Source organism: Streptosporangium sp. NPDC020145, assembly GCF_040631275.1.
Classification (GTDB): domain Bacteria; phylum Actinomycetota; class Actinomycetes; order Streptosporangiales; family Streptosporangiaceae; genus Streptosporangium.
On record NZ_JBEXZT010000026.1, the window covers coordinates 56,997 to 113,097 of the forward strand.

56 protein-coding genes, 3 tRNA genes and 4 pseudogenes (2 of these 63 only partly in view) are annotated in these 56,101 nt (G+C 67.2%); 24 read left to right on the plus strand and 39 right to left on the minus strand.

Features of this window, described 5'->3' with window-relative positions; translation table 11 throughout:
* Window positions 1-339, minus strand: the 5' portion of a protein-coding gene (locus ABZ463_RS33355; protein ID WP_362782257.1) for a TetR/AcrR family transcriptional regulator C-terminal domain-containing protein. 207 nt of this gene lie to the left of the window's left edge; the window shows 339 of its 546 coding nt (coding positions 1-339); it begins with the start codon at window positions 337-339; its stop codon lies off the left edge, out of view.
* Between the two features lie 107 nt (window positions 340-446).
* On the opposite strand from ABZ463_RS33355, the gene ABZ463_RS33360 reads away from it, so the two are divergent.
* Complete coding sequence (locus ABZ463_RS33360; protein WP_362782260.1) at window positions 447-1,580, plus strand: NAD(P)/FAD-dependent oxidoreductase; 1,134 nt, start codon at window positions 447-449, stop codon at window positions 1,578-1,580.
* A gap of 205 nt (window positions 1,581-1,785) precedes the next feature.
* Here ABZ463_RS33360 and ABZ463_RS33365 read toward each other — a convergent pair whose 3' ends face one another.
* From ABZ463_RS33365 to ABZ463_RS33375, 3 genes are all read right to left on the minus strand, one after another.
* Entirely contained in the window at window positions 1,786-2,436 is a 651-nt protein-coding gene (locus tag ABZ463_RS33365) for an ester cyclase (RefSeq protein ID WP_362782263.1), read from the minus strand.
* A 423-nt stretch (window positions 2,437-2,859) separates the two neighbouring features.
* Window positions 2,860-3,159 carry a hypothetical protein gene (locus tag ABZ463_RS33370; protein ID WP_362782266.1) on the minus strand — a complete coding sequence of 100 codons (300 nt, stop codon included), beginning with the start codon at window positions 3,157-3,159 and terminating at the stop codon, window positions 2,860-2,862.
* 247 nt (window positions 3,160-3,406) lie between these two features.
* A complete protein-coding gene (locus tag ABZ463_RS33375) occupies window positions 3,407-4,216 on the minus strand; it encodes an alpha/beta hydrolase (RefSeq protein WP_362782268.1) in 810 nt (269 codons plus the stop codon).
* A 73-nt stretch (window positions 4,217-4,289) separates the two neighbouring features.
* On the opposite strand from ABZ463_RS33375, the gene ABZ463_RS33380 reads away from it, so the two are divergent.
* From ABZ463_RS33380 to ABZ463_RS33390, 3 genes are all read left to right on the plus strand, one after another.
* Complete coding sequence (locus ABZ463_RS33380) at window positions 4,290-4,907, plus strand: TetR/AcrR family transcriptional regulator (protein WP_362782271.1); 618 nt, start codon at window positions 4,290-4,292, stop codon at window positions 4,905-4,907.
* 302 nt (window positions 4,908-5,209) lie between these two features.
* Window positions 5,210-5,836 (plus strand): ATP-dependent Clp protease proteolytic subunit, encoded by a 627-nt coding sequence (locus ABZ463_RS33385; protein WP_362782274.1) that lies wholly within the window; start codon window positions 5,210-5,212, stop codon window positions 5,834-5,836.
* Window positions 5,833-6,435, plus strand: a complete 603-nt coding sequence (locus ABZ463_RS33390) for an ATP-dependent Clp protease proteolytic subunit (RefSeq protein WP_352012793.1) — start codon at window positions 5,833-5,835, stop codon at window positions 6,433-6,435. Before ABZ463_RS33385 ends, ABZ463_RS33390 begins: the two co-directional genes overlap by 4 nt.
* An 8-nt stretch (window positions 6,436-6,443) precedes the next feature.
* Here ABZ463_RS33390 and ABZ463_RS33395 read toward each other — a convergent pair whose 3' ends face one another.
* Both ABZ463_RS33395 and ABZ463_RS33400 read right to left on the minus strand, forming a co-directional pair.
* Entirely contained in the window at window positions 6,444-6,800 is a 357-nt protein-coding gene (locus ABZ463_RS33395) for a helix-turn-helix transcriptional regulator (protein WP_362782278.1), read from the minus strand.
* Between the two features lie 234 nt (window positions 6,801-7,034).
* The gene (locus tag ABZ463_RS33400) at window positions 7,035-7,274 is read right to left on the minus strand and encodes a hypothetical protein (RefSeq protein WP_362782281.1); all 240 of its coding nucleotides are present in this window, start codon (window positions 7,272-7,274) and stop codon (window positions 7,035-7,037) included.
* A gap of 157 nt (window positions 7,275-7,431) precedes the next feature.
* Here ABZ463_RS33400 and ABZ463_RS33405 point away from each other — a divergent pair, with 157 nt between their 5' ends.
* The 5 genes and pseudogenes from ABZ463_RS33405 (at window position 7,432) to ABZ463_RS33425 (ending at window position 10,109) form a co-directional block, all read left to right on the plus strand.
* Window positions 7,432-7,791 carry a WYL domain-containing protein gene (locus ABZ463_RS33405; protein WP_362782391.1) on the plus strand — a complete coding sequence of 120 codons (360 nt, stop codon included), beginning with the start codon at window positions 7,432-7,434 and terminating at the stop codon, window positions 7,789-7,791.
* A 302-nt stretch (window positions 7,792-8,093) separates the two neighbouring features.
* A pseudogene (locus tag ABZ463_RS33410) lies at window positions 8,094-8,213 on the plus strand (FmdB family zinc ribbon protein); the annotation flags it as partial.
* A gap of 9 nt (window positions 8,214-8,222) precedes the next feature.
* Window positions 8,223-8,375, plus strand: a complete 153-nt coding sequence (locus tag ABZ463_RS33415) for a hypothetical protein (protein ID WP_362782399.1) — start codon at window positions 8,223-8,225, stop codon at window positions 8,373-8,375.
* A gap of 30 nt (window positions 8,376-8,405) precedes the next feature.
* The gene (fmdA, locus tag ABZ463_RS33420; RefSeq protein ID WP_362782283.1) at window positions 8,406-9,662 is read left to right on the plus strand and encodes a formamidase; all 1,257 of its coding nucleotides are present in this window, start codon (window positions 8,406-8,408) and stop codon (window positions 9,660-9,662) included.
* A gap of 225 nt (window positions 9,663-9,887) precedes the next feature.
* Window positions 9,888-10,109, plus strand: coding sequence for a hypothetical protein (locus ABZ463_RS33425; RefSeq protein WP_362782285.1), 222 nt, complete (start codon window positions 9,888-9,890; stop codon window positions 10,107-10,109).
* Window positions 10,110-10,428: 319 nt separating this feature from the next.
* On the opposite strand, the gene ABZ463_RS33430 is transcribed toward ABZ463_RS33425, so the two are convergent.
* The 10 genes from ABZ463_RS33430 to ABZ463_RS33475 form a co-directional block, all read right to left on the minus strand.
* On the minus strand, window positions 10,429-10,896 hold the full coding sequence (locus ABZ463_RS33430; protein ID WP_362782288.1) for a hypothetical protein: 468 nt from the start codon (window positions 10,894-10,896) through the stop codon (window positions 10,429-10,431).
* Window positions 10,897-11,412: 516 nt separating this feature from the next.
* Window positions 11,413-12,861, minus strand: a complete 1,449-nt coding sequence (locus ABZ463_RS33435) for an alpha/beta hydrolase (protein ID WP_362782290.1) — start codon at window positions 12,859-12,861, stop codon at window positions 11,413-11,415.
* A gap of 220 nt (window positions 12,862-13,081) precedes the next feature.
* Window positions 13,082-13,158 (minus strand) — tRNA-Thr (locus ABZ463_RS33440).
* A 97-nt stretch (window positions 13,159-13,255) separates the two neighbouring features.
* Window positions 13,256-13,576: a hypothetical protein gene (locus ABZ463_RS33445; protein ID WP_362782293.1), complete on the minus strand. Its 321-nt coding sequence runs from the start codon at window positions 13,574-13,576 to the stop codon at window positions 13,256-13,258.
* 86 nt (window positions 13,577-13,662) lie between these two features.
* Window positions 13,663-14,313, minus strand: coding sequence for an HAD family hydrolase (locus ABZ463_RS33450; RefSeq protein WP_362782296.1), 651 nt, complete (start codon window positions 14,311-14,313; stop codon window positions 13,663-13,665).
* 201 nt (window positions 14,314-14,514) lie between these two features.
* On the minus strand, window positions 14,515-15,732 hold the full coding sequence (locus ABZ463_RS33455; protein ID WP_362782393.1) for a Shedu immune nuclease family protein: 1,218 nt from the start codon (window positions 15,730-15,732) through the stop codon (window positions 14,515-14,517).
* 110 nt (window positions 15,733-15,842) lie between these two features.
* Complete coding sequence (locus ABZ463_RS33460; protein WP_362782299.1) at window positions 15,843-16,082, minus strand: hypothetical protein; 240 nt, start codon at window positions 16,080-16,082, stop codon at window positions 15,843-15,845.
* 274 nt (window positions 16,083-16,356) lie between these two features.
* A complete protein-coding gene (locus ABZ463_RS33465; RefSeq protein WP_362782302.1) occupies window positions 16,357-17,505 on the minus strand; it encodes a hypothetical protein in 1,149 nt (382 codons plus the stop codon).
* Window positions 17,506-17,511: 6 nt separating this feature from the next.
* Entirely contained in the window at window positions 17,512-18,498 is a 987-nt protein-coding gene (locus ABZ463_RS33470; RefSeq protein ID WP_362782304.1) for a site-specific DNA-methyltransferase, read from the minus strand.
* Between the two features lie 258 nt (window positions 18,499-18,756).
* Entirely contained in the window at window positions 18,757-19,023 is a 267-nt protein-coding gene (locus ABZ463_RS33475; RefSeq protein WP_362782307.1) for a winged helix-turn-helix domain-containing protein, read from the minus strand.
* Window positions 19,024-19,249: 226 nt separating this feature from the next.
* Between ABZ463_RS33475 and ABZ463_RS33480 the strand changes: the two genes are divergently transcribed.
* Entirely contained in the window at window positions 19,250-19,564 is a 315-nt protein-coding gene (locus ABZ463_RS33480; RefSeq protein WP_362782310.1) for a hypothetical protein, read from the plus strand.
* Window positions 19,565-20,300: 736 nt separating this feature from the next.
* Here ABZ463_RS33480 and ABZ463_RS33485 read toward each other — a convergent pair.
* From ABZ463_RS33485 to ABZ463_RS33495, 3 genes are all read right to left on the minus strand, one after another.
* Window positions 20,301-20,894 (minus strand): guanylate kinase, encoded by a 594-nt coding sequence (locus ABZ463_RS33485; RefSeq protein WP_362782313.1) that lies wholly within the window; start codon window positions 20,892-20,894, stop codon window positions 20,301-20,303.
* Window positions 20,891-21,928, minus strand: a complete 1,038-nt coding sequence (locus ABZ463_RS33490) for an AAA family ATPase (RefSeq protein ID WP_362782316.1) — start codon at window positions 21,926-21,928, stop codon at window positions 20,891-20,893. Before ABZ463_RS33490 ends, ABZ463_RS33485 begins: the two co-directional genes overlap by 4 nt.
* Before the next feature lie 270 nt (window positions 21,929-22,198).
* Complete coding sequence (locus ABZ463_RS33495; RefSeq protein WP_362782319.1) at window positions 22,199-22,564, minus strand: winged helix-turn-helix domain-containing protein; 366 nt, start codon at window positions 22,562-22,564, stop codon at window positions 22,199-22,201.
* A gap of 137 nt (window positions 22,565-22,701) precedes the next feature.
* Here ABZ463_RS33495 and ABZ463_RS33500 point away from each other — a divergent pair, with 137 nt between their 5' ends.
* The 9 genes from ABZ463_RS33500 to ABZ463_RS33540 all read left to right on the plus strand — a co-directional run bounded on the left by ABZ463_RS33500 (window position 22,702) and on the right by ABZ463_RS33540 (window position 28,739).
* Window positions 22,702-23,040, plus strand: coding sequence for a hypothetical protein (locus ABZ463_RS33500; protein WP_362782322.1), 339 nt, complete (start codon window positions 22,702-22,704; stop codon window positions 23,038-23,040).
* Window positions 23,037-24,413 carry an FtsK/SpoIIIE domain-containing protein gene (locus tag ABZ463_RS33505; protein ID WP_362782325.1) on the plus strand — a complete coding sequence of 459 codons (1,377 nt, stop codon included), beginning with the start codon at window positions 23,037-23,039 and terminating at the stop codon, window positions 24,411-24,413. The genes ABZ463_RS33500 and ABZ463_RS33505 overlap by 4 nt, the downstream gene beginning before the upstream one ends.
* Before the next feature lie 30 nt (window positions 24,414-24,443).
* On the plus strand, window positions 24,444-25,169 hold the full coding sequence (locus ABZ463_RS33510; RefSeq protein WP_362782328.1) for a DUF2637 domain-containing protein: 726 nt from the start codon (window positions 24,444-24,446) through the stop codon (window positions 25,167-25,169).
* Between the two features lie 16 nt (window positions 25,170-25,185).
* The gene (locus ABZ463_RS33515; protein WP_362782331.1) at window positions 25,186-25,530 is read left to right on the plus strand and encodes a hypothetical protein; all 345 of its coding nucleotides are present in this window, start codon (window positions 25,186-25,188) and stop codon (window positions 25,528-25,530) included.
* Between the two features lie 13 nt (window positions 25,531-25,543).
* A complete protein-coding gene (locus tag ABZ463_RS33520; RefSeq protein ID WP_362782333.1) occupies window positions 25,544-25,720 on the plus strand; it encodes a hypothetical protein in 177 nt (58 codons plus the stop codon).
* Complete coding sequence (locus ABZ463_RS33525) at window positions 25,717-25,848, plus strand: hypothetical protein (protein WP_362782336.1); 132 nt, start codon at window positions 25,717-25,719, stop codon at window positions 25,846-25,848. The genes ABZ463_RS33520 and ABZ463_RS33525 overlap by 4 nt, the downstream gene beginning before the upstream one ends.
* A 103-nt stretch (window positions 25,849-25,951) precedes the next feature.
* Window positions 25,952-27,331: a replication initiator gene (locus tag ABZ463_RS33530; RefSeq protein ID WP_362782338.1), complete on the plus strand. Its 1,380-nt coding sequence runs from the start codon at window positions 25,952-25,954 to the stop codon at window positions 27,329-27,331.
* On the plus strand, window positions 27,328-27,513 hold the full coding sequence (locus ABZ463_RS33535) for an excisionase family DNA-binding protein (RefSeq protein WP_362782341.1): 186 nt from the start codon (window positions 27,328-27,330) through the stop codon (window positions 27,511-27,513). The genes ABZ463_RS33530 and ABZ463_RS33535 overlap by 4 nt, the downstream gene beginning before the upstream one ends.
* Window positions 27,510-28,739 carry a tyrosine-type recombinase/integrase gene (locus tag ABZ463_RS33540; RefSeq protein ID WP_362782343.1) on the plus strand — a complete coding sequence of 410 codons (1,230 nt, stop codon included), beginning with the start codon at window positions 27,510-27,512 and terminating at the stop codon, window positions 28,737-28,739. The genes ABZ463_RS33535 and ABZ463_RS33540 overlap by 4 nt, the downstream gene beginning before the upstream one ends.
* Window positions 28,740-28,828: 89 nt before the next feature.
* Here ABZ463_RS33540 and ABZ463_RS33545 read toward each other — a convergent pair whose 3' ends face one another.
* From ABZ463_RS33545 to topA, 12 genes are all read right to left on the minus strand, one after another.
* Window positions 28,829-30,028 (minus strand): hypothetical protein, encoded by a 1,200-nt coding sequence (locus ABZ463_RS33545; protein ID WP_362782346.1) that lies wholly within the window; start codon window positions 30,026-30,028, stop codon window positions 28,829-28,831.
* Between the two features lie 162 nt (window positions 30,029-30,190).
* Window positions 30,191-30,267: transfer RNA gene (locus ABZ463_RS33550), tRNA-Thr, on the minus strand.
* A gap of 68 nt (window positions 30,268-30,335) precedes the next feature.
* Window positions 30,336-31,859, minus strand: a complete 1,524-nt coding sequence (locus tag ABZ463_RS33555) for an alpha/beta hydrolase (protein WP_362782349.1) — start codon at window positions 31,857-31,859, stop codon at window positions 30,336-30,338.
* A 55-nt stretch (window positions 31,860-31,914) separates the two neighbouring features.
* Complete coding sequence (ricT, locus tag ABZ463_RS33560) at window positions 31,915-32,733, minus strand: regulatory iron-sulfur-containing complex subunit RicT (protein ID WP_352012972.1); 819 nt, start codon at window positions 32,731-32,733, stop codon at window positions 31,915-31,917.
* 100 nt (window positions 32,734-32,833) lie between these two features.
* Entirely contained in the window at window positions 32,834-33,508 is a 675-nt protein-coding gene (locus tag ABZ463_RS33565; protein WP_362782352.1) for a permease-like cell division protein FtsX, read from the minus strand.
* Window positions 33,505-34,104: a sigma-70 family RNA polymerase sigma factor gene (locus ABZ463_RS33570; RefSeq protein ID WP_362782355.1), complete on the minus strand. Its 600-nt coding sequence runs from the start codon at window positions 34,102-34,104 to the stop codon at window positions 33,505-33,507. The genes ABZ463_RS33565 and ABZ463_RS33570 overlap by 4 nt, the downstream gene beginning before the upstream one ends.
* Before the next feature lie 124 nt (window positions 34,105-34,228).
* A complete protein-coding gene (locus ABZ463_RS33575) occupies window positions 34,229-35,383 on the minus strand; it encodes a glycosyltransferase family 4 protein (RefSeq protein WP_352012749.1) in 1,155 nt (384 codons plus the stop codon).
* Window positions 35,380-36,081, minus strand: coding sequence for a hypothetical protein (locus tag ABZ463_RS33580; RefSeq protein WP_362782359.1), 702 nt, complete (start codon window positions 36,079-36,081; stop codon window positions 35,380-35,382). Before ABZ463_RS33580 ends, ABZ463_RS33575 begins: the two co-directional genes overlap by 4 nt.
* 416 nt (window positions 36,082-36,497) lie before the next feature.
* On the minus strand, window positions 36,498-37,679 hold the full coding sequence (locus ABZ463_RS33585; RefSeq protein WP_362782362.1) for a DNA polymerase III subunit delta': 1,182 nt from the start codon (window positions 37,677-37,679) through the stop codon (window positions 36,498-36,500).
* 21 nt (window positions 37,680-37,700) lie between these two features.
* On the minus strand, window positions 37,701-39,764 hold the full coding sequence (gene tmk, locus ABZ463_RS33590; protein ID WP_352012746.1) for a dTMP kinase: 2,064 nt from the start codon (window positions 39,762-39,764) through the stop codon (window positions 37,701-37,703).
* Window positions 39,765-39,897: 133 nt separating this feature from the next.
* Window positions 39,898-41,130, minus strand: a complete 1,233-nt coding sequence (locus ABZ463_RS33595; RefSeq protein ID WP_362782396.1) for a metallophosphoesterase — start codon at window positions 41,128-41,130, stop codon at window positions 39,898-39,900.
* 144 nt (window positions 41,131-41,274) lie between these two features.
* Window positions 41,275-43,932, minus strand: a complete 2,658-nt coding sequence (topA, locus tag ABZ463_RS33600; RefSeq protein ID WP_352012745.1) for a type I DNA topoisomerase — start codon at window positions 43,930-43,932, stop codon at window positions 41,275-41,277.
* Between the two features lie 155 nt (window positions 43,933-44,087).
* On the opposite strand from topA, the gene ABZ463_RS33605 reads away from it, so the two are divergent.
* Window positions 44,088-44,273, plus strand: coding sequence for a DUF5703 family protein (locus ABZ463_RS33605; RefSeq protein ID WP_312863762.1), 186 nt, complete (start codon window positions 44,088-44,090; stop codon window positions 44,271-44,273).
* A gap of 199 nt (window positions 44,274-44,472) precedes the next feature.
* Here ABZ463_RS33605 and ABZ463_RS33610 read toward each other — a convergent pair whose 3' ends face one another.
* The 3 genes from ABZ463_RS33610 to ABZ463_RS33620 all read right to left on the minus strand — a co-directional run bounded on the left by ABZ463_RS33610 (window position 44,473) and on the right by ABZ463_RS33620 (window position 48,543).
* The gene (locus tag ABZ463_RS33610) at window positions 44,473-46,290 is read right to left on the minus strand and encodes a chaplin family protein (RefSeq protein ID WP_362782367.1); all 1,818 of its coding nucleotides are present in this window, start codon (window positions 46,288-46,290) and stop codon (window positions 44,473-44,475) included.
* 215 nt (window positions 46,291-46,505) lie between these two features.
* Complete coding sequence (locus tag ABZ463_RS33615; RefSeq protein WP_352012743.1) at window positions 46,506-47,021, minus strand: hypothetical protein; 516 nt, start codon at window positions 47,019-47,021, stop codon at window positions 46,506-46,508.
* 214 nt (window positions 47,022-47,235) lie between these two features.
* On the minus strand, window positions 47,236-48,543 hold the full coding sequence (locus ABZ463_RS33620) for a M20/M25/M40 family metallo-hydrolase (RefSeq protein ID WP_352012742.1): 1,308 nt from the start codon (window positions 48,541-48,543) through the stop codon (window positions 47,236-47,238).
* Between the two features lie 165 nt (window positions 48,544-48,708).
* On the opposite strand from ABZ463_RS33620, the gene ABZ463_RS33625 reads away from it, so the two are divergent.
* A tRNA-Leu gene (locus ABZ463_RS33625) sits at window positions 48,709-48,794 on the plus strand.
* Window positions 48,795-49,118: 324 nt separating this feature from the next.
* Window positions 49,119-50,314: pseudogene (locus ABZ463_RS33630) on the plus strand (IS256 family transposase).
* Window positions 50,315-50,619: 305 nt separating this feature from the next.
* On the opposite strand, the gene ABZ463_RS33635 reads toward ABZ463_RS33630, so the two are convergent.
* Entirely contained in the window at window positions 50,620-51,303 is a 684-nt protein-coding gene (locus ABZ463_RS33635; protein WP_362782371.1) for a hypothetical protein, read from the minus strand.
* 911 nt (window positions 51,304-52,214) lie between these two features.
* Between ABZ463_RS33635 and ABZ463_RS33640 the strand changes: the two are divergent.
* A pseudogene (locus ABZ463_RS33640) lies at window positions 52,215-52,382 on the plus strand (transposase); the annotation flags it as partial.
* Between the two features lie 30 nt (window positions 52,383-52,412).
* On the opposite strand, the pseudogene ABZ463_RS33645 reads toward ABZ463_RS33640, so the two are convergent.
* The 4 genes and pseudogenes from ABZ463_RS33645 to ABZ463_RS33660 form a co-directional block, all read right to left on the minus strand.
* Window positions 52,413-52,541 (minus strand): annotated as a pseudogene (locus ABZ463_RS33645) (IS3 family transposase); the annotation flags it as partial.
* A 30-nt stretch (window positions 52,542-52,571) separates the two neighbouring features.
* Window positions 52,572-53,777: a chromate efflux transporter gene (gene chrA / locus ABZ463_RS33650; RefSeq protein ID WP_352016564.1), complete on the minus strand. Its 1,206-nt coding sequence runs from the start codon at window positions 53,775-53,777 to the stop codon at window positions 52,572-52,574.
* 58 nt (window positions 53,778-53,835) lie between these two features.
* Entirely contained in the window at window positions 53,836-54,297 is a 462-nt protein-coding gene (locus ABZ463_RS33655; protein ID WP_352016565.1) for a hypothetical protein, read from the minus strand.
* Between the two features lie 138 nt (window positions 54,298-54,435).
* Window positions 54,436-55,128, minus strand: a complete 693-nt coding sequence (locus ABZ463_RS33660) for a helix-turn-helix domain-containing protein (protein ID WP_352016566.1) — start codon at window positions 55,126-55,128, stop codon at window positions 54,436-54,438.
* 483 nt (window positions 55,129-55,611) lie between these two features.
* Between ABZ463_RS33660 and ABZ463_RS33665 the strand changes: the two genes are divergently transcribed.
* Window positions 55,612-56,101, plus strand: the 5' portion of a protein-coding gene (locus ABZ463_RS33665; protein WP_352016567.1) for a hypothetical protein. 410 nt of this gene lie beyond the right edge of the window; 490 of the gene's 900 nt are visible here — the first part of the coding sequence; it begins with the start codon at window positions 55,612-55,614; its stop codon lies off the right edge, out of view.

Below are 56,101 nucleotides of genomic sequence, written 5' to 3' on the forward strand. Positions count from 1 at the left end.
CGCCTGGAAGTAGGCCACGGCCGAGGCCGGCAGCACGCTGAAGGAGGCCACCAGCCGGGCGCCGTCCCGGTGCGCCAGCATGGTCGAGCGAGCCCGTACGGCCAGCTCCCGCAGCCGGCCCGCCCAGTCCTGCTCCGCGATGGGCTCGGCGAGCATCTCGTCGACGATCCGCTCGACCAGGGCGTCCAGCAGGGCGGTCTTGCTCGGGTAGTGCCAGTACAGGGCGCCCACCCGGACGCCGAGCCGGTCCGCCAGCCTGCGGGTGGTCAGTTCGTCGAGACCCACCTCGTCGAGCAGTTCCATCGCGCCGCGGAGCACATCGGCCTGCCGGAGCGGCATCCGCTTCCTCCTTCTCCTCGTCCTCCACGGAGAGCTTGCCACTTGAACACCGACCAAGTAACTTGAACACCGCTCAATTGAGCAATGTTCAAGTCAAGGGAGCCACCATGCGGGTTCTGGTGATCGGGGCGGGCATCGGCGGACTGTGCCTGGCACAGGGCCTGGTCCAGGCCGGGATCGACGTGCGGATCCACGAGCGGGAGGCGGGCGCCCACAGCCGCTACCAGGGTTTCCGGATCGGCATCGGCGGCGCGGGCCTCGCCGCGCTACGCGAATGCCTGCCGCGGCGGCTGCACGGCCTGCTGGAGGCCACCACAGGAGAGCTGTCCGGGGAACGGCCGATCGTCGACCAGCACCTCAACGTGATCGGCCAGCTCGGCCCGATCGACGACGGCATGGCCACCGACCGGCACGTGCTGCGGCACCTGCTGCTGGCCGGCCTCTCCGACCGGATCGAGTACGGCAGGCGGCTGGTCGAGTACGTCGAGCTGCCCGACGACACCGTGCGGGCGGTCTTCGCCGACGGCGGCACGGCCACCGGTGACCTCCTGGTCGGCGCCGACGGAGTCGGCTCTGCGGTCCGCCGCCGGTTGCTGCCCGACGCCTCGGTCGTCACGCTGGGCGGCAACGGCCTGCTCGGGCGCACCCCGCTCACCGAGCGCCTCGCCGGTCTGGTGCCGGGGTTCGGCACCGTGGTGCGCGGCCCGGACATGAGCATGCTGCTCGGCAAGATGGAGTTCCGCCGCCCGCCGCACCTGGCCGCCGCCGAACTCGCCCCCGACGTCGAACTGCCCGCCACCGAGAGCTACCTGCGCTGGGCCGCGTTCCTGCCCGAGCGCGTCGAGCGGCTGCCCGACGGCTGGGCCGCGACCCGCGACCTGCTGCTGACCCTGATCGACGGCTGGCACCCGGACCTGGTCGAGCTGGTCGAGCGGTCCGACGTGGTGAACAGCTCGCCGCTGAAGGTCGGCTACGCGCGGCCGGTGCCGCACTGGGGAACCCGCCGGGTGACCCTGCTGGGCGACGCCGTCCACGTCATGCCGCCGAGCGGCGGCCAGGGCGCGAACACCGCCTTCCGTGACGCGGCCCTGCTCTGCCGCAGGCTCACCGAGGTCCACCGGGGCGAGAGCGACCTGCTGCCCGCCGTCGAACGCTACGAACGCGAAATGCTCGACTACGGCTTCGCGGCGGTCGCCCGGAGCCTGGAGGCACTGCCGAACTTCACCGTGGCCAACCGCTGACCCGACCGGACCGGCCGCACCGTGAGCGGCGCGAGCGGGCCCCGCGACCGGGTTGGCCTCACCGGGGCATATCCCACCACGGCCCGACCGGCCGCACCGGGGCGGCTTCCCCGCGACCCGACCGGCCGCACCGGAGACGAGCGCCGACGCGGCCAGACCGGCTTCATCGGGGCAAAGCACCGCCGCCGCCGAGGCGGCGGGCCGGTCACGACTCCCTGTGCGCCACCGGACAGCCACCGGTCAGCCTGCCGAGGAAGTCGTTGGGGTCGTAGTAGTGCTCGGCCTCCACCAGCCTGAGGTCGTCGGACAGCTTGGCGATGCTGACGCCGTACATCTCGATCGTCTGCCCGGTGGGCTGGAAACCGTGGTAATCACCCTCGAAGACGCCCCAGTGGCGCCATTTGACGGTGACGGTCGGCGGCGGGGTGAGAACTTCGAGCACCTCCCAGAAGAATCCGCCGGGAAACGCCCTGTGGAACATCCGGTGCGAGGAGTCGAAGGTCTCCCGACCGGTCGGGTAGAAGACGCTGTCGCCGATCAGGACGTTGTAGCTGCCGATCTCCGCGATGTCCGCCGCGGTGGCCCACGGACCTCCGTTGACGTTGGTCCGGAAACGGTCGGCGACCATCGACACCCAGGTCGCCGGATCCTTCTTGTGCGAGACCTCCATCTCGAAGACCTGCACGATCCCCTCGACCACGGCCTCCAGGGAACCGGGCTCGAAGTGGTGCGTCCGCTGCCGCGGCATGACTTCGTGCGAAAGGTCGTAGTCGGGCAGGCCGTCCCGCCACTCACTCGGATCCGCGGCCGCGACCACGGCCGAACGCCCCTGAAGCCACAGCGGAGTTTCAGCCAAGACAATCACCCCATTTAGGACGACTACCACGAAAGAGCCGAAGCCCACAGATCCTCACGGACACCTCCCGCCCCGTCAAGCGCCCCTCACGGGAGCGGCGTCGACTTCGGCTTCCGAAGTCCGTCACCCAGCCTGGCGATGAGATCGGTCGCGGAAAGCCCCGGTTCGCGCCAGAAGGCGCCATCGGCCGCGGCGGGACCGAAATGCCTTTTTCGAGTCGCCCGGGAACCACCTTTCAGAACCCAGGAAAATCACGAACCGGAATCAACGCTCACGCACTCCATAATAATCACCGGCGGCCGAAGGCAACAAAATCGTCTCTCACGTTGAGCGATCGAGAGCGGGGAGGCCGAGCCTTCCCGCTCTGCGTATGGAGAACGTCGACTCACGGACCGTCGAAACCGGAGACGGGATTCACCGGAATTATTTCCCGTTCGTGGACGGCGACAGTACCTGACCGGTAAGCGGATCCACGTTCACCGTCCTCCCGCCGAGATTCGACGGCTTCCCCTCCGAAACTCCCAGCACCTGGCCGGTGGCGGGGTCCACGGTTATCGTCACCGGTTTGTCCGACTGCAGAAGCTTCTTCTCCTGAGGCGTGACCGTCGCGGTATCCGCAGGTGACGGGCCGGTCGCGCTGACAATGGACGTCGAGGTCATAGCCATGGCGACCGCACCGGCACCAACCGCCGCCACGAGGATGAGACGTCGTACTTCAGGCACGTTGACCTCCGAGGATCGAGAGAACTTACGGGGACAGACGTACGGCAGGCGCATCCACCAACCGCTTGACCACAGCCTTCACTTCTCAAAAATGAGAACCCACACAAACCTATCGCCGAGCGGCGATCCTCAGGACCTTTACCTTTGGTTCCAACCGAGATCGGCGACCCCCAAGCACTCCGATCCGGAGCCGAACACCCCTGAAGCCATAACGGGGTTTCCGCCAAAAGCCATCGAAAGTCCCGGGTCACGCGGTCATGCAGCCCTCCAGAGCGGCGGCGAACTCATCGGGGCGAGACCAGTAACCCAGGTGGTCCCCCGGAAGGTCGACGACCCGCCGATTCCACCGGGCCGCGAGCACGGCGGCCGGCCGGTAGGGAAAGTGGGCACGGGAGTCCCGGCCACCCGCCAGGACGACGCGATCACGCCACGCGTCAAGCGCGGCGAAGTCCGGATGGTAACCGGGAGCGTTGGGCACCTCCTGGGTCAGGATGGTGAGCGTGTTCCCGGACATGCGGGCGAGCAGTTCCGGATCGGGATCGGCCGGCCGCCGAGCCTCGGCGACCCCGATGCCCGCCAGGAATCGCCGCATCGCCGCCTCCTGCCCCTCGCTCCGATGGGTCGCGCCGACCTCCTCGAAGAAGGCTCGCCAACGCGGGGCGTCCGGCAGAACCTCGAAGATGGGCGGTTCGTGGGCCACGAGCCTGCTGACCAGCCGAGGATGCCGGCCGATGAGGTCGAGCCCGATGACGGCTCCCGCACTTGTGGCGAAGACGCGGACCGGTTCCCCGGAGACGGCACCGATCAGGCGGCGCGCGTCTTCGACGTGCGTCTCGATCCACCCCGCGGGCTCCTCCTGGGTGAAACTCCGGGAGAAGCCTCGCCGGTCATAGCCGACGACCGTATGACGGTCGGCCAGCCGATCAGCCATGGCGTCGAAGAAACCGGCGTCGCCGTTGCTCCCGGGGATCAGCAGAAGCACCGGCCCCGAACCGCGAACCTCGTAGTGGATGCGGGCTCCGGCCACATCCAGGACATGGTTCTCACGCACAGCCATCACGCCTCACCTTCGCGCACGGCGGATAAGATGCGGACTGCATCTAACATAAACCGTTCCCAAGGGGTGTGCGATGGGCCGACGGCGCGGAGAACGGTTGGAGCAGGCCATCCTCAACGCCACCTGGGACCTACTGACCCAAGTGGGCTACGCCAAACTGACCATGGAGGCCGTGGCCGCCAGAGCGGGCACCAGCCGACCGGTGATCCACCGCCGCTGGCCCACCCGCGCGCGACTAGCACTCGCGGCCCTCGACCACGCGGCTCCCCCCGACGCCGAACCACCGGACACCGGCGGGCTGCGAACCGACCTGCTCGCCATGATGCGGCAGATCACCCACCGATTCGGCTCCGTGCACGGCGAGGTCCTCGCCGGGATGACGGCCGAGACAGCCCGTGACCCGGAGGCCGCCCACGCCCTGCGCGCCCGGCTGACCGTCACGACCCGAGGACAACAGGTCGCGACCATGGTCCGGCGAGCCGTCGAGCGGAACGAGATCCTCCCCGTCCTCCTGCCCTCACGCGTGACCACACTCCCGCTCGACCTGATCCGCAACGAGATCGTGCTGTACGGCCGGCCGCCGGGCGAGGACGCGATCACCGAGATCGTCGACTCCGTCCTCCTGCCCGCGATACTCCACGCCCCGGCCCCCGGCTTCGATGCCGGGCAACCGGTCGCGGAGAAGCCCTGACCCTTCGGATGCCACGACGACCCACCGCCGGTCGCCGAGGCACCGCGTCCAACCGGCTCCGGGCTGTCGAGCCGGCATGCAGCCGTCCCCGCGCCGCTGCGAACGCCGGGCAGACCGCTTCTCCTCCTTCGTCGCTGTCGCCGCAGCCCTCATCCGCTCCCGCCGCCTCGTCGAACAGGCCACCGGCGCCGCGGGATGGCGGGGGTTCACCGGGCCGGAAACCGAACCCACGCTGCTCAGAGCAGATCTGCCCCAGGCGGATCGTGTCGACGCCGGTCCTGGTCGCCTCACAGGATGGACGCATGAGCGAAAAATCGAATCCTCCGCTTTTCGACACGCGGGTGAGGCGTGAACTCTACGAACAGCGTGTCCTCGTTCTCGACGGCCCTCTCGATGACGACAACGGGACCCTGCTGGCCACGCAGCTGATAGCACTCGCCACGCAGGACGCGTCAACGGACATCGCGCTCTGGATTCACTCCCCGGGCGGTTCCGTTCCCTCGATGCTCGCCATTCGCGACGTCATTCGACTCATTCCCTGTGATGTGTCGACCCTCGTCCTGGGCATCGCCTACAGCGCCGGACAGTTCCTGCTCTCGTCGGGAGCCAGGGGAAAGCGCCGCGCCCTGCCGCATTCACGCGTCCTGATGCACCAGGGCTCGGCGGGAATCGGTGGCACCGCGGTCGACATCGAACTGCAGGCCGGTGACCTGCGGCACACTCGCGACACGGTGCTCGGTCTCATCGCCGCGGACACGGGGCAGTCCGTCGAGCGCATATTCGAGGACTCTCTGCACGACCGTTGGTACACGGCGCAGGAGGCACTGGAATACGGCTTCATAGACGCGATCGTTCAGGACTTCCACGAGATCGCACCACACAATCGCCCCCGAACCGGTTTCGGCATCACCGGAGGAGTCGGCCAGTGAGCACATACACGATCCCGAACGTCATCGCCCAGAACCCTCGTGGCGAGCGCATCATGGATGTCTACTCGCACCTGCTCACCGAGCGAATCGTCTATCTGGGCACCGCGATCGACGCCGGCGTCGCGAACGCCCTCATCGCGCAGCTGATTTTCCTGGAGTCGGACAACCCCGAGGCCGAAATACAGTTCTACATCAACTGTGAGGGCGGGGACCCGAGCGCGATGCTCGCGATATACGACACCATGCGCTACATCCGCCCGCGGGTTTCGACGACCTGCGTCGGACAGGCCGTGGCGGTGGGCGCCGTCCTTCTCGCCGCGGGCACCGAGGGAAAGCGCGCCGCCCTGCCGCACGCACGGGTGATCCTGCACCAGCCCGCCGCCCAGGGTCGCGGAACGATCCCCGACCTCATCCTGCAGGCCGACGAGGTCGTCCGTGTCCGAGCGGACATCGAGCGCATCCTGTCACGGCACACCGGTCAGACGGTCGAGACCCTCCGCGCCGACACCGACCACGACCGCGTGTTCACCGCGGCCTCGGCCCTGGAGTACGGGCTCATCGACCAGATCATCGAGGAGCGTTCGCCCGCCCGCAGGTGATCCGGCGGCTACGCGGCCAGGGCGTACGCCGCCGAGCAGGTGGCGCCTCTCGACATGCCGCTCTGCGCGGACCGCAGGCTCTCGGAGACTGCGAGGGTCAGGTCGATCAGGGTCACATCCAGCGCTCCGGCGACCGCGGCGATCATCTCGCTCGACGGCTCCTTGACGCCCCGTTCCATCTCGGAGAGATACTGCGGCGAGACCCCGGCACGACGTGCCGTCTCGCTCAGCTTCTCGCCCCGCTCGTGACGAAGACCTCTGAGACACTCACCGAGCGCGTGCCGCCACAACGGCTCGCGAACCGGAGACGGCTTGGAGTCGGTCCGAACGATCGCCGGACGCAGCGGCGGAACGGAAGAGGCCATACCTCACCTTAAGGAGACGCCACCCCCAAGTTCAGTCCAATCCGCGCAGAGCAGAACCGTTCCCGTCTTCCCTGGCCCATCTCGGTGAGCACGATCACCGTGGACGAACACCTCCATGGCTGAATCGAGGGGCCCACGCCATGGAGGTCAACCCGGAAGCTCCTGGCCATCCGCCTCAGCGCCAAGTCCTTCATCGGCAGGACAGGGCTCGGTCACCAAGCTCTAGCCGGGTGGTCAGTTGCTTCTCCGGCGACGGCGGTACTCGGTCTTGACAGACCTGAGACGGTCACGCCTGGCGGCGACTGCCTGATAGTCCACCATTTGACCGCTCTCCCACTCGGCGGCGTACCTCTCCCGTCGCTCTCGCAAGGCGGCCATTCCCTGAGCCAGCCAGTCAGGGTCATGGCGCACCTCCACCATCTCGCCAGAGGCGATCAGGTCAGCGGCTTCCCTCTCGGACAGCTCCCTGCCCACCCAGTCAGGCAGCCGACGGAGACCTCGCCGGTCACGACGCGACACACACCCTCCTGAAGCACAGGTATCGGCCCTCAGGGTAACCAGGTGTCTCCACCGTCTCCGCGAGCCCGCGTGGGCGGTATCTCGTGGCCGGCGACGCCGAACGGATCCGTACCTGCCGAGTCCCACGAATCCCGGACCTCGACATCCTCGACGAGCGGTTCGACCTGGCGGACCTACCTGGAGTGTTGCGACGCGCGCCGACACCAGGGGGAGACGACGCTCCGTCTTTCCCCAACGCCCTCGACCGGCCGCCCCACCTCATGGAACCGGCCGTGGTCCACGCCGTACGGCGGGCCTCCACGCCCCGGATCCCGACGGCTGGACGCGGGTGACCATCCCGATCGAGTCCGCCGAACGGGCCCTCCCCGAACTCCTCAAACTCGGCGCCGAGGTCCTCGCCCCCGTCGAACTCCGCGAACGGATCACCCAGACCCTCGACACCCTGATCGACCTCCACCGACGACCGGCCTGAAACCGGACCCTGCCCCCGGATGGCCGCGGGATGGGTCACGACCGCTTCAGGAGAGCCGGATCGGCAAACAGGAGATAATTCACTTATTCAGCACGAAAGAACATATCCCCACATTTCCGCTCATGAAATAAGCGATCTACCTTACCGCGTGAACAAGTTGACGGAAGCGAGATGGATTACATCCAATTCACACATTAAATTGCGGATACATCCGACTCTGAGACTGTTTCCCGAGGTCACATCGGTAGAGAGGGATCACGACCGGGGTGGACCGGATTGAATTCGCTCGAAGGGCGCTTGCTATGGCGGCATATGCATACCGATGTCCGCATTGCTCCGAAATTGAGGCCGTTTTTCCGATCGGCACCGCACCCGCTACGGTGCCGTGCCCAAACTGCGGCGCGGCCTCTGTTCGGACGTTCTCAGCGCCGATGCTGGCGCGCATTCCGACCGCCGTGTCCGCGCGGTTGCAGCGCGCGGAGCGCAGCGCCTCCGAGCCCGAAGTCGTCACGTCCCTGCCACGGCGCCGTACCGGAGGCGCGGTGGCCGTCCATCCCGCCACCGCCCGCCTGCCGAGGCCGTGACCGTCCCGCAGTGCCGAAAGGAAGCCAGCCGTGCCAGAGTTGATTTTCCCGCTCGACTCGACGAAGAAGTTCACCGACCAGGCCAAGATCGGTCACAACCGTTGGCACCCCGAGATCCCGCCTGTGGCACGGGTCAAGCCCGGCGACAGCTTCCGGGTCCACTGCCGGGAGTGGTTCGACGGCGCGATCCGCAACGACGACTCCGCCGAGGACGTCCGTGACGCCCCGTTGATGAAGGTGCACGCGCTCAGCGGCCCGTTCGCGGTCGAGGGGGCCGAACCAGGCGACCTGCTGGTCGTGGACATCCTCGACCTGGGGCCCATCCCTCAGGAGGACAGCGGCCCGCTGGCCGGTCAGGGCTGGGGTTACACCGGGATCTTCCCCACGAAGAACGGCGGAGGGTTCCTCACCGAACAGTTCCCCGACGCCTACAAGGCGATCTGGGACTTCTCCGGCCAGGTCGCCACATCACGCCATATCCCAGCAGTGTCGTTCACCGGCATCACCCACCCCGGGCTCATGGGCACCGCGCCGTCGGCGGAACTGCTGTCGAAGTGGAACGCGCGGGAGTCGGCACTGATAGCCACAGACCCGCAGAGGGTGCCACCGCTGGCCCTGTCTCCCGAGCCCCGGGAGGCCATCCTCGGCGGCGTCTCCCCGTCCGAGTTCGACCGGATCGCGGCCGAGGCCGCCCGTACTGCGCCGCCACGAGAGAACGGCGGCAACCAGGACATCAAGAACCTCACCCGGGGCTCCCGAATCTTCTACCCGGTGTACGTATCCGGTGCGAACCTGTCGGTCGGCGACCTGCACTTCTCGCAGGGCGACGGTGAGATCACCTTCTGCGGCGCCATCGAGATGGGCGGCTTCATCGACCTGCGGGTCGACGTCATCAAGGACGGCATGCAGACCTACCGTGTCGGCGAGAACGCCATCTTCATGCCGGGCCGTACGGACCCTCAGTACAGCGAGTGGCTGGCCTTCTCCGGGGTGTCCGTCACCCTGGACGGCGAGCAGCGCTATCTCGACTCGCAGTTGGCCTACCAGCGGGCCTGTCTGCACGCGATCGACTACCTGACGGCGTTCGGCTACAGCCCCGAGCAGGCGTATCTGTTGCTCGGCGCCGCGCCGATCGAAGGCCGGTTGTCGGGGGTGGTGGACATTCCCAACTCCTGCGCCACCGTCTATCTGCCAACCGCGATCTTCGACTTCGACGTCCGTCCTGGCTCCTCCGGCCCGTTCCGCGTACCGCAGGGCACCAGCGCCCCGCACGCCGGCTTCGACTGAGCCGCCGACCTCCCGCTTTCAGGCGGGCCGATCACTCTGGTCGGGTAACGAAGACGGTGGCCGAAGAGAGCCGGAACATGTGGAGCGCGAGGCCCGGTTGCGGGCCACGTGAAAGACAAGCCCGAGGTTCGGTGGGCGGCTGCATATGAGGCCTCCAGAGATTGAGGTGTCTGAAACGACACATCCACACCGACCGAGGAACCCTGCAAAGGTGGACGGCGTTAAATGATCATGACGAGCGATGAGAAGCCAACCGGCCGGTTCCAGCGTCTGCCTGAGCGGCCGGACCCTGCGGCCTGGGTGCCGGGCCGGGATGAGGACCCGTTGCCGCAGGTGATCGCCGAGCCCGGAAACCCAGTCGACGCGACCCTGCAGTGGGTGGCGCCCGAGCTGTACGCGGCACAGCAGATCAGCGATGCGATCGTCCGCCGTCGCTCCCACGACTGACCACAGGGTTCAGCCACCTCACACTGGCTGGGGTGTCTGACGCGGTCGTTCGACAAGCTCGGCACCGGACCTGCCGCCGGTGCAGCGGAAAGCCGTCGTCGTGACGGCGCTCTGCTGGGGGCCGACTGCGGGCTGGGGAAGCGTTCCAGGAACGACAGCGAGATGTCGGTTTTCAGACATCTCGGTCTGGGCGGCTTCGGAGAAGGCGTGCCAGATGCCGGCCGGTACGGCCCAGCGGTGCGGATGGACGGCCTTGATCACGCACAGCGTCTGTACGGCAAAGGCCTCTACACCGGTGTGCGATGTCGCCGTAGGACCATCAGAGAATTTGCGAATCGGCACGGTCTGTCTGCCGCTTCCTCCGTTCGACGCGTACGGCGCGGACGATCAGGTAGGTCAGCAGCAGTACCCCCGCGACGAGGACACCCACGCGGACAGCGGGGGTCTCCAGGTCTCTTGACGCCCCTTTGAGGACGAAGAAGACACCCAGATAGAGCACGAATCCTCGCCCGTCGAACCACAGGTGGACACGGGGAATGCCGTTGAGGATCATCAGGCTGAGAATCACGTAAGCGAAGATCAGGAAGCCCGGAGCGAGATCCATTGGCGGCCCCAGCCAGAGACAGGCCGCTCCTCCTATGGAGCCGATCAACGACATTGTGATCGCGGTCACCTTTTGCGGCTTGGACAGCGCGTTGAACCACGACGAAGGCCGATCTTCGGAATTCACGAGATCAAACTCGCACAGAACGACAATCAACCGCCAGGCATGGCCTGACATGCCCATGTAGACGGTCCCGCCCTGGCCGTAGTTGTCAGGCGGGCCCGTCAGCTGAAACGGCCGGACAGATCGTCAGTGACGACGATGACCGGTCCGCGCCGGTTGGCCGCGGCGGTCCGCTGAAGCAACCGGATCCGATGCGGTGACCAGAATTCGGCGCGCCTGAGAGCGGTGGATGCCGATGCCCGCCACACGGGCGGCGGCGGTCAAGCTGTTCGGCATCCACCGCGGCGGGCCGCTCTCATCGGCCGCCACCAGGGCGCCTGCCTCGTCGCGGACCGGGTGCCCGGGCGGGGCCGAGCACGCCAAGGCGATGATCACCCGCGTTCGACCCTCGTCGGTGTCCAGCCTCAGGCGCGCGAACAGTGGTTCGGCATGATGATCTGAACCATCGTTCCCCCGGCCCAGCCGGCATCCACACCCTCGATCAGCAACGCGGCACCGGACACCCTGGGGAAGCTGGAGCGAACCGGCTACCCGCAGGTTGGACGCCGCGACTGAATACCGGCGCCCACGCCGGGTTCAGCGGCAGACCGTACCGGGCACAGGGAGCGTCCCGGAGATCAGGTAACGGTCGACACTCCCGGTCGCGCAGGCGTTACGCAGGTACGCGGTGTGCCCGTCGCCGTCATAGGTCAGCACCTGTGACCCCTTGATACCCCTGGCCAGGCTCTTGGCCCAGACGAGCGGCGTCGCGGGATCATGCGTGTTCCCGACCAGCAGAACGGGCGGCACCTGGGTGATGCGCACCGGCCGCTGCGGATTGGACGGCTGGACGGGCCATCCCAGACATCCGGTCGTCATGTCCCAGAACTCCGATGTCCCGCGCATGTGCGGGGCCCTCCGTGCGGCGTCCCGAGCCCAGGCCCTGAGCTGCGAGAATCCGTTGGTTCCAGGGTCGATGTCCTGACAGAGGACCGCCCGGTAGGCCGAGGTCATCGCGGAGTTGTCCAGCGCCTCAGTCCGCATCTGCCCGAGGATCTCCGCATCGCCCTGCTCCGCCTGAACGATGCCCCGGGCCAGATCGCCGTTGAACTCGGGGGCCAGCGTGAGCATCACGTACGCGGCGTAGCGCAGTTCTTCCGCCGTCAGCGGACGCCCGCCGGTCACCGGAATCGGCGTCTTCTCCGCCTTGCGCATCAGCGCGTCCCACACCTGCGGTACGGACCGGCCGTGCAGCTCACATTCCTCCGTCCGCTCGCACCATTCGCCGAATCTGTCGAACCCGTCCTCCACCGCCGTCGCGGCATCCCGCACCATCTGGCGCGAGCTCATCCCGTGATCGACGATCCCGTCCAGGGCCATCGCCCGTACCCGGTCGGGGAACCGTCGCGCGTACTCGGTCCCCAGCATGCTCCCGTAGGAGCGTCCCAGGTAGCTGATCTGCTCCTCGCCCAGCGCGGCCCGCACCGCGTCGAAGTCTCGTGCCACGCTCCCGGTGTCCACGTGACCGATCAACGGTCCACAACTCACGCCCACGGCCCGGTTGTGCGCGACAAGGCGGTCATACTCCCACCGCGTCTCAGGGAACTGCGTGACAGCCGGATCATGCACTGCCTTCCCACACTGGATCTGCCCACTGCCGGCGACCCCGCGCGGATCGATCCCGACGATGTCGAACCGCTCGCGTAACTCCTCGGAGAAGTAGTACTGCGACCAATTCCGCACCAGATAGGCCGCGCCCGCCCCTGGTCCGCCCGGGTTGTAGAACAGCGTCCCGACCCGTTGTCCGGTGGCCTTGCGACGCGTCATGTTCAGCGAGATCCGAGGCCCGTCCGGCTTCTCCCAGTCCACCGGCACCGCGAGGGCGCCGCACTCGGCCCCGGGTTCCTCCCCGCAGGCTCGCCAGTCGATCGTGTCCGTACCGGTCGCACTTACCGCTTGGGTCACTTGGCCGGTCGCGGCGGCAGGTGCCGCGGGAAGCGCTACCGCGATCAGCGCCAGGCCCGTGATGAGGGGTGTCCATTTCATGATCTAGATCGTCCCCACCCCACCAGCCTCCGCCATCGGCCGAACGGACGATAGTTCACTCTCCAAAGGAGATTCGAGATCTCACCTCGGTCGGCGGTGGGCGTCCTTGATGAGGCTCTGCAGGGCTTCGACCGAAGGGCCGTGATCCCGCTGTTCTCCCAAAGCTCTCCCAAAATGACAGAGGCCCTCTCTCCGGCCTAGGGAGAGAGGGCCTCTGACCTGGAGCCGCCTTCGGGATTCGAACCCGAGACCCCTTCATTACGAGTTAGAACACGATCGTCCAGAACCGTCCACGGCTGTCATCCGGGCCTGGTCGAGCGGGCTCCACGGAACCCGTCATTCCATGGTCGTCCAGGTCCGTCCAGACCTGTTGTTAGCAACTGCGTTAGCAAGATCACCAATCGTCGGAGTTGAAGGTCTCCGGGTCGTGGGCGCTGTTCCAGATCGCTTCGTCGGTCTTGGCCGCCTCGCGCTGGTGCTGACGGTTGAGGTACTCCGGGGTACCCGGGGTGTTGGCCCTGAGGCGCATGAACTTACCTTGCTTGGCCCGGAGCTCTTGCTCCTCTTGGGTGACCTTCAGCTTCCGCCCCTGCATCTCGGCCGCGGCTCGCTGTGAAGCGATCTCCCCCAGCCTCCTGCGGACCTTAAGCTCCTCGGTACTTGGCTTCGCGGGATCAGGCTTGGCGGCCTGGCGCTGCTTCTGAGACTTCCCCATGCCGTCATCGTGAGGAAATCGCGGCCCGATGACGAGATACCGTCAGACGGTTGTGACGCCCTGGTGAGCCGTTCCAAGTTGCTCGGTCACCGATTCCCGTGCAGGATCTCCATCGCCTGGAGTACGTCCGTGACAATATGGTCGGCTTCATGCTCCTGGTGCTGCGACGTTCCCCGGTCGACCCAGACCGTACGGAGGCCAGCGGCCCGTCCCCCACCGATGTCCTTGACGGGGTGGTCCCCGATCATCCATCCCCCACCGGCCAGATTCACGCCGCACCGCCGGGCAGCGATCTCAAACAGACCGACATCCGGCTTACGGATGCCTTCAATCCCCGAGAGCGCGTATGCGTCGACGGCCTCGGCCAGTCCCGTCTGTTGGATCTTGCCGAGTTGGTTGTCTGCCGTCCCGTTGGTGATGATGGCCACCTTCCACCCGGCCGCACGGAGACGAGCCAGCCCGTCTATTACCTCGGGCCGGCAGCGGACCAGGTACGGCATGCGCTGCCGGTAGCGACTCCATAGCTCTTCGACTGTCTCAGGTAGGGCGAAGTGCTCGCAGACCTTGCCGAAAAAGATCTCACGATGTGGGTAACCCGCTTGGTCGAGAGCGAGCAGCCAGTCAACCGCCTTACTCCCAAGCCTGTGCTCGTTGACGAACTCCACAACCCACGCCCGGAACGCCTCATCGAGGCTCACGAGCGTGTTGTCCAGATCGAAGAGCGCAAGCCGCTGCACAACAACACCCTAACTGGGAGGTTGTCACCAGCATGAGCGTCTACTTACAAATGGAAGCCGGTTATGACATGGACCGCTTGTTCTCCTGCTCAGGTGGTAGATGCCGACCGGTGATGTGCGGCCGTGTGAGGTGGGGTTGCTGTATCCCGCTACTGCACAGTTCTTCCACAGCCCAGGGAAGTTGACCTCACGACAGATCCATTATTCCTTATCTTGAATAATAAAGCATGCGCGCTCATATAACTCATCGAACGTTATCACTTCCACATCACTCACAGAACGACGATACAGCTCAAACGAAGAGACCTTTTCGCGGTTAAGTCTACCCGCAGACTCGAATTCCCCCGTATGTCCGACGACAACTACTTGTCTCGGCTTTACAGTTGACACTTCGAGACCAGTGGGGGTGCCGTCTGGGTCATATTGATGATGAATGAAATCCCTTATGCCGCGGACTGCCTTCTCGGCGGTCTTTTGCACTTGAGACGCTGCGCCAACGACCTCATGGGATGGGGCGTAAACGTCCGGCTTTCGGTACTGGATTGACGCAAGTAACGGAGTATCGTGCCGCTTGATCTCACAAAATAGCAGACTACTAACAACGCCGCGTGTTCGTAGGAGACCATCGGTACGCTTTCCCGCGCCACCGAACTTGTTTGCTCCTGCCGTTACCTGCTGGAGCTTCTCATCATCGTAAGACCTGCAGGCGATTAGACTTAGCCCATAACCGAATATCCAAGGATTTTTTTCGAAAAACTCCTGCCAAACAGCCTCCGGTCCCGAATCTTTATCATTCTCCTTCAGTTGCTCGCGACGCTGATCGAAAAAATCTCTATCGGTAAGATATCTGAAGAAGACTTCTAGTTGGCCTTTCCGGTTCGCGATGACGTCGAGTTCAGCTTGAGTTAGAGAACTCCCCAGTACAGATTTCAGCGCTTCGACGACTTGACCCTTGTCACTGTCCTGGAGCATCTTAGCGATCTCGGCCCTGTCGTTGCCGACGATCTTAAACTGCCCCGTGGGAAGGCTTAGCTCTCGGCACTCCTGTAAGAACTTGATGAGTACCCAAAAATTCTGATGCGCCTCACTCGTATCAACGAAAGCTTTCACGGTTCGCGTATCTGGAGTGTCCGGGATCTCGATATCTAGATAAGGCTGGTTGCCTGGCTTTGTTTTATCCTTTTTCCAGAACTTGAGGCGCGGAGTATAAGACCCATCCTTATAAATAAGAGTAACGGTGCACACCGTCGCTACCCTTGCCCCCTCATGGAGGACAAAATCGGTGACCAGGCGCCGGTTTTTGTTGTCATAGAAGTAATGGAGCGACTCTTTACCGCTTGAGCGAATCTCGAGCTGAGAGAAGTCATCCCTCTCGACAGAAAATTCCCTACTTCCATACAGCGCCGAAAAATCAATCATCACTGCCCCTCCTTGAGGGTTGTCACATAAAGAAAAATTGATTAATCCGCTTAATAGAAGACAGGTAGTAGCCGTTACTCAATCATCGTCCTGCTTGGATCTTTCGGACTCTATTGCCCGTCCGAGTCTCCATCGTCGCGTAGGGGAACATCATGAAGGAGCTTGAGGTGCCATACTTCGGTGTACGATCCGCCGTTATCCGGGGAAGGCTCAACGTAGTTGGAAACTTGTACCCCTAAACCCAACTGTTCAGCGCCACGTACCATTCCGATCAACTCTTCAAGATTCATACCAGACAGTTCCTTGAGGACAGGAGGATCGGTGTCGTAGCCATCATCGTTGAGAACCATGGCTGCATGGTAAGGGAACCGATGCCTGCTGCGCGGGGGTTCGCCAAATACGCCTTGATAGAACGAACAGCAACCACGCAGCTCGGTGGCAAGCCGACCCGGAGCGCAGGGCCGCTAGGCCCGAGCACCGGAAGCGGCGCGGCAGATAATGCACTTGATCCGAGTGGCGCACTCCGCGGCCCTCTTCTTCCCAAGACGCCAGCAAGCCCTGGTCCGGCACAGCAGCTGGCGCCAATGGGAAAACATCTACTGAGCTGTATGGCGATGCAGTCGGCTACAGCATCGTCTGACCCAGGACGGCCTTCAGTTCGGGAAGGTAGAGGGCGAGCCTAGTGCGAATGGTGTCGAGCAGAAGGTCGACACTTCCGCCCTGCTCAAGTGCGGCCTCGGGAGCAACCTGGAGGGCGAAGTGTGCAAGTGCTTCCGCGTCGGTGCCGATCACCTTAACGAGGTTGATCTCGTTGGGGCTCACCTCGGCCGAGACGTCCAGCTCGAATACGTAGATCCAGGCTGAGGGCTTCTCGTTGTGAATCTGTTCGGGGATGGAAAGCCGGAGAGTGCCGTCACCATGATCGACCAAGTCGGGCTTGCCGAGATGACGCTGCCAGCTGTCCCATACGGCGGAGGGGATCGCGAAGACGCACCCCGCGGACAGTCCGTGCGCACCGACCTGGAACTTGAACATCATTTGATAGAACGTCCGTTTGAAGACGTTCGCGATGTTTGGACCTTCGACCTTTTCAGACAACCACTGGGGATGCGCGCCCACAGTCGAGCCGAAGTTGCCGCTGTGGAGATGCAGCGCTGAGTTCAGGTTTTCCACAGCGCGGGCGTATGTGCCGTGGAAGTCCATGGTCTGGATCTCGAAGATCCCGTAGCGGCCGAGGGTGATGCCTGATCCATCGGGGAGGACTTCAACCATCGTCGCATCGAACGAGAACTCTGGAGAGCGCTCGGTCGGACTGATGCTGATCTCTCCTCCTAGCTTGGACTGGAAGTAAACCAAGCTAGGGATCCCGTTTCGGACGCCCTCACGAAACTTGTGAGCCTGCGCCGGGTCCTCAAGTACAGGGGCCGCAACGAGGTTGATCTCCGTGTCGGGATCGTGCTCGAAGAGACGGCGTGCGGCGTTCTCAAGAAGATCGGAGTCGAGGGCACGGAACGGACAGACCAGCCAGTCCTGGCGTGGTCCGTTGCTCACGCTGCTGATCGTGCAAACACCGTGAGAGCGCGGACGCTTGACGCAGACGCGATGCTCTCCAGTGATGCCCGTCAGGAACGGGCAGCGCTTGCTCTGCTGATCACTGAGGCTTGCCTCGGTCGCTGCGACTACCGGGAAGACGCGATGCCCGAACCATTCGGCGATGTGGTTGCCGGGTCGGCGGGAGCTGGGCGTGCTGTTGTTCTGTGAAGATCGCGTCACAAGGGTTCAGTCTGCCGTGGATTGATCTCCTGGGCCATCGAAAAGCTGAGCCTGTTTTGCTGAGGAGGCACTCTTCCTCGACAGAGAGGCACGGGCGGCTTCGATGAAGTTCGGCGAGAGCTCGAACCCTGTGGCGTTCCTGCCGTTCCGGAGAGCCACCTCAAGCGCCCGGCCGGTTCCACAAAATGGATCGAGGACGGTCCCGCCAGGAGGGCAGGAACTCAGGATGCGCGGCTCGATGAGCGCATAAGGGAAGGTCGCTGAGTGGCCATCTGAACCGGGAGCGGAGTTGACCGTCACTACATCGCGGGTCTCCTTCTCGACTTCCCCTAGATCATAGTAGTAGCTCGGCCGGCCTTCCTTTGGGCGCTTCACGAAGTGGAAGAAGTGCTCATGTGAAAGCCTCAGACGATCCTTCTCCGGTCTAGGGGCGATGTTGGGCTTGCTCCAGATGAGATCGTTACGCAAGATCCATCGCCGCTCTTGCATCGCGATGGCGAAGCGAGCAGGGATGAGAAGGAGTTGCTTCTCCTGGCGGTACCCCCCCATGGGAGTGCGACGGCGGCTTCTGGGGTTGTCGCCAAGTCCTTGGCGGCCGTCGTGTCGCAGGCTCGACCACCGAGCGAAGTATGTGTCGCCAAGGTTGACCCACATGCTTCCGCGGGGCTTGAGCGCGTGCGCTCCTCGCTGGAAGATCTCGACGAGGTGATTGATGAACCACTCGGGAAGAGGCTCAAGTCCGAGGACTCCGCCGTGTGCTCGGTACCACTCGTAACCAGGAAGCTCTTCCTGGGAGTGCCCTTCGGCTTTCCACTCCGCAAGGATGTCCTCGTTGTAGTCCATGCCGTACGTCCGCAACCCCCAGTAGGGCGGCGACGTGATGATCAGGTCGATGGACTCAGGCTCAAGCTTTCCCATGAGGTCGTAGGCATCACCCTGCCACACCTCACCCTCGGCGGTCGATGGGAGATCGTCAACGGGCTCGGCACTCATGGCGCACAGCCTAAATGCGATCGCTGACACTTCAAGCCACCTTGGAAGGCTACGTATGGCGACTTTGCCGCTGTTCGTAGGGCTGCCGCCCGGTGGATATCAGCGCGTGGGCGGTGCTGGTCGCGACCGGCCGAAGAGCCGCAGCGCGGCCAGTGACCGCCCGACGCGCGGCGAGACGCCGAAGGCGGATCGCCTTTAAAGACGTAGAGAAAGTTCTCATCCGGAGTCGAAGGTCTCCGGTGATCTTGGTCTAGCTGGCTACTCTGCTGCCTCGTCGGGCTCGGCTGCGCGCTCTTCGGCGGTGGTGACGAAGCTGCCCATGCCGCGTTCAGTGCGGATCCAGCGATCCTTGCGGAGGGCGTTCATGACCTTCTGGGCGGTCTGCGTGGCTATGCCGAACTCCTGGGTGAGGTCGACCACTGAGGGGATCCGCTGTCCGGGCTTGTACTGGCTGGCCTCGATACGCTTGACGATGATGTCCCGCACCTGGCGCCACCTGGGCAGATCGTCTCGCAGCTCAGTCATGGGCACACGGTAGAAGTGGACGGTAGTGCCCTCCCCACCAGCACATACTGCGGTGTTCTATGGTGCACTACAGTGTTCTTTGCTTATGATGCTCGCGTGGCCATCCTCCAAAAGCCCGCAACGAGGGGGCGGAGGGGCAAGGCCACTCGGCTGTGAATCGGAGGGCTCCAACCCTGGAGGTCGAGATGACGCGAGACGAGGTAACCGGCTCGGTGGGGGGTGAGACATGACTCCCCCGCTCGATGGTGACGCGGAAGCGGTGAATGCGGCACAGGGACTCCGCGTGGCCTTGGCTGAACATCGGATCGAGGCCGATGTCCATCACGGGTACGGCCTGGCGCTGGTGTCGGTCTGGGCCGGGTTCAACGTCTGGTGCTACCAACAGCGCTTCTGGTGGCGTGTCGGATGGAACCAGGACCGTCAGCGCGTCCTCTACAACTGGCATCCGGCGGCCGAACCTGCTCGGGCCGCTCGCCGGATCGCCCTCCACTATGCCGATCTCCGTAGACGGCACGCGCGTTCGGAGGAGGCTCCATCGTGATCGCTGTGGACAAGTGCGTCAGCCCGCATGTGGCGATGGCTCAGCGTGATCATGTCCGACTGGCGTGGGCTCCTCGCTCCCCGAGGTTGGAACGGGTGCGGTCGACCTCCTGGACCTGCGGTTGCAGGGCCACGGTGTATGAGCTGTGCACGGGTGGAGGCCGCGCCTTCCTCCGGCGGACGGTTCAGCTCGATGGCGGACATGAGGTCTGGGAAACCCCTCTCATGTCGATCAGTGAAGCTGGGGTGATCTGGACAGAGCTGCTGTCCGGAAGAGCCCGATAGACAGGCGCGGCGGCGATGGTCTGGAGGGGCGCGCCGCCGCGCCGGCCAGAAGTCGACGGATGACTTCTGGCCCCTACCTCCTCCGTTCCTAGAAGCCTGGGCGACTGCCCATGGCCGTACTGCGCCGGACCGGCCTCGTCCGCGGTGTCCACCTGTTCACGCGGACACCGTTACCCACACCACCCCAGAGACGAGGGGGATCCGGCAGTCGGATGGCCATCACGGCGACCAAGGGCGGAGGAGGCAGGGATATCCCAAGGTCGAGAGCCGCAGTGAATGGAAGGGGAAGACAGTGGCCATGGCCATGACGTACGGGTCTTCCTCCGGCGGCTGTCCGCACATCTCGGTGTCCTGGACGTTCAACCCTCAGGGGATGTGGACAGGGGCCAGGTGCAACGGCTGCGGGACCTGGTGGCGGTTGGATCTGATCCCGCCGGACGTCGCGGCTCGGCTCACGGGGGGTTCGCCTCCTCGTGAGAACGCCCGGCCGTCCGTAGTCGGTCGTAGGCCGTCATGATCTCCTCGGCTGCGGCGTCAGCACTGAGCCAGTTGGTCTCGATGTGCAGATGAAAGAACCCGTCGTCAGTGTTGGCTTCCAGGTCGGCGAGGGTCTCGTCCCATGCGGCCAGGCGTTTGCCGGTGTCGGTGTCCCCGCGGCTGATGGATCGCTGCTCGGTCACCTCACGCTGCGCCCACAGCAGCACCCGCAACCAGGAATCCGGCTCGCGTCCGATCAGTCGACGGAGATCGCCCATGTTGCCCATGTGCACGACCGGTACGACTCCGATGGAGGTCAAGGAGTCGATGGCCCGCCGGTCGATGGCGTAGACGTTGCCGTACCTGTGGGTCTCGGCAATCAGGCGTCCCGCGTCGCGCAACTGCGCGAGCTCCTCGGCGGTGACGAGTACATACCCCTCGGCTCGGCCGGTGCCGACTTTGAGCTTGGGCAGCAGTACGAACCGCGAGTCCAGCCGGTTGAGGGCAGCGGTGATGGTGTCCTTGCCGCTGGCGGGCGGGCCGTACAGGACAATCCCGACTGGGCTCATGCCAGGATCCGCTTGAGCGCCTCGCGGGTCTGGTCGGCAAGGCTGATCGCTGAGCCGAGCCGGTTGTCGACGGTGACGTGTGCGGTGGGCGGGCTGTTGTCGGTGTCGATGCCGGTGAGGTACTGCTCCCAGTTGTTCAGCTTCCAGGCGTCTCGGGCGGCGCCGCGGAACTCGATGTACTCGCGCATTGACTCCGGATCGCAGCGGACCCAGATGGCCGCCAGGTCTATGCCTTTGGCGGTGCACCTGTTCTCCAGGCGGGTGAACCACGCCTCATCCTTCAACTCCGTGATGAACGGGGCCGACAGGATGGAGGAGGTGCCGACATTGAGGTTGTCCCACGCGGTCTCCATCAGGCACCGGTACTCCAGCGGGCGGACCTCCTTGAGATACAGCTCGCTCTGCCGGTCGTTGGGGTCGCTGCCCAGGGAGACGAGAAGCCGCTCGACGATGGAGCGGGTCAGGGAGTCCTTGTCGAGGAACGCCCAGCCGGTGATGTCGGACAGGAAGCGGGAGAACTCGCTCTTGCCGGATCCGGCGTACCCGCCGACCAGGACCAGGATCGGCTTGGGACTTCCTCCGCCGTGGCGTCTACGCCATGCGTCGACCACCCGGCCGCGTAAGAGGGCCTGCGGAGAGCCGTCCGCCTCAATGTCGCCGAGAGAGACCTTGGTGAACGTCTCCTCGATGACCTGTGCTGCGGCGTCGTCGGCTGCGGGATTGGAGGGGGCAGGCAGATCGGAAATCACGATTTCCGCTTTCTGTGATTCACCCGGCAAAGCGGGACGAAAGCCTAATTCAGGCTCGGTGGCCTCGTAAAGGAGACAGTAAGCGCGCCGGTAATGCGGGCCTGGGTATCCGGTGCCCTGCTCGTGTCCCCATAGGGTTTGGAAGTTGGCGGCCGGTACGGCAAGGCCGTGGCGCAGGGCCGTCTGGCGTAGCCGTTCGCCCGCGGCCTCCAGGGTGAGCCCGTGGGCCTCCCGGTGTTCCCGCAGGCGGGAAGGGATCCAGCCCGGTCGCTGGGTCGTCTTCATTGCATACCTTCGCCTTCACACTCGGGGGCGGTGTGCGGTCGTGCAGGTGAAAACGCTCGTGTAAATCGCCTGTAAGACGACCTGAAGAAGCTTAGCTAGATCGTCGTGATACAGAAACTCCGCAGCTCGCGGTGAACTTGCGTCATCCCGAAAGGCGAAAACCCGGGGAACGTGAGGAGAGCACGATGAGCGCAGAGGAGGAACGGATCCTGCGGGAGTTGGCCGCGATCCGGGAAGAGCTGGACGAACTGGTGTGCCGGGTCGACCAGATCACTTCGGCTCTTGGAACACCGCCGCCTCCAGGGTGGCGAGCCGATCCCCCAGCTCCTTGAGGCTCTGGCGCATGTGGGCAAGCTGGTCCAAGACCTCGGTGTTCACGGCTGACGACTCGGGGCCGGCGGCTGCGGCGGGGACCTCACGGACGAACACTCCCTTGCCCTGCTGGCCGATCACCGTGCCCTCGGTGCGGAGAACACTGATCGCGGACTTGACCACGCTGGCGGAGACGTCGAAGCGCTCACACAGTTGGGCGATGGAGGGCAGTGCCGTACCGGCGGGCAGTGCTCCACTGCGGATCTGGTCGCGCAGCTCATCGACGATCTGCAAGTAAGCCGGTCGGCCGGTCTTCTCCACCATCTGCGCTCTCCTCGTCTCCCCTCAAGTTCAGCACACCCCCGTAAAGAAACCAACCAAGGAGCCAAGGAACTCATTGACAACTTAGAATTCCAAGTGTTCCATGTCTTCTAAGCAACCCATCTAGCTAAGGAACGATCATGCGCACCATCCCCATCCCCGTCGACGTCAGCAAGCTCCAGATCACCTGCGTCAAGGCCGCCAAGCCCCGCCTGGTCAGCAAGGAGACCGGCGAGATCAAGCGGGACAAGGACGGCAACACCATGTACGAGCTCACCCTCCTGTTCGAGGACGAGTTCAACCGCATGGAACTGGTCAAGGTCAGCGTCACCCCCGAACCCCAGATCAACGCCGGTGAGGAGGTCGTCCCGGTGGGCCTGGTCGGCTTCGTCTGGGAGCAGGGCGGACGCTGGGGCATCGCCTACCGGGCGCAGGCATTCATCCCCGCCGGTTCCCCCAGGACGGGGGCGGACCTGTGATCGACCTCCACCACCCCTTACTCAAGGTCCTCGCCGTCCTGATCACCCTGATCCTGTGGCGGCGCTGGGCTCCGGCCTCCTACTGGTACCTCTTCGTCTTCCCCCGCAAGGCCATCGCGCTGCGCTGGACGTGGCGGCACGTCGCCACCGGCTGTGGGCTGACCAAGAAGCGGTACCGCTGGTGGTTCACCACCGTCCCCGGCCTGATCGCCTCGACCGGCGTCGTGCGGGTCAAGCGGCGCTTCCAGCGGGTCGAGGTCGACACCAAGCCCTGGATGGGCCTGCCCCGGCCGGTACGGCACGGCTTCCGCATCACCTTCCACCTGCTCGACGGCCAGATCCCCGACGACTACGCCAAGGTATGCGAGCGTCTCGCGCACGCCTGGCGGATCGAGGCGGTCCGGGTCGTCGGCTCCCGACCTGGCCGCGTCACCCTCCAGGGGATCACCCAGGACCCTTTAACCCACGTCGCACCCGCCGTACCCCCGGCTGAACCCTCGGGCGGCTGGCGCGCCGAAGACCTGCTCCGGCCGATCGTCGGCGTGCTGGAGACCGGCGCGGCCTGGCGGATGGACCTGCGGCTCATCCCGCACTGGATGAACGCGGGCGCCACCCAGTCCGGCAAGTCCAACCTGATCAACGCGCTCATCGTCGGCCTGGCCCCGCAACCGGTCGCCCTGGTCGGCTTCGACCTCAAGGGCGGGGTGGAACTGTCGGCCTACGCCGCCCGGCTCACCGCACTGGCCACGACCCGTGACGAGTGTCTGGACCTGCTCGGCGACCTGATCGCGGTCATGGGCGCCCGGATGCTGGCCTGTCGCCGGTACGGCGTGCGCGACATCTGGCAGCTACCCGACGCCGCGCGCCCCATCCCGGTCGTGGTCCTGGTCGACGAGGTGGCCGAGCTCTTCCTCACCGCAGACAAGGCCGAAAAGGACCAGGTCACCCGTACGGCTACCGCCCTGCTGCGCATCGCCCAGCTTGGCCGCGCCTTCGGGATCCACCTGATCCTGTCCGGCCAGCGCATCGGTTCCGACCTCGGTCCCGGCGTGACCGCGCTGCGTGCCCAGATCGGCGGACGGGTCTGCCATCGGGTCAACGACCCGGAAACCGCGGTGATGACCCTCGGCGACCTCGACCCCGACGCGCTGGTGGCCGCTCGGTCCATCGCGCCGGAACAGCCCGGCGTGGCGGTGATCACCGGTGCGGACGGCCGGTGGTACCGGGCGCGGTCCGGCTACGTCTCGACCACCGCGGCCGAGCAAGCCGCCGGCACCTATGCCGACGTGACCCCCTCCTGGAACCAGGTCGCCGCCTCCGGTCTCGGTCACGAGCTCCCTGGCGCCGACAGCACTCCCGAACTCGCCGCCTGACCTTCTCCACGCTCGAAGGGAGGAATCCCGATGCCCACGACAGCGCCTCGCCTGGCCGTACGGCTGGCCGACGTCGGGCCGGTGCTGATCCTCGCCCTGATCGCCGGGGCGGGCAGCTTCACCCACATCCGCGACACGGCCACCGAACACGGACAGTCCGGCCCGATGGCCTGGGCGGTGGCGGTCTGCGTCGACCTCACCTGTGTCATGGCCGCGCGGGAACGGCAGCGCGACAAGAAGAACGGACGGGAACGAGACGGCTGGATCTCCTGGCCGACCCTCGTCCTCGTCGGCGGGATCGTCCTGTCGCTGGCCGCCAACCTCGCTCAGGCCGAACCGTCCGCCTGGGGGTGGATCACCGCGGCGACTCCGGCGGGGGCATTCCTGATCGCGGTCTCCATGCTCGAACGCCGCGCCACCGAACTCCGCCCCGAACCGTCCCCGAAAGCCGTTCCCGTCGCCGTTCCGGAGTCCATCCCCGCGGCGGACGCCGTACCAGGAACCCAGAACGGCCCGACCACACTCTTCCCGCTTCCCGTCCCCGCCGTACCCAGCCCCAACGACATCCAGAACGACGAGAACGGCGCTGGTACGGCTGATCCGCTCCTGGACTACGCGCGCCGCGTCGCCGACGAACACCACGCTCGGCACGGCAAACCGATCACCCGCGACACCCTGCGCGCCCGGCTGGGCGTGTCCAGCCAACTCGCCTCCGACCTGTTGCGCGCCCTGCGTGACAGCCCCGAACTCGTCTGACACGAAAGGAAACGCCATGCCTACCACCGACCCCCGCGCCGCCCTCATCGACGGCCTGCGCGACCTGGCCGCCTTCCTGGAAACCACCCCCGGCGTCCCCGCCCCCTTCTCCGTCACGGTGCACCACTTCCCCGACGGGACCGACACCGAGATCCGCGCCGAGATCGACGGCATCGCCGAACTCCTCGGAACCGACGTCGACCCCGGTGACAGGGGTTACGGCCACTACCGCACCGGCCTGGCCTTCGGGCCGGTCCAGTACTCGGCCGTGGGCATCCTCGCCCCCGCCCGCGCCCGCCACGACGCCGAGATGTCCTACGCGGGCTGCATCGACCCCGTCACCCCACCCCACGCCGCCTGAAAGAGAGATCCCCATGCGTATCCGCATCGATGGCACCTATGCCGAACTCGTCCACGCCGCCAACACGATCCGCAAGGTCCTGCCGGTCGGCTCGGTCTCGCCGATCCTCCCGCTCCACGAGCGCCCCTACACCTGGCGCGTGTTCCTCAGCACCGCCCCCAAGCGCGACACCGGGAGATGGACCGCATGACCGATGACCAGGACACTCCACCCGTCGACCTCGTCCCTCAGCGCTGGCAGTGCTGCGACTGCGGCGGGACCGGACTCGACAGCCACGGCCAGACCTGCGACCTGTGCGAGGGCCTCGGCTTCAGCTGAGCCTCGGCGCCCCCGGCGTGACCACACATCCGCCAAGACGCTCGTCACGTCGGGGGCCATCCCACACCGAACCCCTAAAAGCCCGGAAGGGACGCGCCCCATCATGCCAAACACCTACGCGGTAGCCGGGATGATCACCCGGCTCCACGATCCCCAATACGAACGCTGGGCCTCCCAGATCCGCCGGACCGGCGGCTGCCGACAGCCCATCCACCTGCGCGGCCACGTCTTCCACGTCGACCCCGCCACCGGCCGGCGCCTGCACACCTACACCACCGCCACCGAACCGGACGGCGTGCTGCGCCTGCCCTGCAAGACCCGGCGGGCCTCCCGCTGCCCGGCCTGTGCCGAGACCTACCGGGCCGACACCTACCAACTGATCCGCGCCGGTCTGGTGGGCGGCAAGGGCGTCCCCGACTCGGTCACCGCTCACCCCTGCCTGTTCGTCACCCTCACCGCCCCCTCCTTCGGCACCGTCCACACCCAGCGAGAGCAGGGCGGCACCGTCCTGCCCTGCCACCCCCGGCGAGACGCGCCCACCTGCCCGCACGGACGGACCATGTCCTGCACGGCCCGTCACGGGGCCGACGACTCCCGGCTCGGGGAACCACTGTGCTCGGACTGCTACGACTACGCCGGAGCGGTGCTGTTCAACGCCATGTCCCCGGAACTGTGGCGGCGCTTCACCGAAGCCCTGCGGCGACGCGTGGCCAAACTCGGCGGCCTGACGCTCCGAGAGCTCCGCGAGCAGGTCACGATCTCCTTCGCCAAGGTCGCCGAGTACCAGCGCCGCGGAGTCGTCCACTTCCACGCCGTGATCCGCCTCGACGGCCGGGACGGTCCCGCCTCCCCGCCCCCGGCCTGGGCAACGGCCGACGCCCTGGAACAGGCCGTACAGCATGCCGCCTCGGCCGTCGCGGTCACCACCCCCGCGGCGACCGACGAGCCTGCCCGGGTCCTGCGCTGGGGAACCCAGCTCGACACCCGCGAGATCACCATGACCGGCGACCTCACCGAACAGGCCGTCGCCGCCTACATCGCCAAGTACGCCACCAAAGCCGCCGAATGCGTCGGCACCCTCGACCGGCGCATCAACCCCCTCGACGACCTGACCGCCTTCGACCTGCGCGACCACCCCCGGCGGCTCATCGCCGAGTGCATGCGCCTGGGCGCCCTCGACGACCTGGCCAACCTGCGACTCATCCAGTGGGCGCACATGCTCGGCTTCCGCGGCCACTTCTCCACCAAGAGCCGCCGCTACTCCACCACCCTCGGCAAACTCCGCGCCGCCCGCGCCGCCTTCACCCGCGGGGAAACCATCACCACCGGCCGCCTCCCGCTCTTCGACGAGGACACCGTCCTCGTGATCTCCCACTGGGAGTACGCCGGAAAGGGCCTGTCCGCCGGTGACGCCCTTCTGGTAGCCGCGCTTACCGGAATCTCCCTGGCTGATCCACTCTCCCTTTCCGGAGGTGGCTCATGACCCCCCTTCTCCTCACCGTCTCCGAAGCTGCCGCGGCTCTGGCGATCTCCCGGAGCAAGCTCTACCAACTGCTGGCCTCCGGCTCGGTCAGCTCGATCCGGATCGACGGTTCCAGACGGATCCCTCTTTCGGCCCTTCACGACTACATCGACCACCTGACCTCGGCGGAGCGTGCGGCATGACCAAGCCCCTCGTCGGCACCTCCGACAAGTCGAACAAGAAGACCGCCCCCAAGCTCCGTGACGGGGTCATGAAGCGCGGAACCACCTGGTCATACGTGATCCGCGTCAAGGACCCTGAGACCGGCGAGAGCAAGCCCAAGTGGGTCGGCGGCTTCGCCACCGAGGACGACGCCAAAGAGGCCCGTGACGAGGCACGGGTGAGCGCCCGGCGGGGTGAGTACGTCGACCGGAACACGATCACCGTGGGCGAGTACCTCGATGACTGGATCGAGGACCATGCCATGGAGATCAAGCCGGGAACGCTTGAGGACTACCGAATCTCCATTCGCCTCTACATCAAGCCCTTCATCGGCAAGATCCGGCTTCAGGCGGTCCGGCCCGCCACGATCACCAAGCTCTACCGGGATCTCCTGGCCAGGGGCGGGCGTGACGGGAAGCCGCTGGCGGTATCCACCGTCGTCCACACGCACGCCATCCTTCGCCGGGCGTTCCGAGACGCCGTCGAAGTCCACGAGTACCTCAGCAGTTCACCCGTCGACAAGGCCAAGCGCCCCCGCGAGAACTGGAAGGAGCCGGGCATGATCTGGACCCCGGCACAGCTCCGGACCTTCCTCAGCCTGGCCCGTTCGCATCGGCTGTTCGCCTTCTTCCACTTGGCGGCCTACACGGGCGCCCGGCGGGGTGAGCTGCTGAACCTGCGGTGGCCTGACGTCGACCTGGAGGGGAAGCAGATCACCATCAAGGGCTCGACGGGCGTCGTCGACGGCGAGCACATCGCGGGCACCACGAAGAGCGGCCGGACTCGCGTGGTCACTCTCGACGAGGGGACGGTCAAGGTTCTCCGGGCTCACTGGGAAGCGCAGGAAGCCGAGAGGCTCCGGGTCGGCGACGCCTGGAAGGGTGAGGAGAACGGCCACGTCTTCACGACCGCCTGGGGCGGCCCCATCTACCCGACCACCGTGACGGCGCTGCCGGGCAAGCTGATCAAGGCGTACAACGAACCGGGGGACAAGAGTCAGATTCCGGCCAACCCCCTGCCCTACGCCCGCCTCCACGACCTTCGGCACATCCACGCGACCACACTTCTTCTGGCTGGCGTCCCGGTCCATGTAGTCGCCGCCCGCCTCGGCCACGCCGATCCAGCGATCACACTCCGCGTCTACGCCCACGTGATCCGCTCTGCGGAAACTGCCGCTGCCGACGTCTTCGCCAAAGCTCTCAGCTAAAAACCCTTCCCCTCCCAAAGAAGTCTCTGATCCTAATTAACCTAGGATCAGAGACTTTCCTCTATCTGTACCGAAGACTGATATTTCAGTCACACATTTGGGATTACTACAGGCAGGAAAGCCATTTTGATATAACGCTGCGGGTCATGCTTGGACGTCATCAGATAATCCCGTCTGACCTCAGGATCGTCGTTACGCGCCGCAGAGCGAAACAGGGGATGCCCCCTGATCGCAGCATCTGCCTTCTCGATAATCTCGGCAGGTCTTTCTGTTTGAATAAAAACAATAAGGGCAGCCTTGGTGTCTCGCCAAGCCGTATACCCGAGCAATTGATCGACAGCCTCAGTGAGTCTCTTTTGACCACCCCACATCTTGCACTCACCGATAAAAACGTTACGGTCTTTCCATCCGAGGAGAATGTCGGTTTTGCCTATGCAGTTGAACACTTCTCCACGGGCCGCTCCCTCATAGTTGGCGTTGAGGACAAACAGCAATAGATCACGGAAGCCCTCCTCGCCAAGGCGGCGAGCAGTTTGAGGTAGGCGCTCAGCGGCTCGACTCATTCCGCTGATGGTTCTGATCACGTCCTGATACATATCCTCGGCCAGGCGCGGGTCGTCATTTCCCGGTGAAGGTGGTGCTGGCTCGATGCGCACTCTCTTACGACGGACAGGAACATGGACTTGCTGGGACTCGGGGGCAGGGGCTAGCGGAATGTCGAGCACGGCTGAGAGTTCAGCAGCGTGATCAAGCGCTTCCTTGCGCCGCCTTACCGCCTTTGCAATTGCTGACTTCAGTTGAGGTTCCCAACCCTGGACATCACCGTTGGCCCAACTCGTCCGGTCCGTCATCTCTTTGCGCATCGCATCAATCTGCGCCATCACATTCTCCGAAGTGAGGCGCTGCCCGCTAACCCAGAAGACCATCGCATCTTCACGGATGGTCGCCCTGGGTGCGCTCATTCTGTAGGTAGTGGCCCGTCGCCTCAATAGCTCTGGATCGCCGACATAGGGAACGATCACGGACAGTGCTTGGCCAGGTAGCTCCCCCGCACTAAAACCATCCTGCCAACGAATCACTTTCTCAGTTATCGGCGTTCGGGTGATCGAGTTGAAGTCGAACTCCACTGGCACGACCCTGTACTCGTCAATCAAGCGATCGATAACAGACTCGGCTGAGAACCGGATCTCCTCGGCAGGCACTTGGGCGACAGCTTCAACCGCGCGGTCCAGCCTGCCCCCCAGGTAGCGATCCAGGGCACCGTCCGCGAAGAGTTCTCCATCCATCATTCAAGAAGTGTGCCTCATGATCGGCATGAGCGGACCGTCCACGCTCGCCGAACATTGGCTTCAGCACTCACCCTGCCGCGGGAGAAACCACCGGGGCCACGATGCTGTTAGCAAGGGTGTTAGCAAGAGGCCCCCACCGGAACCCGGTGGGGGCCTCTGACCTGGAGCCGCCTTCGGGATTCGAACCCGAGACCCCTTCATTACGAGTGAAGTGCTCTGGCCGACTGAGCTAAGGCGGCATGTCGCGTCCGCGTGAACGCGACCTACGGCAGTCTACAGGCTTCGCGGGGGTTTGCGCTCCACCGTGTCAGTCGATCTTCGGGCAGCGGACACCGTCCTCGGGAACGGTCAGGTTGATCAGATAGTCGTCGACCAAACGGTCCACACAGGACGAACCGCTGCGGTAGGCCGTGTGACCGTCGCCGTCGAAGTCGACCAGGACTCCCGAGGAGAGCTCGCTCGCCAGGGCCTTGGCCCACTCGTACGGCGTCGCCGGGTCACGCTCGGTCCCCACGACCAGGATGGGCGCGGCCCCTGGGGCATCGATCTTCTCCTTGGGGGCCGGCTCGATCGGCCAGTAGGCGCAGGCCAGCGTCCCCCACATGATGTACGGCCCGAACAGGGGAGCGTCCTTGAGCGACTCACGCGCCGCGGCGGCGAACTCGGCCGAACCCCGGGGGAAGGCGGAGTCGACGCAGTTGATGGCGGTGTTCGCCTCGGTCTGGTTGGCGTACTCGCCGTTCCGGTCACGGTTGACCAGCAGGTCGGCCAGGCGCAGCAGGGTAGTTCCGTCGCCGCGTTGGGCGTCGGTGAGCGCACGGCGCAGGATCGGCCACGCCTGCCGTTCGTAGAGCGGGGTGACCAGGCCGAGGACGGTCCACGACTCACCGATCGCGCGGCTGTCGGTCCTGTTGGTGAGCGGCTGCCGGTCCGCGCGGCTCAGCAGTTCGGCGATCTGCTTCCGGGCGGAGGCCACCGTGCCCTGGAAGGGGCAGTCGGGCGCGGTGAGGCAGTTCTCCAGGAAGGCGTCGAGGGCCACCTCGAAGCCACGGGCCTGGGTGACGTTCATCTCCACCGGGGTGAGCGAGGGATCGACGGCGCCGTCCAGCACGAGGGCGCGCACCCGCTTGGGGAACAGGTCGGCGTAGACCGCGCCGAGTTGCGTGCCGTACGACTTGCCGAGGTAGGTGAGGCGTTCGTCGCCGAGGGCGGCGCGCAGCAGGTCCATGTCCTTGGCCGCGTTGGTGGTGCCGACGTACGGCAGGAGCTTGCCCGAGCGGGCCTGGCATCCGGCGACGTAGGCACGCGCGCCCTTCTCCAGGGCCGCGATCTCCTCCGGGGAGTCGGGGGAGCCGTCCAGACCGGTGTAGTCGTCCAGTTCCTTCGACGACAGGCAGCGCACGGGCGCGGAGCCGCCGACCCCGCGTGGGTCGAAGCCCACCACGTCGAACCTTTCCCGTACGGCGTCGCTCAGCACCGACTGGGCGTTGCGCGCGTACTCGACGCCCGAGGCGCCGGGACCACCGGGATTGATCAGGATGGAGCCGACACGCTTGCCCTTCGCGGGCAGCCGGATGACGCTGATCTCGATCTTCTCGCCGTCCGGCTTGGCGTAGTCGAGGGGAACCCCCAGCTTGGCGCACTCGTAGCCACCGCCACAGGAGGTCCACGCGAGTGAGGTGGCCACCCCGCCGTCACGGGTGGCACCACCGTCACGAGCGGCACCGGCGTCACGGCCGTCGCGGGCGTCCACCCCCGAACAAGCCGTCGCGAACAACGTCAGCGCCGCGAACGCGGCGGCCGTACGGCGGTACCTGTGCGGTGTGACCACTCGCCTCATCCTTCTGGGTCAGGGCGTGCGAGGTCACGCGCGAGACGTTCGGATCCTACTGCGAGTCGCCGTAGGCGGCGTCGTGTTGTTTTCTCGGGGAGCAGACGGAGGCGGACGGGCAGGCGCAGCGACGGCCGCCGTCGTCGAGGCGGACGACCACCGAGTCGGAGGGGACGTTGCGCCCGACCACGGTTCCCGGGCCCTGCGCGGTGTCCACCTTCGCCCCGACCTTGGGCATTCTGCTCTGCGCCTCGGTGTAGAGGGGGTGTTCGTATTTCAGGCAGCACATCAGCCGCCCGCACGCCCCGGCGATGCGCATCGGGTTGACCGGCAGCTCCTGGTCCTTGGCCATCCGCACCGAGACCGGTTCGAAGTCCTTCAGGAAGGTCGCGCAGCACAGGTCACGGCCGCAGGGACCGATCCCGCCCTGCAGCCGGGCCTCGTCGCGGGGGCCGATCTGGCGCAGCTCGACGCGGGCCCGCAGGTTCCTGGCCAGGTCGCGGACGAGGAGACGGAAGTCCACCCGGTGGGGGGCCGAGAAGTAGACGGTGTAGACGTTGTCCGTGTCGAGGTAGTCGACCCCGACGACCTTCATGGGCAGTTCGTGCCGTCTGATGAGCCGTTTGGCGACGCTCCTGGCCTCGGCCCGCCGGCGTCTGTTGGTCTCGTCGCGGGTCAGGTGCTCCTCCCCGGCGAGGCCCTCGCACACCGGCAGGCCGTCGATCTCCTCACTCGTCCACTGCGGCGCCCAGACGCACTCGGCGACCTCGGGGCCGGCGTCGGTCGGCACGAGCACCTTGTCGCCGATCTTGGGGCTGTGGCCGCCCGGATCGAGGTAGTACAGACGGCCGTATCGGGTGAAGCTCACGGCCATGATCATGCTCATATGGCTCCAAGCGGCTGGGGGTACGGCTAAGCGCCCACGCCAGCCACCCTACGCGTCACGGCCGTCCCTGGGGACTCCCAAGCCCGGGTTACCTGCCCCTGCCCTTCACCGAGCACGACGGTCGGTCCTCGTCCCCGAAGACCGTGTCGATGATGACCGACCGCAGGGAGGCGCGTTCGCGGAGGCACACGGCGTCCACGGCGACGGCCACCCCGGGTAGTTCGCTCGCGGCTCCGAGCAGCGCCGCCCGGTCCGCGCCCGGCCTGACCTGGACGATGAAGGTTTCCGGCATATCCGTGATCTTCACGGTCTTCAGAAGAGCAGGGTTTTTGTCCTCGTACTGCCGCTGGAAGCCCTCGTAGGCCGTCCGTTGGTCCCTGAAGGAGACACTCTCCACCTCGGGCCGCCCCTGAAGCGCCCGCTGGATGCCGGCCTTCTCCGTCTCGGTCGCCTTCCCTCCCGCACATCCGGGGTGCACGGTCGCGTCACCGCTGAGGCACAGGAAGACGTTGACGCTCGATGTATCGGACTCGTCCATAGCCCCCACGGACATGGCGACGACCTCGCTCCGGTCGGGAGAGGACAGAACAGCGGCGACCCGTACCGTCAGGAACACGGCGACGGACGCGGCGGCGGCGACAACCGCGACCGGGATCACCCACCGCCTGCGACGGCGCGAAGGCACGGTCAGCGGGCGGACGTTCACGGCGGTCGAGGCGGCGGCGGACAGGGCGTCGCGCAGACGGTTCTCCGTCTCGGTCATGGCTGCTCTCCAAGGTCTCTAAGGTCTCCAGGGTCTCCAGGACTTGCCGGGGCTCCGGACGCTCCAGGCGCTCCGGGGTCACCGAGGGCTCTGGCGAGGGCGGCCAGTCCGCGCGTGATGGTGGACCTGGCCGTGCTGGCGCCCACGCCCATGGTCTCGGCGATCTCGGGGTCCGACAGGTCGAAGTAGTAGCGCAGCGTGAGCGCCTCCCGCTGCCGCCTGGGCAGCCGGAGCAGGGCGAGAAGCACCTCACGGCGTTCCTCGCCGAGCAGCGCCGCGTGCTCCGCCGACCAGACGGGCGGCTCGTACGGCACGGCCCGCCGCCATGCCACGGCCCTGCGTCGCAGCACGGAACGGCAGCCGTTGAGCACCGCGGAGCGGACGTAGGCCAGCGCGCGCCCGGGGTCGCGCAGGCGGCGTCTGCCCGCGTGGGTGCGGGCGAACGCCTCCTGCACGACGTCCTCGGCCGTGGGCTGGTCGCCGACCATGAGCAGCGCGAGCCGTACCAGCCCGAGGTGGTGGTCGGCGAACAGCGCCGCGATGTCGGTGCCGTCCCTGATCGTTGGCTCTCCGTGGGAGAGCAGTTCGGCCTTCACATCACAGAGACGCCGCCGATCGGGATCTGCTGCTTCATCCGGCGAAAACCTCTGCCCGCCGAACCCGGACCCACCCGGACCCGGCCGCTCGAAACCGGCCGCTCGAAACCGCGGGCCGTGGCCGTCAGCGGGTGAGGTCGGCGAAGGCCCTCTCCCAGCGGGCGGAGATCGTGGAGATGTCGTACTTCTCCGCCGTCCGCAGGGCGTTGGCGGCCATCCTGAGCCTGCCCTCCTCGTCGTCGATCATCTCCAGCAGTCCCTCGGCGAGGGCGTCCACGTCGTCGGGCGGGACCAGCAGCCCGTCGTGGCCGGAGGTGATGATCTCCCGGGGGCCCCGGGGGCAGTCGAAGCTGACCACCGGGACGCCACAGGCGAACGCCTCGATGATCGTCATGCCGAAGCCCTCGAAGCGGGAGCTGACCGCGTGGATCGAGGCCTTGGCGAGTTCTCCCTCGATGTCGTCCGTCGGCCCCATGAACATGACGTTGTTGTGCAGGCGGAGCTTGACGGACGTCTTCATCAGCTTGTCGGCGATCCGGCCCTCGCCGTAGATGCGCAGTTTCCAGTCGGGGCGCTTCGTGATCACCTGGGCGAAGGCCTTCAGCAGCCGGTCGTAGCCCTTGACCGGCACCAGCCTTCCCGCGGCCAGCACGATGCGGTTGTCCTGCTTCGAGCGCGGGCGCGCCCCTCCGGCCAGGCCGTTGCCGATGGTGTAGACCCGGGTCCCCGCCTGGCCGAGCATGGCGCGGTAGTCGCGCTCGTCGGCCTCGGTGAGGGTGACGACCGCGTCGAGCCTGGGGTACCACTGCCGGATCTCCTCGAAGATCCCGGGCTTGTGCGCCTCGAAGTGCAGGTGCTCCTGGGCGATCCTCACGACCCCCCTGCGGGCGAACCTGGCGGCCATGATGTTCAGCCCGGCCCTGGTGGTGACGAGCACGTCGGTGCGCAGCCGCCGCAGTTCCCGCCTGAGCACCTCGTCGCTCCAGGCGGTGAAGGAGGGGTAGGCGCGTTCCTCGGGGTGGACGAGCGTGCTCTCCATCGCGCTCAGCCGCTCGGCCCGCTTCGTGTACGGCCAGCGGACCCGTGCCCCCGGCCGCAGGTCGACCAGCGAACGCAGCCTGACCTTCTCCCCCAGCGGCAGGAAGGGCCGGTCGGCGTGCTGGAAGACGCTGATCACCTCGACGTCGTGCCGTTCGGACATCTCGGTCGCCAGGTCGAAGGTGGCACGGATCGTGCCGCCCATGCCGTACGCGTTGAGGATCAGGTAGGAGACCTTCACGCGGCCTCCTCCTCGACGCTGAAGGCGACGGCCAGGCTGTCGCTGTCGGTGTAGTACGGCCTGACCCTGATCCGGCCCACGTGCTGGGCGGGAAAGCGCACCTTGGTCTTCTTGTCGGCGACGTCGTCGAGCCGGGCGGCCAGCGGCAGCCGTACTCCCGCGATCTCGGCGTGCAGGTCCCAGAAGACGCGCTTACGCGCCTGGCCGTCGGCCATCGGTTCGATCAGGACGCTGCCGCCGAAGCGCCGTCCGCTGAAGGAGGCGGGCCCGCTCACCGGTTCGGTCCCCTTGCGCGGCACGGCCACGAGCCTGGCCGCCCCTTCGTACTGCTCTCCGTAGGCGACCAGGCCCTCGACCTCGATCACCCCGCCGTCGGCGACGACCCCGGTGACCTCGACGTACGGCTCGACCTCGCGAACGGTCAGGGCGAGGATTCCCGCCGACGTACGGAAGGCCCTGACCTCCCGGTCACGGGGAGTCCCGGCGTAGGCGACCAGGTCGTCGAGGGAGAAGCCGGGGTCGTCGGTGGCCAGCGGCTCCCCCCGGTGGGAGGCCAGCCATATCCCGGCCCGCAGACCTGTCAGGTCTGTCCCGGAACGTTCCTCCCCTGTCTCCGCGTGCCGCAGAACGATCTCCGCGTCGTCGGCCGGAGCGGTCTGCCCCGGCCACTCGATCCGCAGTGTGTCGTCGTCTCTCACGCGGCTGGTGACGGCCCGCCGGCCCCCTGGCACCGTCACGTCCCCCCGCGATCCCATGCTGACCAAGAGTCCCCCGGTCCTTCCCTGTCCATCCCCGTCGAACAGGACATGTTCGGTAGTTTTATAACGAATGCATCGAAATTTGCTGGGAATTCTAACGATGCACACCCCAACTTTGAGGGGGATTAGCCGGGAATGGTTCCATCCGATCTAAGAACCGTTCCTCACCAAGCGGCACCCGCTCCCCGCGCGCCGGGCGTTCTCGCACGTCCTTGGCGGGCTCACGCCCGGCGAGCGTGAGCGAGGCCACAGGGAGGCGGAGCCGTCCCGGGCGGGGTTTCATCCCGACCTGCATGCCCAAGAGACGCCGAAACCCACCCGTAAGGTTGCTTACAGGTGGTGAAAAGTCCGAAAAATCAGGCGACTGGACGCCGTAGGGAGAGCGTCATCGCCTCCACGGCCATCTGCGGGTTGACGTTGGCGGCCAGCCGCTCCCGGCACCGCATGATCGCGTCGATCCTGCGCAGGGTGTCCTCCGGCGTCGAGGAGCGGGCCAGCCCCTCAAGGTCGTCCCTGCGGTCCTCGTTGGCCAGCTCGACATGCGCCCCGAACTGTACGGCCAGCACGTCCCGGTAGAACGCCACCAGGTCGAGCAGGGCCGTGTCGATGACGTCGCGCTTGGTCCTGGTCGCCCGGGACTTCTGCCGCTCCTCCAGGTCCTTGAGCGCGCCGGCCCCACCCCGGATGAGCCCCTTGTTGAGCCCCTTGCCCGAGGAGCCCTCACCGTAGATCTTCCGCAGCTCGGCGACCTCGGACTCGTTCAGGGTCGCGGTGACCGCGGCGGCCTCCTCCTCGGCGGTCTTCACCAGCCGTTCTGCGGCCGTGACGCACTCGGCGACGCCGGTCAGCGACCTGGGGATGGACAGCACCGCGTCCCGGCGCTTACGCGCCTGCTCGTCCAGCGCCAGCCTGCGGGCCCGGTCGATGTGCCCCTGGGCGGCCCTGGCGGCGAACTCCGCCGTGGCGGGCGGCACGTTCTCCCGGGTGGCCAGCACGTGTGCGACCGCGGCGGTCGGCGGGGTGACGAGCGTCACCTGACGGCAGCGCGACCTGATGGTGATCATCATGTCGTCGGGAGCGGGCGCGCACAGCAGCCAGACGGTCCTCGGCGGCGGCTCCTCGATCGCCTTGAGCAGCGCGTTCGAGGCGCCCTCCGTGGCACGGTCGGCGTCCTCGAACAGCACGACGCGCCAGCGGCCCAGGGTCGGCGCCCCGGCCGCGCGCAGGATGAGCTGACGGGTGTCCTTGATGCCGTACGACAGCCCCTGAGGCCGTACCGTCTCCAGGTCCGGGTGGGAGCCGACGGCCACCTGGTGGCACATGTCGCAGTGGCCGCACCCCTGGTCCCTGCAGAAGAGCGCGGCGGCGAAAGCCCTGGCCGCCTCCTCCCTGCCCGACCCCGGCGGGCCGGTGAACAGCCACGCGTGGGTCATCCCCGCTCCGCGCCCGCCCGCCAGGAGCTCGGCCCCCGCCACGGCGGCGCGGCGCAGCGTCAGGGCCGCCTGCTCCTGCCCCACAAGGTCATCGAAGACACCCACGCCATCAACCTACCGCCGGGATCAGTCGCGGATGACGGGGATGGTCCCCGTGGCGTCCTCCGCCTCCTGCGGCACCGGGTCGGGCAGCATCTCGCGCATCCGGTCGTGGATGAGCTGGGAGATCCGCTCCTGGGGAAGCGTCCCGTCGAGGACCAGATAACGCTCGGGTTCGGCCGCGGCCAGCGCGCGGAACTCACGCCGCACCCGCTCGTGGAACTCCATCGGCTCCGACTCGATCCGGTCGGCGGCCCCGCCGAGCCGGGCCAGCCCGACCGAGGGCGGGGTGTCGATGAGCACGGTCAGGTCGGGGACGAGCCCGCCCGTCGCCCACCTGTTGAGCCGCTCGACCTCCGCCTGGTCGAGCGCCCGCCCCGCGCCCTGGTAGGCCAGCGAGGAGTCGACGTAGCGGTCGGAGATCACCAGGGCGCCCCTGTCGAGGGCGGGACGGATGACCTTCTCCACGTGCTCGGCCCGGTCCGCGGCGTACAGCAGTGCCTCCGACCTGGCCGAGAGCCCCTGGTGCACGGCGTCGAGCAGGATCGCGCGCAGACGCATCCCCACCTTGGTCGAGCCGGGCTCCCTGGTCTGCACGACGTCGAAGCCCTGGTCCCGCAGCCAGATCGCCAGCAGCCGCGACTGGGTGGTCTTGCCCGACCCCTCGCCGCCCTCGAAGGCGACGAACACCCCCCTGCGGTGCCCGGAGCCGCCCGGCACCGGGCTGCCGTGCCCCCGCAGCGCCGCGACCAGGTCGGCCAGGACCGACATGCCGGGGCGGTCGTCCATCTGCCGCAGCGCGAGGAAGCCGACGGTCACCGCGAGCAGCGCCCCGATCAGCAGCACCAGGTTGGAGCCGTCGAACACGTAGACCGTCTCCCGGCGGAAGACGAAGTCGTGGCTGCCGAACAGGCCGGCCAGCGTCGGCACCACCGCGACGACCAGCAGCAGCGTGACCCTGGCCAGCGACTGCAGGAAGGAGAACGTACGGCCCCGCAGCCCGTCCTCGACCTCCAGGCCGATCATGGTGTAGCCGATGATCCAGGCCGTTCCCGCGCACGCCCCCAGCAACGTGGTGAGCATGACGACGATCGCCAGGTTGTGCACCAGCGCGACCGCGGCCAGCACCGCCCCGGCCCCGATGATCGACAGTCCGAACAGCCTGCGCCGGGACAGTTCCCGCAGCATCCGGGGGCCGAAGAACATGCCCGCCGCCATGCCGAGGAAGACCGCGCCGAACATCACGCCGTAGGCCGGGTCGCCGCCGCCGAGCGCCCGCACGTAGAGCTTGGCCACCCCGACCACCGCGCCCCCGGCGGCGAACGCGCCGATCATGCCGGTGATCAGACCGCGGACCAGCCTGTCCCGGCCGACGAAGCGCCAGCCGTCCACGATCTGCCGCAGCACCGAGGGCGTGGCGACCTTGACGGTCGGAGAGGTCGTCTTCGGGATCTCCCTGAGGGTGAAGATGATGACGGCCGAGGCCAGGTAGGCCAGGGAGTTGACGAACAACGCCAGCGAGGTGTCCGCGAGAGAGGGCACCAGGGCGCCCAGCAGGTCGGTGGTGAAGGACAGCACCGCGAACAGCAGCGCGGCGATCGGGGCCGTGCCGTACGTGACGAGCAGGTTGAGCTGGTTGGCGGCCTCCAGGCGCTCCTTGGGCACCAGGTTCGGCACCGTGGCGTCCTTGGCCGGGACCCAGAACAGGTTGACGCACTCGACCAGGAACGTGGCGACGATGATCCACTGGTAGTTGCCGACCAGCGGGATCGACAACACCAGCGCGAAGCGCGCCACGTCGGCCGCGACCATCGTCAGCCTGCGGTCGAACCGGTCGGCGAACGCGCCGGCGAGCGGGCCGAGCAGGATCGCCGGGAGCATCTTCGCCACGAAGACGCCGCCGATCGCGAAGCTCTGGATCCGGTAGCCGGACCCGGCCGTGAGGTTGCCCGCCAGGGCGGTCAGCGCGATGAGGTTGAGCCAGTCGCCGAGGCTGCACACCGACATGGCCGTCCACAGCTTGCGGAACGGCGCGTTGGCCAGCACGTGGGGAGGCTTGCGACGCGCGGTGTTCCGGCCAGGGGTGGTCATGATGTCAGCGTATCCAGGTGTTCGCCGGGCGGGGGAAGACACGGGACCAGGCGATGTGCCAGGCCGTTCGTCGCCTGAGGTTAGTACGTACGGCCCGGCCCGCGCAGCGGACGTGACAGGAAAACCCTCCGGTTCACCCTCCCGGGCGGAGTTCGAGCAGGGTGATCTCCGGCGGGGCCCCGACCCTGACCGGCGGCCCCCAGAAACCCGCTCCCCTGGTGACGTAGACCTGGGTGCCGTCGACCTCGCCGAGGCCGGAGACCATGGGCTGCTGGAACGGGACGATCAGGTTGAAGGGCACCATCTGCCCGCCGTGGGTGTGCCCGGAAAGCTGCAGGTCCACGCCGTACTTCGCCGCCTGTACGGCCTGCACCGGCTGGTGGGCCAGCAGGACGGTCGAGCGCCCCGGGTCCCGCCCGCCGAAGGTCCGCTCGAAGTCGGGCCCGCCCCCGCCCGCGGTCCCCGTGACGTCGTCGACCCCCGCCAGGTCGAGTACGGCTCCCGCGTGGGCGATCTCGACCCGCTCGTTCCGCAGCGGGCGGACTCCCAGGTCACGGAGCTCCTCGACCCACTCGTCCGGGCCGTTGGCGGTGTAGTACTCGTGGTTTCCGGTGACGAAGTAGGCGCCGTAGCGCGACTCCAGGCTCCGCAGCGGCCTGGCCAGCGGGCCGAGCTCGGCGACCGTGCCGTCGACCAGGTCTCCCACGACGGCCACCACGTCGGCCTGGAGCCCGTTGATCATGCGGACGATGCGCTCCGCGTGCCCGAGGCCGGTGAGCGGGCCGAGGTGGATGTCGCTGACCACGGCCAGGCGCAGCCCGCCCAGACGCGGGTCGAGGCCGGGCAGCGCCACGCTCACCCGCTCGATCAGCGGGTCGCCGAGGGCGGTGCGCACCCCCGTCCCGACCGTGACGAGCGCCCCGGCCCCGGCGACGGCGGCGGCCGTACGGGCGACGAAGTCCCTGCGGTTCATCGCCACCCCCTTCGGCTCCTCGCCGGAGGGCTCCTCGCCGGAGGGCTCCTCGCCAGGAGGTTCGGGAGCCCCGACGAGCACGGGGGCGGTTCTCGCGGGCGCTCGCCGCCGCAGTACGGCCAGCGCGACCGCCCTGGGCACCTCAAGAACCACGAGGAACACGGCCAGGTAGTACATCACCGCCAGCCACAGGAACCCCGGCCACGCCAGGAAACGCCTCCAGTCGCTGTGGGAGCCGACGAGCGTGACGGGGATGAGCGCTCCCAGCGCGACCGTCGCCAAGGTGAGCGCCCTGCGGAGCGGCCCCGGGGCGGTGGTCGCCCGGACGAGCCTGCGCCACAGGTAGTAGTGGACGAGGGTGGTCATCAGGACGATCAGCACCACGAAGCCCATCGCCGCCACGACTCGCTTTCTTTCGCGTCCGCTCGCCGTACCCGGCTCGTTTCCAAGAACGTCCGCAACCCCGGATACGTTCCGTGAAAACCACGAAAAAACGCCCGGGACCCCGGAAATCGGGGCCCCGGGCGGGAACGAACGTCAGGCCTTGGCCTTCGCCCTGGAGGTGGTGCGCTTCTTCGGCGCCGGGCCACGGGCGCGACGGTCGGCGAGCAGTTCGGCGGCGCGCTCGGTGGTGATCTGCTCGACCTCGTCACCCTTGCGGAGGGAGGCGTTGGTCTCACCGTCGGTCACGTACGGGCCGAAACGCCCCTCCTTGACCACGATCGGCTTCTTGGAGACCGGGTCCTCACCCAGCTCGCGCAGCGGGGGAGCCGCGGCGGCCCTGCCCCTGCCACGGGCCTTGGGCTGGGCGAACAGCGCCTCGGCCTGCTCCAGGGTGACCGTGAACATCTCCTCCTCGGAGGCCAGCGATCGGGAGTCGGTGCCCTTCTTCACATAGGGCCCGAACCTGCCGTTCTGCACCGTGACCACCTGGCCGTCGAGCTCACCCAGGCTCCTGGGCAGCGAGAGCAGGCGCAGGGCGTCGTCCAGGGTGACGGTGTCCAGGGTCATGCTCTTCAGCAGCGACTCGATGCGCGGCTTGGGCGCGTCGGCCTTCTTGGTGCGCTTCTTCCCCTCGGCGGGAGGCTCCTCCACCTCGGGGAGGATCTCGGTCACGTAGGGGCCGTAGCGGCCGTCCTTGGCCACGATCACGTTGCCGGTGACCGGGTCCTTGCCCAGCTCCCTGACCCCGGACGGCCGGGCGAACAGCTCCTCGGCCATCTGCGCGGTCAGCTCGTCGGGGGCGAGGTCCTCCGGGACGTTCACCCTGGCGCCGTCACGGTCGAGATACGGACCGTAGCGGCCGACCCGGATCATGATGTCGGTGCCCCGGATCGGGAAGGAGCTGATCTCCTTGGCGTCGATCTCTCCCAGCTCGGTGACCAGGACCTTCAGGCCCTCGTCGCCCTCGGCGCCGTAGTAGAAGCGCCGTAGCTCGGGGACCCGCTCGGCCCGGTCGTTGGCGATGTCGTCGAGGACCTTCTCCATGTCGGCGGTGAAGTCGTAGTCGACGAGGTGCCCGAAGTGCTGTTCGAGCAGGTTGACCACCGCGAACGCCAGGAAGGACGGCACCAGCGCCGTGCCCTTCTTGAAGACGTAGCCACGGTCCAGGATCGTTCCGATGATCGAGGCGTAGGTCGACGGACGGCCGATCTCCCGGTCCTCAAGCTCCTTGACGAGCGAGGCCTCGGTGTAACGCGCGGGCGGCTTGGTCGCGTGCGCCAGCACGTTGAGCTCGGCCGCGGTGAGACGGTCGCCCTCGGTCAGGGTCGGCAGCCGCTTCTCGGAGTCGTCACGGTCGGTCGCCGGGTCGTCGGCCCCCTCGACGTAGGCCTTCAGGAAGCCGTGGAAGGTGATCGTCCGGCCGGTGGCGGAGAACTCGACCTGCTCCCCCGAACTGGACGTCCCCGTCACCTTGACGTTGATCGACTCGCCGACCGCGTCCTTCATCTGGGAGGAGACGGTCCGCTGCCAGATCAGCTCGTACAGCCGGAACATGTCGCCGGTCAGCCCGGTCTCGCCGGGGGTGCGGAACTCCTCCCCCGAGGGGCGGATCGCCTCGTGTGCCTCCTGGGCGTTCTTCACCTTGCTGGTGTAGACCCTGGGCTTGTCCGGCACGTAGGCGGAGCCGTACAGCTTGATGGCCTGGCTGCGGGCGGCGGCGACGGCGGTCTCCGACAGCGTGATGCTGTCGGTTCGCATGTAGGTGATGAAGCCGTTCTCGTAGAGGCGCTGGGCGACCTGCATGGTGGACTTCGCGGAGAAGCCCAGCTTCCTGCTCGCCTCCTGCTGCAGCGTCGTCGTCCTGAACGGCGCGTACGGCTTGCGGGTGTACGGCTTGCGCTCCACGGAGGCGACCGTGTAGGCCGTACCGGCCAACCTGCCCGCCAGTGCCCGCGCGGCCTCCTCGTCCAGGTGGAGGACGCCCGCGGTCTTGAGGGTGCCGTTGCTGGCGAAGTCGCGTCCCTGGGCGACGCGCCTGCCCTCGACGCCGGTCAGCGCGGCGGTGAACTCGTGGGGAACCTCGTCGCGGCCGGTGTCGAACAGCGCCTGCAGGTCCCAGTAGCTCGCGCTGGTGAACGCCAGGCGCTCACGCTCCCGCTCGACGACCAGCCGGGTCGCCACGGACTGCACGCGCCCGGCGGACAGGCGGGGCTTGACCTTCTTCCACAGAACCGGGCTGACCTCGTAGCCGTAGAGACGGTCGAGGATGCGCCGGGTCTCCTGGGCGTCGACCAGACGCAGGTTCAGGGCACGCGGGTTGGCGACGGCCTCCTGGATCGCCCTCGGGGTGATCTCGTGGAAGACCATGCGGTGAACCGGGACCTTGGGGTTGAGCACCTCGCGCAGATGCCAGGCGATCGCCTCGCCCTCGCGGTCCTCGTCGGTGGCGAGGTAGAGCTCGTCGGCGTCCTTGAGCAGTTGCTTGAGCTTGCTCACCTGTGACTTCTTGTCGGGGTTGACGACGTAGAGCGGCTCGAACTCGTGGTTCACGTTGACGCCCAGACGGGCCCACGGCTCGCCCTTGTACTTCTCCGGGATGTCGTCGGCCTTCTCGGGGAGGTCGCGAATGTGTCCGATGCTGGACTCCACGACGTAGCCACGGCCGAGGTACCCAGCGATGGTCTTCGCCTTGGAGGGCGACTCGACGATCACCAGGCGGGTTCCGCCGACGTTGCCGTTCTTGGCTGGCACGCTGCTTCCTACCTCGCTGTTCCCATTCGTTCCCCGTTCACTTCCACTCGGGTTACCCGATCCGCATCGGGCACACTCCAAGTAAAGCCGCAAGGACGCACAATAAAGCCCTATGGGAGCCGACGTCCCCTGCACACCCTCGGAGACTAATCGCTGTGCTCGACTACTCCTACTTGGTTCTCCATCTTCCGCGTGGCACCTCCCGGGACGTGGCCCGGAGGATACTGACCGAACATGCAGAATACGGCGACTGGGAACTCGACCGTCTGCGACTGTATCCCGACGGCCGCCGTGACATCCGCCTGCGTCGCAAGATCATACGTGTGACCAGGACAATGTGACCTCTGTCATGGCTTTCGGCCATGCCCCTCGACGGCTTTCGACATGGCTTTGCCCGCCCCGGGCCGCGCCCCCGGAGCGGGCAAAGCTCTCGTGCCCCGCTCGATGAACGAAGATCGTCGATCTCCCCCGTCATCCGCGAAGCGTCCGGCGTCTCCCACAGATGATCGGAGGAGACATGTCTAGAGGGTTACTAACGCCTTACTTCTTGGCGAAGCGGATACGGCGCGCGGTCACGAAGAGAGCGGCGGAGGCGGCGGCCATGGCTCCGAGCAGCAGCGCGAAGAGCGAGCCCGAGTTCATCCCGGTCACCCCGATCGGCTGGGCGGCGCTCATCAGGCCGACCGGCAGCCCGGCGTCGACGGGCAGGTCCTTGCCGCCGAGCAGCGCGCCGCCCTTCCCCTGCGCGGGCCGGGGCGCCGACTGAGGCACCGCCTGGGGCGCCGACTGGGAGGTACGGGTCACCCCCACGATCCCGCCCCTCCCGAGGAGGCCGTCCACAAGACCGGCGGAGGCCGGACGCGGGCGCGAGCCGACCGGCGTCTGGGGCAGCGTGGGCAGGACTCCCTTGACGCGGCCGATCAGCCCCTTGACCGGGGCGGGAAGCACGGACAGCAGCCCTCCGACGACCCTGGGGGCCACAGCCGGGGGCGCGGCCGGGGGCGCGACGGGAGCCGGGGGGTTCCCCTTGCCGTAGGCCTGCCACACCTGACGCGCCCCGACGGGCACCCCGGCGACGGAACCGACCGGGTTCCCCACCCGGGAGCCGCCGAGGCAGCCCGCGGCAGCGTCACCGAGGGCGGCGACCGCGTTGCCGCACGCGTTCACCGGGGCCGTGATCGGCGCCGTCACCTGGTTGCCCGCCGCCACCCCGGAGGTCCCGTCGGTACGGTTGCCACCCGCGCCCCGGCCGTAACCGGCGCCGACCGAGGAACCGCCCCGGCACCCGGCGAAGGCGTCGCCCGCCACCGCGACCGCCGTACCGCACACGTTCACCGGGGCCGCGACCGGCGCCGTCACCTGGTTCCCTGAGACCACACCGGACCTGCCGGAGGTCGTGTTGCCGCCCGCGCCCCGCCCCGCGCCGAACCCGTTGATCGAGGAGCCGCCGACGCAGCCCGCGGCGGCGTCGCCCGCCACCGCGACCGCCGTGCCACAGACGTTCACCGGGGCCGCGATCGGCGCCGTGACCTGGTTGCCCGCCGCCACGCCGGAGGTGCCGGAGGTCGTGTTACCGCCCGCGCCGGGGCGGCCGGTGCCCGCGTAGCCGGTGTTCGGACGGGCGGGGACGCCGGGAACCTCGGCACCGCCCGTGCAGCCGGAGAAGGCGTTGCCGACCGCCCCGACCGCGAGACCGCAGACGTTCGCCGGGGCCGTGACCGGCGCCGTCACCTGGTTGCCGCCGAGCACCGACGACCTGCCCGAGGTGGTGTTGCCACCCGCCCCGCCGCGACCGCCGGACCCGACCACGGAGGCGCCGCCCCGGCAGCCCGCGACCGCGTCACCGAAGATCGCGATCGCGTTGCCGCAGACGTTCGCCGGCGCCGTGATCGGCGCCGTGACCTGGTTGCCGCCCAGGACGCTGGAGGTCCCGTCGGTACGGTTGCCACCGGCCCCGCCTGCGCCCCGGCCCCGCTTGACGACCGAGGCGCCGCCCCGGCAGGCCGCCAAGGAGCCGCCGACGACCGAGACGGCGTTGCCGCAGGCGTTGACGGGAGCGGTCACCGGCGCGTTGACCTGGTTGCCACCGAGCACGGACGACCTGCCCGAGGTCTTGCCGGGGATACCGCCTTTCTCGGCGGCCGAGGCGCCGCCCTGGGAGACCGCGGTCGACGTGCCTCCGACGGCCGCGGCGTTCCCGCTGATGTCGACGGGCAGGGTGATGGGAGCCTGGATCTGATTGCCGCCGCCGACCGAGTGCCTGCCGTCGGTGTCGGCGAGGGCCGTACCGCTGCCCAGGGACATGACGCCCAGCGCGAGCAGTGCCGCCGGGGCGGTGCCCTTGACCCACATACGCATGATTTATGCTCCTATGCGATTATTTATCGGTGCTTAATAGGGGAATGCCGGAAATTTCGTGATCGGCCGGAGGCCGTGCGGGGTCGGCTGAGCGCCCGTACGGCGGCGACCGTCACGAGGGATGTGTGTTCTCCGGCGGAATGATCTGAGTTCGCGACCACCGGGCCGGCGCCCGGCACGAGCGCGCGAGAGGCCCGGATCGGGGCCAGGGGAACTCAGTCAGGGGAGATGGAGGGGTCGTCCGCCGCTGTGCGGACGACCGGGGGGAACGCGCGGGCCGCAGGGACACGCCGCGCCGTCACCCGCGGGTCGTGAACGAACCGGGTGACGTCCCCCGCGCCCGGCCAGGAAAGACCGGAACCGCCACCGCCCTGGGGCACGAAACCGTTCGCGCCCGAGTTGTGGTCGGCCGACGCGGGGGTCGGGAAAGCAGGCTTCGACTGGCTGGTGAGCCCGTCCACACCCCGCCCCGCCATGGCCTCGGCGTCTCCTGACACCGAGAACCCGCCGCCGCCCGTGGGGAAGACACCGGCCTGGAAGGCCGGTCCGGGAGCGGCCGGATCGAGAACGTCGAGATGTGCCGTCTCCGTGGCCGCGGTGGTGTCCGCGATCGCCGGAGCGGCACCGAGAAGCCCGAAGACAAGCGCGAGCAACCACCCGGCGGCCACCAGGCCGCCGAGCGCGAGAACCCGCCTGACGACTGTCCGAGCACCGGCCACGAACCGTGCCATCCGGTCAGCCCGGACAACGGGGACAGTCACGCACGCGCGCTGGACGGCGGACGGGAGAACCCTCCACCGACCATGCGGCACACGCGCCACGCGAACCTCCCCGAAGCTCCCAGCCGGACCAGCCCAAGGCAAAGCCCGGCCCTCAACGGAGCGTTACGCTATCAGCACGGGGAGTCAACGTGAGAGGTTTCCTGAGGGTTTGGCCAAGAACCTCTCAGCAGGCGTCGAGGAAACGGTCAAGCACCCGCACCCCGAACTTGAGCGAGTCGACGGGCACCCGCTCGTCGACCCCGTGGAACATCCCGGAGAAGTCCAGGTCGGCGGGCAGCTTGAGCGGCGCGAAACCGAACCCGCGCACCCCCATCACGCTGAACGCCTTCAGGTCCGTCCCCCCCGACAACGTGTACGGCACCGCCAGCGCCCCCGGGTCCTCGGCCACCAGGGCGTCGGCCATGGCCCGCACCAGCGGCCCGTCGAACCCGGTCTCCAGGGCGACGTCGTGATAGACGAACTCCCTGGTCACGTTGGGCCCGAGCAGCTCGTCGAGCGTCTGGAAGAACTCCTCCTCGTAACCGGGCAGGAAACGGCCGTCGATGTGCGCGGTGGCGGTCTGCGGGATCACGTTGGCCTTGTAACCCGCCTGGAGCATGGTCGGGTTGGCGGTGTTGCGCAGTGTGGCGCCGATCATCCTGGCCAGCGGGCCCAGCTTGGCCACGGTCGCCTCGGGGTCGTCGGGGTCGAAGTCGAACCCCAGCGCCCGGGAGGTCTCGGTGAGGAAGGTCTCCACCGTCCGCGTCAGCCGTACCGGCCACTGGTAACGCCCGACACGGCCGACCGCCTCGGCGAGCTCGGTCACGGCGTTCTCGGCGTTGAGCATGGAGCCGTGCCCCGCCCTGCCGGTCGCGGTCAGCCGCATCCAGGCGATGCCCTTCTCCGCGGCCTCGATGAGGTAGAGCCTGCGCGCGTCGTCGATGGAGACGCTGAACCCGCCGACCTCGCCGATCGCCTCCGTGCACCCCTCGAAGAGGTCCTTGTGCTCGGCGGCCAGCCACTGCGCGCCGTACTCGCCCCCCGCCTCCTCGTCGGCGGTGAACGCCAGCACCACGTCCCTCGGCGGCCTGCGCCCCTCGCTGATCCGCTGCCTGACGACCGCGAGGATCATCGCGTCCATGTTCTTCATGTCGACGGCGCCACGCCCCCAGACGCAGTCGTCGGCGATCTCCCCGCTGAGCGGGTGGAGGGTCCAGTCGGCGGCGTCGAACGGGACGACGTCAAGATGACCGTGAAGGAGCAGCGCGTCACGGGAGGGGTCCTCCCCCTCGACGCGCACGACCACGTTCGCCCGGTGGCTGTCGGATTCCAGGATGCGCGGCTCAAGCCCGACCTCGGCCAGCTTCTCCGCGACGTACTCCGCCGCCGCCCGTTCCCCGGGACCCGAGTTGTCGCCCGCGTTGGTCGAGTCGATCCTGATCAGATCACGGCACAGCCCCGCGACCTCGTCCTCACCGTTGAGCGTGGTCATGGCGACTCCTTAAATCTCGTACGGCCTGCGCCTCCCATCCTGCCGTCGCCGGACACGTCTCGGCATCCCCGGCGGACCTGCCCGCATACCGATATGACGCAAGCTCAAGAGTTTGCTAACCTGATTCCGCCGACGCGGGATGACGGTCCCGCGTGCAGGCACCAAGTCCGGGTGGCGGAATAGGCAGACGCGCTAGCTTGAGGTGCTAGTGCCCTTTGCGGGGCATGGGGGTTCAAGTCCCCCCTCGGACACAAACCCTTGGCCGATATCGTCCTGGTCAGTGCTCGCACTGACCAGGACTTTTCGCTTTCCGGGGTGGTAGGTCAACCGCATCCCCAAAGCGGAGTAGATCCTGGCCTTCCGCTCGGGGTCGGCCTCGTTCAGCACCCGGACAGCATCACCCAAGGTTGCGTCCACGGAGGTGGTGTACGAGTTTGACCTGGTCACAAGAGTGGCGCCGAGAAATGGTGACGGCCATCACGTGATCCTTCGAGTAGCGAAGATCAAGTTCGAAGGAGAACCAGGCGATGGCCGTAGACAACAGTGTGGCCCCCGATTCCTGACTGGCGGAGTAGATCGAGACCGGCGATCCGGATCTGTTGCGATCCATGGCGGGAGACCATGGCCGAAGCGTTGATGTCGGCCGAGGCCGACGGCCTGTGCGGCGCCGGATACGGCGAGCGGACCGATGAACGCACCAACCGCCGCAACGGCTACCGCACCCGCGGCCGGGACACCCGCGCCGGAACCGTGAAGCTCGCCGTCCCGAAGCTCCGCTCGGGCTCCTACCTTCCCCGAGCGGCTGCTGGAGCGCCAGCGGGGGCCGAGCAGGCGCTGATCAGCGTGGTGGCCACCAGCTACCTGCTGGGCGTCTCCACCCGGCGGGTCGACAAGCTCGTCGAGCAACTCGGCATCAAGAACATCTCCAAGAGTCAGGTCTCCCAGATGGTCAAGGTGCTCAACACCCAGGTGGAGGCGTTTCGCACCCGCGCGTTGGACGGCGGGCCGTATGCCTTTCTCTGGCTGGACGCCCTGACCCAGAAGGTCCGCGAAGGCGGCCGGATCATCAACGTGCACGTCCTGGTCGCCACGGCCGTGAACGCAGGCGGCAACCGGGAGATCCTCGGGCTGGAGGTCACCTCGGCCGGGAACGGCGCCGGCTGGCTGAGGTTCCTGCGGGGCTTGGTGGCCCGGGGGCTGGGCGGGGTGCAGCTGGTCGTCTCCGACGCCCATCCTGGCCTGGTCGAGGCGATCGGCGCGACCTTGGCGGGCGCGTCCTGGCAGAGATGCCGCACCCACTACCTGCGCAACCTCTTGACGACCGTACCCAAGTCGGCGCAGCCGTGGGTGGCCACCCTGGTGCGCACCATCTTCGACCAGCCTGCCGCCGAGCAGGTACGCGCTCAGCATGCCTGGGTGATCGACGCGCTGGGGGCCAGGTATCCGGCCGCATGCGAGCACCTGGAAGCCGCCCGCGAAGACCTGCTGGCCTTCACCGCCTTTCCCGAAGGAGACCTGGCGGCAGGTCTGGTCGAACAATCCGCAGAAGCGGTTGAACAAGGAGATCCGCCGCCGTACCGACGTGGTCGGGATCTTCCCGGATCGGGCCGCGGTTGTCCGGCTGGTCGGTGCGGTTTTGGCCGAGCAGACCGATGAGTGGACCGAGGCCCGCCGCTCCATGGGGCTCGACATCCTGGCCAAATGCCGGATGCGCGTTCTTGCGAGCGACACACCGGCCCACAACCCGCTACCGCAGACACTTACCGCTTAACCTGCAGAAACAGGATCACGCGAAGGTCAGCTCATACACCACTTCACTGGACGTGACCCCTTAAAAGCCGTTGTCTTACCGAATGTAGTTCCTGCGTTTCCGCTGGTGAGCCCAGGGTGTTCGCAGCGAACGCGGTTTACGTCCACGTCGGTGACCCACAATCGGGCGCCGGGGTGCGGGCGTTCCTTCCGCACGACCAGCCCCGTCCCACACGTCCTCGCCGACGGTGCCGTCGGCTTCGACGGTCGGGGTCCACGCGCTCGCGGGAACCCCGAACCGGCACAACAGCGCGCCTGGGCGGGCGCCTACCGCAGGATGGGCCTGCCCTCAAGCACCGCCTTCAGGATCTTCAGGCTGTCGCCGATTCCGTCCTCTTCGAGGAACTCAGGCAGGACCGCCTCCGCCACGCTGGTGACCTTGCCTTCCCCGCCGAGGTAGACAGCGGCATTGGCTCCCTCGGCGTACTCGTCCAGGTGACCGCGAACACAGGTGTCGGTCGTTGGCTTGCCGGCGAAGTAGATACAGCCCCGGCCGCCCATCTCAAGCCAGGTGTGTGCAGACACCGGCCCTTTGACGACGAGGGCGGCCGGGTCGTACAGCGAAGTCGCGAGAAGGTTCCGGACGGTCAAAGACCGGCCGACGAACAGGCAACTGTCCCAGAGGCACACCAGATCCTGTGCCACGACCGAGCCGGTGACGTAGAGCGAAGTGTAGACATCCGCGTTGCAAAAGGTGAGGGGACCGCTGACGGTCAGATCGCCATCGATGACGTAGACCGTGTCCTCGTCCTCGCAGGGCGTGTTGCCCAGCGCCAGTGCACCGTCGATCGTCAGGTCACCGCGGTGGACGTAGAAATGTTCGGGTTCCTCACCGAAATAGTCGTCGACATCCCAGCTGGTGCGGTTGCTCGCTTCGGCCATGTCGTACTGCTCCAGCGCCTCCTCAACTGGCACGGCATCCCAGTTTGCGGTGGGCGATTCGAGAAACATGCCTCTCCCTTTCGACAGTGGGGTCATCGGCGGGTGGTCGCCGCCGCAGCGTTCGATAGCTGCCGTGATCCTCCCTCACAGCTACGACAGCATGCTGACGGGCGATCCGAGTGAAGGTCACTTCTCCGAGTTCCTTCATCCGAGCGTCGCCCGTCGCAGGTCACGATCCGTCCGAGCCCTGCTGCCGAAGGCGTCGATCCCGAGGTCCAGACCTGTCGCGGCGTTGTCAGACGCAGGACGTAGGCTCCCGGTCCGATGAGGTGCGACCACAGGCGTGGCACATGCGCGATGACGGCTGGCGACGGGACTGTGAAACTGGCGGCGTCGCGGACCGGGGCCAGGCCCAAACTGCGCGCGGACCTGTTCGCGGTGCTGGAGAGGTCGCTGCTCCGGCGCGGCTCGCAGGCCAACACCGCATTTACCGACACCGATCAGTTCGTCCGTCACCTTCGGCGGGACTCCGCGAAATCCAGTACCGCAGCGACCTGATCGACGGATGCCTGAGAAGCCGTTGTCGTGCCGACCTCGGCGTCGGGTTACAGGACTTGGTTTCCTGGCAGGGCGATTTCTGTGCTGTCCGCGCATGCGAGCAGGGCCCCTTGGAATCTCAGTGGTTGTCGAAGCCGAACGGGAGGTCCAGGAGGCCCTGTTGCCACGGTTGTACACGGTCGCGGCGGGCGAGTCCGGTCCGTTCCACCGTGAGTGTGACTGCCTCGCGCGCATGTACGGGAACGCGGAGGGCCAGCCGGTCCGGGCACGCGTGTACCCGTCGGACATGACCGACGCCGAGTGGCGGGCGATGCCAGCCGATTTCCCGGCCTGGACCTGCGTCTACGCGTTCTTCCGCCGCTGGCGCGGCCAAGGCCTGGCCGGCGAGTTCCACGACCGGCTGCGCGCGGTGCCGCATCGCCGAGGGCCGGGCGGTGGAGCCGACCGCGGGCAACATCGATGCGCAGTCGGTCAAGGCCGCCGCCTCGGTCCGGTCCGCGACGCGCGGCTACGACGGCGGCAAGAAGATCAACGGCCGAAAGCGGCACATCGTCGTGGACACGCTCGGGCTGCTGCTTCAGGTGCTGGTCGGCCAGGCTTCGCCAAGGCCCTTGAGGCTTGATCAGCTTGGTCTTGTACAAGCCGATCTGTGCCTCCATCAGGGCGTTGTCGAGCGCATCTCCGACGGTACCGACGGAGGCATCGATCCCGGCCGCCAGCAGATGGGTGGTGAACCGGAAGGAGGTGTGGTGAAGGGGACCTGGCTCCGGTCGAGGCTCTCAGCCGAGCAGGGTGTGGGCAAAGCCGATCAGGGCGCCTGCCGCGATGTACCAGGCGTTGTTGAGCCGGGTCTTCCACAGCAGCACCAGCGTGGCCAGAGCGATGGCCGCAGTCAACCCGTCGACGATCGCGGTCCGGCCGAGCTCATACGACACTCCGGCCATCAGGGCGAGCGCGGCGGTGTTGAGGCCGTCCAGCAGGGCGGCGGTCCAGGCCCGTGAGCGCAGCCAGTCGGTGAGCCGGGTCAGCAGGCCGACGAAGAGGAAGGAGGGCAGGAAGATCGCCACGGTGGCGAGGAACGCGCCGATGGGCCCGGCGACGAGGTAGCCGATGAAGGTGGCGGTGGTGAAGACCGGGCCCGGGGTGACCTGGCCGATGGAGACGGCGTCGATGAGCTGCTGGTTGGTGATCCAGCCGAGCCGGTCGACGAAGTCTCCGCGCAGGAAGGCCAGTAGCACGTACCCGCTGCCGTACAGCACTGAGCCGATCTTCAGCATGGTGAGGAACAACTGCGCCAGCTGCCCGCCGGTTGGATCGGGAAAGACCGGGGAGCCGCCGAGGCCGAGCAGCGGCAGGGCCAGCATTCCTTGGGGGGAATCGCGGCGTAGCCGGCGGGCCAGCCGGACGGCCGCAGCCGACAGGGCGCCGGTGGCCAGGATCAGCAGTTCGTTGACGCCCAGCAGGTAGGCGGCCAGGGCGGCGACCGCCAGCGCGCCGAGCCAGATGTTCTTGACGACGGTGCGGAGCAGGCTGAACAGGGCGTGCGCGATGATCGCGATCACCACCGGGACAATGCCGTACAGGATGCCCTGGATGGCGGGGGTGTGGCCGTAGGTGACATACGCCCAGGCCAGTGCGGTGACCATGAGCGCGGCCGGGAGGATGAAGCACACGCCTGCGGCGAGCAGGCCGCGCCGGCGGGCCCGGTCGTAGCCCAGGTGGATGGCCAGTTCGGTGGAGTTGGGGCCGGGGATGAGATTGGTGGCGCCCATCAGGTCGACGAACCGCTGGTCGCTGACCCAGCCGCGGCGGCGCACCAGCTCGTCGCGCATCATCGCGGTGTGCGCGGCCGGGCCGCCGAAGGCGATCGTGCCCAGTTTGAGGAACACCAGCGTCACCTCCCGCAGGCGGCGCCGGGCTGCTTCGCGGTCGGGGTCGCCTGGGTCGTTCGAGGTGCCGTTCGGGCTGGGTGGTTGCGGGCTCACGGGAAACCGGTGTCTTTCTTACACGGGCCGATATCGGTTATCGGTGTTCGCTGTCGGGTCAGGGGGCCGGTGAGGTGGGGCCGGCCGTGATCGTGTGGTCCAGATGATCGCGGACGGCTCGGGCGGTCTCGGCGGCGTCGGCGGGATCGCTGCGCTGCGGGGCGTTGAGGAAGGCGGTGCCGCGCAGCGCGTGCGAGGCCGGGCGCGGGTACAGCCAGGCGTGGAAGTGCTGAACGCGGTCGCGGGTGGAGACCAGGTGGACGCGTTCGGCGTCGGTCGTGGCGCGCAGCGCGGTGTCCAGCCGGGTGAGCAGAGCGCCGAAGGAGGCCGACTCGTCCGGCGTCATCTCGGCGAAGTCGATGAAGTGCCGCCGTGAAGTGATCTTCAGGGCGCCGGGCATGGTGGTCTCGGCGGGCCCCTGCCCGACCAGCCAGTGCTCGTCGCTGTGAACCCATCCGCCGATCGGGTCCTGGCCGCCCTCCTGCAGGTGGCAGTAGGGGCATTCGCGCTCACCGGTCATGGCTCCTCCTGGAGACGGGTCGATACTCGCCGACGACGCCGCCGAGCATGAGGGGAAACGCGGGGCAAGGTGCACAGCGGGACCGGTGCGGCGGGCCGGTTCTGCGGCGATCAGCGCCGATCATCTGGCGGACGCCGCTCACGGCGGGCCGGGTGCCGTCGTGGGCCCGGTCAGGGTGGCCAGCCGGTCGACGCGCTCGGCGAGCAGGGCCAGGACGTCCTCGAAGATCTCGTCGGTGTCGACGGGGCCGGGGTCGGGGATCGACCAGTGCACCTGTCGCAGGCCCGGGGCGAGGTGTTCGTAGGCGTTGTCGCAGACGGCGACGACCAGATCGTGGGGGGTGAGCACGTCGCGGACGTCGGCGGTGCCGTGCCGCTCCAGGCTCAGCCCGTGACGGCGGGCGGTGTCGATGGCGCGGGGGTTGAGACGGGGACCGGGTTGGGTGCCGGCGGAGGTGACCGGGACGGCGCTGCGTGATGTCCAGAGCGCGGCGGCCAGGGGGGAGCGGGCGGCGTTGCGGGTGCACACGAACACCACCCGCGGCGCTGTGACGACCCGGCGCTGGTTCAGGGCCTCCAGGGCTGAGGGGATCAGCCGGATGTAGACGCGGCGGCGGTCGGCGTGGGAGCGGCCGCGGGTGATGAGGCCCACCTGTGTCAGTACACGCAGGTGGTGGGACAGCAGGTTGGACGGCAGGTCCAGGGCGTGGCCCAGCTCTCCAGGCGACAGGTCGCCGACGGCCAGGGCGTCGATGATCGCCAGCCTGGCCGGGTCGGCCAGGGCCTGGTGCAGGGCGAGGCGCTCGGGCGACACCCTTCCTTCAATGTCCATTGAGTCAATGGTGGCTGAGGTGTTTTCATGAGTCAACGCCGCACCTGATCACCACGCCCCGCACCCCCCTCACCCCGTTCGCCGACACCCTCAGGGGGCCGTCGGACCCGCACCCCCAAGGCGTTCACGGCATGGACCCGGTCGTCGACGGCCACCGGCAACCCCATGCACTCCAGCGACATGACGACGGAAAGGATTTCTTATTTCCCCTACTCGTAAAAAATGGGACCGAAAATAGAATCCCCGCCTTTTTGCCGCATCGCGAAGCCATCGGTACAGGCGATTTGTCGCGCGACCGGCCCCGCCCGGCGCCATATTGACGCGTCAACGGAAGCTGCAGCTCAGAGGCGAATTTTTCGCGCCTTGATTCGAAAGACGTGGCACGCTTCCGCAAAAATATGCGCAATTTCCCTCTTTCCTTGCTCATCTCTTAAGCCTATTTTTCGGATATCACCCCCACCGTCCAAGATTGGGGCGTCCGTGATGAGCCAAACCCTCTTCTCTCCAGGCCGAAAATCCCTGCGCGAAACCATCGCCGAGGCCTCGGTCACCACCAAGCTCTACTGGCTGCTGCGCATCGGGGTAGGCATCGAGTTCATCGGGCACGGCTGGGCGGGCCTGAGCCGCTCACGGGCCTGGCTGCCCTACTACGACCTGTTCGGCATCTCCTCCGACGTCGCCCTGAACTACCTGATGTACGTCACCGGCGCCATCGACATCACCATCGGGCTGCTCATCCTGTTCTGGCCCGCCCGCATCCTGCTGCTGCACACCACCGTGTGGGGCATCTTCACCGCCCTGCTACGCCCCACCGTCGGCGAAGGCTGGTGGGAGTTCCTCGAGCGCGGCGGCAACTACGGCATGCCACTCGCACTGCTGATCATGGCCGGCTGGGGCGGCTGGTCACTGCGCCGCTGGCTGCAGCGCGTGGATGAGCCCGCCGCCATCTCCGACCGCACCCTCATCGCCATCC

Coding starts and splice junctions, on each gene's coding strand:
- ABZ463_RS33360 (WP_362782260.1), top strand. CDS start 447: ATGCGGGTTCTGGTGATCGGGGCGGGCATCGGCGGACTGTGCCTGGCA.
- ABZ463_RS33375 (WP_362782268.1), bottom strand. CDS start 4,216: ATGGCTGTGCGTGAGAACCATGTCCTGGATGTGGCCGGAGCCCGCATC.
- ABZ463_RS33380 (WP_362782271.1), top strand. CDS start 4,290: ATGGGCCGACGGCGCGGAGAACGGTTGGAGCAGGCCATCCTCAACGCC.
- ABZ463_RS33385 (WP_362782274.1), top strand. CDS start 5,210: ATGAGCGAAAAATCGAATCCTCCGCTTTTCGACACGCGGGTGAGGCGT.
- ABZ463_RS33395 (WP_362782278.1), bottom strand. CDS start 6,800: ATGGCCTCTTCCGTTCCGCCGCTGCGTCCGGCGATCGTTCGGACCGAC.
- ABZ463_RS33415 (WP_362782399.1), top strand. CDS start 8,223: ATGCTGGCGCGCATTCCGACCGCCGTGTCCGCGCGGTTGCAGCGCGCG.
- ABZ463_RS33425 (WP_362782285.1), top strand. CDS start 9,888: ATGATCATGACGAGCGATGAGAAGCCAACCGGCCGGTTCCAGCGTCTG.
- ABZ463_RS33430 (WP_362782288.1), bottom strand. CDS start 10,896: ATGGGCATGTCAGGCCATGCCTGGCGGTTGATTGTCGTTCTGTGCGAG.
- ABZ463_RS33435 (WP_362782290.1), bottom strand. CDS start 12,861: ATGAAATGGACACCCCTCATCACGGGCCTGGCGCTGATCGCGGTAGCG.
- ABZ463_RS33445 (WP_362782293.1), bottom strand. CDS start 13,576: ATGGGGAAGTCTCAGAAGCAGCGCCAGGCCGCCAAGCCTGATCCCGCG.
- ABZ463_RS33455 (WP_362782393.1), bottom strand. CDS start 15,732: ATGATTGATTTTTCGGCGCTGTATGGAAGTAGGGAATTTTCTGTCGAG.
- ABZ463_RS33460 (WP_362782299.1), bottom strand. CDS start 16,082: ATGGTTCTCAACGATGATGGCTACGACACCGATCCTCCTGTCCTCAAG.
- ABZ463_RS33470 (WP_362782304.1), bottom strand. CDS start 18,498: ATGAGTGCCGAGCCCGTTGACGATCTCCCATCGACCGCCGAGGGTGAG.
- ABZ463_RS33475 (WP_362782307.1), bottom strand. CDS start 19,023: ATGACTGAGCTGCGAGACGATCTGCCCAGGTGGCGCCAGGTGCGGGAC.
- ABZ463_RS33480 (WP_362782310.1), top strand. CDS start 19,250: ATGACTCCCCCGCTCGATGGTGACGCGGAAGCGGTGAATGCGGCACAG.
- ABZ463_RS33485 (WP_362782313.1), bottom strand. CDS start 20,894: ATGAGCCCAGTCGGGATTGTCCTGTACGGCCCGCCCGCCAGCGGCAAG.
- ABZ463_RS33490 (WP_362782316.1), bottom strand. CDS start 21,928: ATGAAGACGACCCAGCGACCGGGCTGGATCCCTTCCCGCCTGCGGGAA.
- ABZ463_RS33495 (WP_362782319.1), bottom strand. CDS start 22,564: ATGGTGGAGAAGACCGGCCGACCGGCTTACTTGCAGATCGTCGATGAG.
- ABZ463_RS33500 (WP_362782322.1), top strand. CDS start 22,702: ATGCGCACCATCCCCATCCCCGTCGACGTCAGCAAGCTCCAGATCACC.
- ABZ463_RS33510 (WP_362782328.1), top strand. CDS start 24,444: ATGCCCACGACAGCGCCTCGCCTGGCCGTACGGCTGGCCGACGTCGGG.
- ABZ463_RS33515 (WP_362782331.1), top strand. CDS start 25,186: ATGCCTACCACCGACCCCCGCGCCGCCCTCATCGACGGCCTGCGCGAC.
- ABZ463_RS33520 (WP_362782333.1), top strand. CDS start 25,544: ATGCGTATCCGCATCGATGGCACCTATGCCGAACTCGTCCACGCCGCC.
- ABZ463_RS33525 (WP_362782336.1), top strand. CDS start 25,717: ATGACCGATGACCAGGACACTCCACCCGTCGACCTCGTCCCTCAGCGC.
- ABZ463_RS33530 (WP_362782338.1), top strand. CDS start 25,952: ATGCCAAACACCTACGCGGTAGCCGGGATGATCACCCGGCTCCACGAT.
- ABZ463_RS33535 (WP_362782341.1), top strand. CDS start 27,328: ATGACCCCCCTTCTCCTCACCGTCTCCGAAGCTGCCGCGGCTCTGGCG.
- ABZ463_RS33540 (WP_362782343.1), top strand. CDS start 27,510: ATGACCAAGCCCCTCGTCGGCACCTCCGACAAGTCGAACAAGAAGACC.
- ABZ463_RS33545 (WP_362782346.1), bottom strand. CDS start 30,028: ATGATGGATGGAGAACTCTTCGCGGACGGTGCCCTGGATCGCTACCTG.
- ricT (WP_352012972.1), bottom strand. CDS start 32,733: ATGGCCGTGAGCTTCACCCGATACGGCCGTCTGTACTACCTCGATCCG.
- ABZ463_RS33565 (WP_362782352.1), bottom strand. CDS start 33,508: ATGACCGAGACGGAGAACCGTCTGCGCGACGCCCTGTCCGCCGCCGCC.
- tmk (WP_352012746.1), bottom strand. CDS start 39,764: ATGACCACCCCTGGCCGGAACACCGCGCGTCGCAAGCCTCCCCACGTG.
- ABZ463_RS33595 (WP_362782396.1), bottom strand. CDS start 41,130: ATGGGCTTCGTGGTGCTGATCGTCCTGATGACCACCCTCGTCCACTAC.
- ABZ463_RS33610 (WP_362782367.1), bottom strand. CDS start 46,290: ATGCGTATGTGGGTCAAGGGCACCGCCCCGGCGGCACTGCTCGCGCTG.
- ABZ463_RS33615 (WP_352012743.1), bottom strand. CDS start 47,021: ATGGCACGGTTCGTGGCCGGTGCTCGGACAGTCGTCAGGCGGGTTCTC.
- ABZ463_RS33620 (WP_352012742.1), bottom strand. CDS start 48,543: ATGACCACGCTCAACGGTGAGGACGAGGTCGCGGGGCTGTGCCGTGAT.
- ABZ463_RS33635 (WP_362782371.1), bottom strand. CDS start 51,303: ATGTTTCTCGAATCGCCCACCGCAAACTGGGATGCCGTGCCAGTTGAG.
- ABZ463_RS33655 (WP_352016565.1), bottom strand. CDS start 54,297: ATGACCGGTGAGCGCGAATGCCCCTACTGCCACCTGCAGGAGGGCGGC.
- ABZ463_RS33660 (WP_352016566.1), bottom strand. CDS start 55,128: ATGGACATTGAAGGAAGGGTGTCGCCCGAGCGCCTCGCCCTGCACCAG.